Source organism: Halomonas sp. DP5N14-9 (assembly GCF_019802175.1).
GTDB lineage: Bacteria > Pseudomonadota > Gammaproteobacteria > Pseudomonadales > Halomonadaceae > Halomonas > Halomonas litopenaei.
This window is the reverse complement of record NZ_JAHVHR010000014.1, coordinates 1-55,798: the sequence shown is the minus strand read 5'-3', so window position 1 is coordinate 55,798 and position 55,798 is coordinate 1. Positions and strand designations below refer to the sequence as shown.

Annotated in this window: 57 protein-coding genes and 1 tRNA gene (1 of these 58 cut by a window edge); 31 read left to right on the top strand and 27 right to left on the bottom strand. The window is 63.8% G+C overall.

Going from position 1 to position 55,798, the window contains the following annotated elements; genetic code table 11:
- A protein-coding gene (gltS, locus tag KUW00_RS09925) for a sodium/glutamate symporter (RefSeq protein WP_213229579.1) crosses the window boundary here: on the bottom strand, nt 1–1,206 show its 5' portion. 3 nt of this gene lie to the left of the window's left edge; 1,206 of the gene's 1,209 nt are visible here — the first part of the coding sequence; it begins with the start codon at nt 1,204–1,206; its stop codon lies beyond the left edge, outside the window.
- A 629-nt stretch (nt 1,207–1,835) separates the two neighbouring features.
- On the opposite strand from gltS, the gene KUW00_RS09920 reads away from it, so the two are divergent.
- From KUW00_RS09920 to KUW00_RS09905, 4 genes are all read left to right on the top strand, one after another.
- Nucleotides 1,836–3,404, top strand: coding sequence for an arylsulfatase (locus KUW00_RS09920; RefSeq protein WP_083970615.1), 1,569 nt, complete (start codon nt 1,836–1,838; stop codon nt 3,402–3,404).
- A 179-nt stretch (nt 3,405–3,583) separates the two neighbouring features.
- Nucleotides 3,584–4,717 (top strand): PA0069 family radical SAM protein, encoded by a 1,134-nt coding sequence (locus KUW00_RS09915; RefSeq protein ID WP_222568946.1) that lies wholly within the window; start codon nt 3,584–3,586, stop codon nt 4,715–4,717.
- 147 nt (nt 4,718–4,864) lie between these two features.
- Nucleotides 4,865–6,181 carry a sulfite oxidase gene (locus KUW00_RS09910; protein WP_222568945.1) on the top strand — a complete coding sequence of 439 codons (1,317 nt, stop codon included), beginning with the start codon at nt 4,865–4,867 and terminating at the stop codon, nt 6,179–6,181.
- 14 nt (nt 6,182–6,195) lie between these two features.
- A complete protein-coding gene (locus KUW00_RS09905; RefSeq protein ID WP_083970591.1) occupies nt 6,196–6,654 on the top strand; it encodes a hypothetical protein in 459 nt (152 codons plus the stop codon).
- Between the two features lie 104 nt (nt 6,655–6,758).
- On the opposite strand, the gene KUW00_RS09900 is transcribed toward KUW00_RS09905, so the two are convergent.
- The 8 genes from KUW00_RS09900 to KUW00_RS09865 form a co-directional block, all read right to left on the bottom strand.
- Nucleotides 6,759–7,439: a glutathione S-transferase family protein gene (locus tag KUW00_RS09900; RefSeq protein WP_222568944.1), complete on the bottom strand. Its 681-nt coding sequence runs from the start codon at nt 7,437–7,439 to the stop codon at nt 6,759–6,761.
- Between the two features lie 51 nt (nt 7,440–7,490).
- Entirely contained in the window at nt 7,491–8,327 is an 837-nt protein-coding gene (locus KUW00_RS09895; protein WP_409996284.1) for a DUF2797 domain-containing protein, read from the bottom strand.
- Entirely contained in the window at nt 8,311–8,607 is a 297-nt protein-coding gene (locus KUW00_RS09890) for a YeaC family protein (protein WP_045994422.1), read from the bottom strand. The genes KUW00_RS09895 and KUW00_RS09890 overlap by 17 nt, the downstream gene beginning before the upstream one ends.
- Nucleotides 8,608–8,616: 9 nt before the next feature.
- Complete coding sequence (locus tag KUW00_RS09885) at nt 8,617–9,462, bottom strand: rhomboid family intramembrane serine protease (protein ID WP_108448878.1); 846 nt, start codon at nt 9,460–9,462, stop codon at nt 8,617–8,619.
- 271 nt (nt 9,463–9,733) lie between these two features.
- The gene (locus tag KUW00_RS09880; RefSeq protein WP_222516727.1) at nt 9,734–10,720 is read right to left on the bottom strand and encodes a metallophosphoesterase; all 987 of its coding nucleotides are present in this window, start codon (nt 10,718–10,720) and stop codon (nt 9,734–9,736) included.
- A 13-nt stretch (nt 10,721–10,733) separates the two neighbouring features.
- Nucleotides 10,734–11,615: an NAD(+) kinase gene (locus KUW00_RS09875; RefSeq protein ID WP_108132991.1), complete on the bottom strand. Its 882-nt coding sequence runs from the start codon at nt 11,613–11,615 to the stop codon at nt 10,734–10,736.
- Nucleotides 11,616–11,736: 121 nt separating this feature from the next.
- Nucleotides 11,737–12,606 carry a DMT family transporter gene (locus KUW00_RS09870; RefSeq protein WP_045994414.1) on the bottom strand — a complete coding sequence of 290 codons (870 nt, stop codon included), beginning with the start codon at nt 12,604–12,606 and terminating at the stop codon, nt 11,737–11,739.
- A gap of 91 nt (nt 12,607–12,697) precedes the next feature.
- A complete protein-coding gene (locus KUW00_RS09865) occupies nt 12,698–13,300 on the bottom strand; it encodes a YqaE/Pmp3 family membrane protein (protein WP_222568943.1) in 603 nt (200 codons plus the stop codon).
- Nucleotides 13,301–13,494: 194 nt separating this feature from the next.
- Here KUW00_RS09865 and KUW00_RS09860 point away from each other — a divergent pair, with 194 nt between their 5' ends.
- A complete protein-coding gene (locus KUW00_RS09860; RefSeq protein ID WP_222568942.1) occupies nt 13,495–14,961 on the top strand; it encodes a dihydrolipoyl dehydrogenase in 1,467 nt (488 codons plus the stop codon).
- Between the two features lie 50 nt (nt 14,962–15,011).
- Entirely contained in the window at nt 15,012–15,434 is a 423-nt protein-coding gene (locus tag KUW00_RS09855) for a CBS domain-containing protein (RefSeq protein WP_045994411.1), read from the top strand.
- A 533-nt stretch (nt 15,435–15,967) separates the two neighbouring features.
- Here the strand turns inward: KUW00_RS09855 and KUW00_RS09850 are convergent.
- Nucleotides 15,968–16,651 (bottom strand): metallophosphoesterase, encoded by a 684-nt coding sequence (locus KUW00_RS09850; protein WP_261392080.1) that lies wholly within the window; start codon nt 16,649–16,651, stop codon nt 15,968–15,970.
- 116 nt (nt 16,652–16,767) lie between these two features.
- Here KUW00_RS09850 and KUW00_RS09845 point away from each other — a divergent pair, with 116 nt between their 5' ends.
- The 6 genes from KUW00_RS09845 to KUW00_RS09820 all read left to right on the top strand — a co-directional run bounded on the left by KUW00_RS09845 (nt 16,768) and on the right by KUW00_RS09820 (nt 21,040).
- A complete protein-coding gene (locus KUW00_RS09845) occupies nt 16,768–17,334 on the top strand; it encodes a helix-turn-helix domain-containing protein (RefSeq protein WP_045994409.1) in 567 nt (188 codons plus the stop codon).
- Entirely contained in the window at nt 17,331–18,056 is a 726-nt protein-coding gene (locus KUW00_RS09840; RefSeq protein WP_045994408.1) for an AzlC family ABC transporter permease, read from the top strand. The genes KUW00_RS09845 and KUW00_RS09840 overlap by 4 nt, the downstream gene beginning before the upstream one ends.
- A complete protein-coding gene (locus KUW00_RS09835) occupies nt 18,053–18,397 on the top strand; it encodes an AzlD domain-containing protein (RefSeq protein WP_045994407.1) in 345 nt (114 codons plus the stop codon). The genes KUW00_RS09840 and KUW00_RS09835 overlap by 4 nt, the downstream gene beginning before the upstream one ends.
- A gap of 373 nt (nt 18,398–18,770) precedes the next feature.
- Nucleotides 18,771–20,024, top strand: coding sequence for a methyl-accepting chemotaxis protein (locus KUW00_RS09830; RefSeq protein WP_222568940.1), 1,254 nt, complete (start codon nt 18,771–18,773; stop codon nt 20,022–20,024).
- Nucleotides 20,025–20,188: 164 nt separating this feature from the next.
- A tRNA-Gly gene (locus KUW00_RS09825) sits at nt 20,189–20,262 on the top strand.
- 370 nt (nt 20,263–20,632) lie between these two features.
- A complete protein-coding gene (locus tag KUW00_RS09820) occupies nt 20,633–21,040 on the top strand; it encodes a DUF1090 domain-containing protein (protein ID WP_045994404.1) in 408 nt (135 codons plus the stop codon).
- A gap of 92 nt (nt 21,041–21,132) precedes the next feature.
- On the opposite strand, the gene KUW00_RS09815 is transcribed toward KUW00_RS09820, so the two are convergent.
- A complete protein-coding gene (locus KUW00_RS09815; protein ID WP_052704487.1) occupies nt 21,133–22,056 on the bottom strand; it encodes a YeeE/YedE thiosulfate transporter family protein in 924 nt (307 codons plus the stop codon).
- 385 nt (nt 22,057–22,441) lie between these two features.
- Between KUW00_RS09815 and KUW00_RS09810 the strand changes: the two genes are divergently transcribed.
- The 4 genes from KUW00_RS09810 (at nt 22,442) to putP (ending at nt 28,765) form a co-directional block, all read left to right on the top strand.
- Nucleotides 22,442–22,822 carry a hypothetical protein gene (locus KUW00_RS09810; protein WP_222568975.1) on the top strand — a complete coding sequence of 127 codons (381 nt, stop codon included), beginning with the start codon at nt 22,442–22,444 and terminating at the stop codon, nt 22,820–22,822.
- A gap of 58 nt (nt 22,823–22,880) precedes the next feature.
- Entirely contained in the window at nt 22,881–23,705 is an 825-nt protein-coding gene (locus tag KUW00_RS09805) for an AraC family transcriptional regulator (protein ID WP_124803941.1), read from the top strand.
- A 180-nt stretch (nt 23,706–23,885) separates the two neighbouring features.
- Nucleotides 23,886–27,077 carry a bifunctional proline dehydrogenase/L-glutamate gamma-semialdehyde dehydrogenase PutA gene (gene putA / locus KUW00_RS09800; RefSeq protein WP_222568939.1) on the top strand — a complete coding sequence of 1,064 codons (3,192 nt, stop codon included), beginning with the start codon at nt 23,886–23,888 and terminating at the stop codon, nt 27,075–27,077.
- 209 nt (nt 27,078–27,286) lie between these two features.
- A complete protein-coding gene (gene putP / locus KUW00_RS09795; protein ID WP_045994400.1) occupies nt 27,287–28,765 on the top strand; it encodes a sodium/proline symporter PutP in 1,479 nt (492 codons plus the stop codon).
- 143 nt (nt 28,766–28,908) lie between these two features.
- Here putP and KUW00_RS09790 read toward each other — a convergent pair whose 3' ends face one another.
- A complete protein-coding gene (locus KUW00_RS09790) occupies nt 28,909–29,229 on the bottom strand; it encodes a hypothetical protein (protein ID WP_108450176.1) in 321 nt (106 codons plus the stop codon).
- A 299-nt stretch (nt 29,230–29,528) separates the two neighbouring features.
- On the opposite strand from KUW00_RS09790, the gene KUW00_RS09785 reads away from it, so the two are divergent.
- Together KUW00_RS09785 and KUW00_RS09780 are read left to right on the top strand one after the other, a co-directional pair.
- Complete coding sequence (locus tag KUW00_RS09785) at nt 29,529–30,137, top strand: OmpW/AlkL family protein (protein ID WP_222568938.1); 609 nt, start codon at nt 29,529–29,531, stop codon at nt 30,135–30,137.
- A gap of 254 nt (nt 30,138–30,391) precedes the next feature.
- Nucleotides 30,392–31,033: an OmpW/AlkL family protein gene (locus KUW00_RS09780; RefSeq protein WP_222568937.1), complete on the top strand. Its 642-nt coding sequence runs from the start codon at nt 30,392–30,394 to the stop codon at nt 31,031–31,033.
- A gap of 299 nt (nt 31,034–31,332) precedes the next feature.
- Here the strand turns inward: KUW00_RS09780 and KUW00_RS09775 are convergent, their stop codons facing one another.
- The 5 genes from KUW00_RS09775 to KUW00_RS09755 form a co-directional block, all read right to left on the bottom strand.
- Nucleotides 31,333–31,833: a gamma-glutamylcyclotransferase family protein gene (locus KUW00_RS09775; protein ID WP_222568936.1), complete on the bottom strand. Its 501-nt coding sequence runs from the start codon at nt 31,831–31,833 to the stop codon at nt 31,333–31,335.
- A gap of 40 nt (nt 31,834–31,873) precedes the next feature.
- On the bottom strand, nt 31,874–32,218 hold the full coding sequence (locus KUW00_RS09770) for a YqcC family protein (RefSeq protein ID WP_108133007.1): 345 nt from the start codon (nt 32,216–32,218) through the stop codon (nt 31,874–31,876).
- A gap of 183 nt (nt 32,219–32,401) precedes the next feature.
- Nucleotides 32,402–33,151: an amino acid ABC transporter ATP-binding protein gene (locus KUW00_RS09765; RefSeq protein ID WP_108450180.1), complete on the bottom strand. Its 750-nt coding sequence runs from the start codon at nt 33,149–33,151 to the stop codon at nt 32,402–32,404.
- Complete coding sequence (locus KUW00_RS09760; protein ID WP_045995127.1) at nt 33,148–33,822, bottom strand: amino acid ABC transporter permease; 675 nt, start codon at nt 33,820–33,822, stop codon at nt 33,148–33,150. The genes KUW00_RS09765 and KUW00_RS09760 overlap by 4 nt, the downstream gene beginning before the upstream one ends.
- A gap of 17 nt (nt 33,823–33,839) precedes the next feature.
- Complete coding sequence (locus KUW00_RS09755) at nt 33,840–34,586, bottom strand: amino acid ABC transporter substrate-binding protein (RefSeq protein WP_222568935.1); 747 nt, start codon at nt 34,584–34,586, stop codon at nt 33,840–33,842.
- Nucleotides 34,587–35,065: 479 nt separating this feature from the next.
- On the opposite strand from KUW00_RS09755, the gene KUW00_RS09750 reads away from it, so the two are divergent.
- The 4 genes from KUW00_RS09750 to KUW00_RS09735 all read left to right on the top strand — a co-directional run bounded on the left by KUW00_RS09750 (nt 35,066) and on the right by KUW00_RS09735 (nt 38,332).
- A complete protein-coding gene (locus KUW00_RS09750; RefSeq protein ID WP_045995125.1) occupies nt 35,066–36,103 on the top strand; it encodes a DUF3549 family protein in 1,038 nt (345 codons plus the stop codon).
- Between the two features lie 91 nt (nt 36,104–36,194).
- Nucleotides 36,195–36,632, top strand: a complete 438-nt coding sequence (locus KUW00_RS09745) for an ATP-dependent zinc protease (RefSeq protein WP_045995124.1) — start codon at nt 36,195–36,197, stop codon at nt 36,630–36,632.
- A gap of 33 nt (nt 36,633–36,665) precedes the next feature.
- Nucleotides 36,666–37,580 carry a 30S ribosomal protein S6--L-glutamate ligase gene (gene rimK / locus KUW00_RS09740; protein WP_045995123.1) on the top strand — a complete coding sequence of 305 codons (915 nt, stop codon included), beginning with the start codon at nt 36,666–36,668 and terminating at the stop codon, nt 37,578–37,580.
- A 275-nt stretch (nt 37,581–37,855) separates the two neighbouring features.
- On the top strand, nt 37,856–38,332 hold the full coding sequence (locus tag KUW00_RS09735; protein ID WP_045995122.1) for a hypothetical protein: 477 nt from the start codon (nt 37,856–37,858) through the stop codon (nt 38,330–38,332).
- A 100-nt stretch (nt 38,333–38,432) separates the two neighbouring features.
- On the opposite strand, the gene KUW00_RS09730 is transcribed toward KUW00_RS09735, so the two are convergent.
- The 7 genes from KUW00_RS09730 to KUW00_RS09700 all read right to left on the bottom strand — a co-directional run bounded on the left by KUW00_RS09730 (nt 38,433) and on the right by KUW00_RS09700 (nt 45,325).
- Nucleotides 38,433–39,209, bottom strand: a complete 777-nt coding sequence (locus KUW00_RS09730; RefSeq protein WP_071211162.1) for a vancomycin high temperature exclusion protein — start codon at nt 39,207–39,209, stop codon at nt 38,433–38,435.
- A gap of 58 nt (nt 39,210–39,267) precedes the next feature.
- Nucleotides 39,268–39,840 carry a putative Fe-S cluster assembly protein SufT gene (sufT, locus tag KUW00_RS09725; RefSeq protein ID WP_045995121.1) on the bottom strand — a complete coding sequence of 191 codons (573 nt, stop codon included), beginning with the start codon at nt 39,838–39,840 and terminating at the stop codon, nt 39,268–39,270.
- 86 nt (nt 39,841–39,926) lie between these two features.
- Complete coding sequence (locus tag KUW00_RS09720) at nt 39,927–41,168, bottom strand: cysteine desulfurase (RefSeq protein ID WP_108133008.1); 1,242 nt, start codon at nt 41,166–41,168, stop codon at nt 39,927–39,929.
- Between the two features lie 2 nt (nt 41,169–41,170).
- Nucleotides 41,171–42,517, bottom strand: coding sequence for a Fe-S cluster assembly protein SufD (sufD, locus tag KUW00_RS09715; RefSeq protein WP_108133009.1), 1,347 nt, complete (start codon nt 42,515–42,517; stop codon nt 41,171–41,173).
- Complete coding sequence (gene sufC / locus KUW00_RS09710; protein ID WP_045995118.1) at nt 42,514–43,266, bottom strand: Fe-S cluster assembly ATPase SufC; 753 nt, start codon at nt 43,264–43,266, stop codon at nt 42,514–42,516. The genes sufD and sufC overlap by 4 nt, the downstream gene beginning before the upstream one ends.
- 75 nt (nt 43,267–43,341) lie before the next feature.
- A complete protein-coding gene (gene sufB, locus KUW00_RS09705; RefSeq protein WP_108450186.1) occupies nt 43,342–44,784 on the bottom strand; it encodes a Fe-S cluster assembly protein SufB in 1,443 nt (480 codons plus the stop codon).
- 79 nt (nt 44,785–44,863) lie between these two features.
- On the bottom strand, nt 44,864–45,325 hold the full coding sequence (locus KUW00_RS09700) for an SUF system Fe-S cluster assembly regulator (protein ID WP_045995116.1): 462 nt from the start codon (nt 45,323–45,325) through the stop codon (nt 44,864–44,866).
- Between the two features lie 430 nt (nt 45,326–45,755).
- Between KUW00_RS09700 and KUW00_RS09695 the strand changes: the two genes are divergently transcribed.
- The 9 genes from KUW00_RS09695 to KUW00_RS09655 all read left to right on the top strand — a co-directional run bounded on the left by KUW00_RS09695 (nt 45,756) and on the right by KUW00_RS09655 (nt 53,525).
- The gene (locus KUW00_RS09695) at nt 45,756–46,421 is read left to right on the top strand and encodes an ABC transporter permease (protein ID WP_045995115.1); all 666 of its coding nucleotides are present in this window, start codon (nt 45,756–45,758) and stop codon (nt 46,419–46,421) included.
- A 187-nt stretch (nt 46,422–46,608) separates the two neighbouring features.
- The gene (locus KUW00_RS09690; RefSeq protein WP_108133011.1) at nt 46,609–47,769 is read left to right on the top strand and encodes an ABC transporter ATP-binding protein; all 1,161 of its coding nucleotides are present in this window, start codon (nt 46,609–46,611) and stop codon (nt 47,767–47,769) included.
- Nucleotides 47,770–47,773: 4 nt separating this feature from the next.
- Nucleotides 47,774–48,505, top strand: a complete 732-nt coding sequence (locus KUW00_RS09685) for an ABC transporter permease (protein WP_213229544.1) — start codon at nt 47,774–47,776, stop codon at nt 48,503–48,505.
- A gap of 45 nt (nt 48,506–48,550) precedes the next feature.
- Nucleotides 48,551–49,444, top strand: coding sequence for a glycine betaine ABC transporter substrate-binding protein (locus tag KUW00_RS09680; RefSeq protein WP_222568934.1), 894 nt, complete (start codon nt 48,551–48,553; stop codon nt 49,442–49,444).
- Between the two features lie 131 nt (nt 49,445–49,575).
- A complete protein-coding gene (locus tag KUW00_RS09675) occupies nt 49,576–50,883 on the top strand; it encodes an MmgE/PrpD family protein (protein WP_222568933.1) in 1,308 nt (435 codons plus the stop codon).
- Between the two features lie 186 nt (nt 50,884–51,069).
- Entirely contained in the window at nt 51,070–51,246 is a 177-nt protein-coding gene (locus tag KUW00_RS09670; protein WP_222568932.1) for a hypothetical protein, read from the top strand.
- Between the two features lie 60 nt (nt 51,247–51,306).
- On the top strand, nt 51,307–52,164 hold the full coding sequence (locus KUW00_RS09665; protein ID WP_124803961.1) for a nitrilase-related carbon-nitrogen hydrolase: 858 nt from the start codon (nt 51,307–51,309) through the stop codon (nt 52,162–52,164).
- A gap of 132 nt (nt 52,165–52,296) precedes the next feature.
- Nucleotides 52,297–52,836 carry a gluconokinase gene (locus KUW00_RS09660; protein WP_222568931.1) on the top strand — a complete coding sequence of 180 codons (540 nt, stop codon included), beginning with the start codon at nt 52,297–52,299 and terminating at the stop codon, nt 52,834–52,836.
- 380 nt (nt 52,837–53,216) lie between these two features.
- Entirely contained in the window at nt 53,217–53,525 is a 309-nt protein-coding gene (locus KUW00_RS09655) for a hypothetical protein (RefSeq protein ID WP_045995291.1), read from the top strand.
- Between the two features lie 331 nt (nt 53,526–53,856).
- Here KUW00_RS09655 and KUW00_RS09650 read toward each other — a convergent pair whose 3' ends face one another.
- From KUW00_RS09650 to KUW00_RS09640, 3 genes are all read right to left on the bottom strand, one after another.
- The gene (locus tag KUW00_RS09650; protein WP_045995290.1) at nt 53,857–54,765 is read right to left on the bottom strand and encodes a 2-dehydro-3-deoxygalactonokinase; all 909 of its coding nucleotides are present in this window, start codon (nt 54,763–54,765) and stop codon (nt 53,857–53,859) included.
- Nucleotides 54,762–55,436 carry a 2-dehydro-3-deoxy-6-phosphogalactonate aldolase gene (locus KUW00_RS09645; RefSeq protein WP_045995289.1) on the bottom strand — a complete coding sequence of 225 codons (675 nt, stop codon included), beginning with the start codon at nt 55,434–55,436 and terminating at the stop codon, nt 54,762–54,764. Before KUW00_RS09645 ends, KUW00_RS09650 begins: the two co-directional genes overlap by 4 nt.
- A gap of 92 nt (nt 55,437–55,528) precedes the next feature.
- Nucleotides 55,529–55,798: TRAP transporter large permease subunit (locus KUW00_RS09640; protein WP_222568930.1), on the bottom strand; the 270-nt coding region annotated here is incomplete at its 5' end.

Sequence of the window (55,798 nt, the reverse complement as noted above, 5' to 3'; positions counted from 1 at the left end):
GGCAAAGACGTTGAGACACCAGGTGATGGCGGGCACGGAGACCATGTCGATCAAGACGGCGCCACACAGCGGAACGATGATGTAGGCCTTGCTCGATACCACCTTGTAGTGGTCGCAGACGGCGCCCATGTTGGCGAAGGCGTTGGGCGTAGCGCCAAGGCCAAAGCCGATGAAGCCGGCGGAGAGTACGGCGGCGTCGTAGTTGCTGCCGAGCGAACGAAAGACCACCAGCGCCGCAATGGCCATGATCACCAGCGTCTGGATCATCAGGATCAGCGCCAGGCCAAGTCCCATGCCCTGCAGCTGCCAGATCTTCAGGTTCATCATGGCCATGGTCAGGAAGATCGCCAGGCTGACTTCTCCGATCAGATTGATGGCGCGCTCGGAGACCTCGACCAGGCGAAGGTGATCGTTCAGGTTGCGCAACACGATGGCCACGAACATGGCCCCGACGTAGCTTGGCAGCACGATGCCGAGTTTCTCTTTCATGAGTTCGCGACAGGCCAGGCCGATGACCATCACCGGCACCACCACCGCCATGGCCTTCAGTACCCGATGCGGGGTCAGCGTCTGATCATCTTCGCTCAGGTGCTCCTCGTGCAGATCGGCAAGCCCGCCGACCTCCTCGGCCTCGATGCGAAGCTTGAACCGCTCGATCAACCAGCGGGCGAGAGGCGCGCCCAGCAGACTACCGGTAATGACACCGTAGGTGGCCGCCGTCATGGCGGCGGTCAGGGCGCCGTCGGCACCGAGCGCTTCCGCCTCTGGCCCGAAGGCCGCCGCACCGCCAAAGCCGCCTTCCAGCGAAGGCCCGCCCGCCATCAGGCCGATCAGGGGGTCGAGCCCGATCATCGAGGCGACGCCGATACCGATACCATTCTGCACCAGCACCAGGGCCCAGCAGGTCAACAGGAAGATCACCAGCGAACGCCCGCCCCTGGCCAGCACCGAGAGGCTGCCACCGAGCCCTACCGTGGCGAAGAAGGCGATCATCATCGGATCCTGAACGCTGGTGTCCAGATCCAGCGTCAGCACGTCCATCGATCGCAGCAGCCATACCAGCACGGCGAAGCCGATGCCCCCGACCACCGGCGTCGGTACGCACATGCGCTCGAGCCACTCCACCCGGCGCCGAAGCTGAATGCCCACCATCAGCAGGACCAGCGCCAGCGCCATTGTTTCCACTGCGTTCAAGCCTATATTCATCTGCCTTCGCTCTCCTTCGCCCTCGAAGGACACCCTCCTGGTGACTCTCGGTGCGGCTACGCCAGGTGTCCGCCCTTAGACTACTGGACAAACATTCAGGCATGAGAGGGGCCTATTTGTCGTGGAGCAAGCTTTTGCTCCCTCTTGTGTCCTCAGCGGTCCGCCCCACCCGAGGGAGGGTCCAGGCAGAAACAGCGGTTCAAACTCAGCCAAGGGAGAAGGTGCCAAGGGCCACGACCAATGACACAGAGGGCGATGACCAACGACACAGAGGGCGAGGTCACTGGCACCCTGACGGTCGAGTCGACGATGGCAAAGCAAATGAGACAACCATTTGGGCAGGCTCGGGGAAGTTGGTCATGCACAAGCAATGATCGTTTACTATGCTGTCTTGCATGCCCATCAAGGCACACTTTTAGCTGAGCCAGCAGACTCAGCCTTCCTTCCCCCTGGTTCCAGCCCAGCGGGCGGGGATCGGAGGAAATACAACGATACCGCCGGCCTTCACGCGTCGGCTGTCAGGACCTGACCAGCAAGCCGTACGTCGACCAGCAAGGAGAGCAGGCCAACACATCACTCCGCTGTATCAATGCCATGTCAATGACATCATTTAATTTAAGGGAACGATCATGAAAGTGTATTCGTCGGCAATACCTTCGCCCTGGAAGGGCATCGTGGCGGCATCGATTGCTGCGGTCGGCCTGGCAGCCAGCATTCAGCCAGCGTCCGCTACCGAAGAAGAAACCTCCTCCGAGGCGTCATCAGACAAGCCCAACATCCTGGTCATCATGGGCGATGACATCGGCTGGTTTAACACCAGCGCCTACAACAGCGGCATGATGGGCTACACCACGCCCAACATCGACAGCATCGCCGAAGAAGGAATCCGCTTCACCGACGCCTATGGCCAACAGAGCTGCACCGCTGGGCGCGCGGCCTTCATCACCGGGCAGTCACCCAAGCGTACCGGTCTTCTCAAGATCGGCATGCCCGGCGATCCGCTCGGCCTGCAGCCGGAAGACCCGACCATCGCCGAGATCCTCAAGCCGATGGGCTACGCTACCGGCCAGTTCGGCAAGAACCACCTCGGCGATCGCGACGAGTACCTGCCGACCAACCACGGCTTCGACGAATTCTTCGGCAACCTCTACCACCTGAACGCCGAGGAAGAGCCGGAGAACGCCGACTACCCCACCGATCCTGGCTTCCGTGAACAGTTCGGCCCCCGTGGTGTCATTCGCTCTTCCGCGGATGGCCAGATCGAGGACACCGGCCCGCTGACAAAACAGCGTATGGAGACCATCGACGAGGAATTCCTGACCGCCGCCGAGGACTTCATCGAGCGCCAGGAATCTTCCGACACCCCCTGGTTCGTGTGGTACAACACCACCCGCATGCACATCTTCACCCACCTCAAGGAAGAGAGTGAAGGCCGCACCGGACTTGGCATCTACGCCGATGGCATGACCGAGCACGACGCCCTGGTGGGCCAACTGCTCGACAAGCTCGAGGAACTGGGTGCCGACGAGAACACCATCGTCATCTACACCACCGACAACGGCGCCGAGAAGTTCACCTGGCCGGATGGCGGCACCTCGCCCTTCCGTGGCGAGAAGGCCACTACTTGGGAAGGCGGCATTCGGGTGCCGTTCATGATGAGGTGGCCGGGGCAGATCGAACCGGGCCAGGTGTCCAACGAGATCCTTTCGCTTGAGGACATGTTCCCGACCCTGATCGCCGCCGCTGGCGAGCCGGACATCAAGGAGCAGCTGCTTGACGGCTACACCGCCGGTGACAAGGAATTCAACGTGCACATCGATGGCTATAACGTGCTGCCCCACCTGACTGGCGCCGAGGACGCCGGCGAGTGGCCGCGCGACACCTTCTTCGCCTTCGTCGATGATGGTTCCCTGGGTGCCGTGCGCTTCGGCCAGTACAAGGCACACTTCAGCATCCAGGAGCACGAGGGCATGGACGCTTGGCGCCGTCAGCAGACGCAGCTCAAGGCACCGCTGTTGATCGACCTGCGTGCCGATCCGTTCGAGATGGCCCCGGAAGACTCTTCCTACTACGACGACTGGCAGCTGCGCCGCATGTATGCCTTCTCCCCTGTAGGCAAGATCGTGGCGGACTTCATGGCCACCTTCGAGGAATACCCCCAGCGTCAGGAAGCCGGCTCCTTTACGCCGAAGCAATAACGCTTCCACCGGCAAGTCGACAGGAGGCCGCCCTTGGGCGGCCTCTTGCCGTTGTGCTCCCCGTTCAGCTCTTGTTCAGCCCCCGTTTATCTCCTTATTCAGCCCCTAGCTCTGCTCCGCGTTCGTTCGAGATATCACATTGCTGGATATATAGACAGTATTCGACTAGCCTTGCAGGCATGGATCACTATCATGACGACGGCCAGCAAAGAAGCGCTACAGGCCCCTTGAAGGGCCGAGGCGCGACCTATGATCCCGCCAATCGTTTTTCTCCCACCCGAAGCGAACAGGTGGACGACGGCTGGTGGCAAGAGGCAACGCCTGATCGCATCGCCACCGTCACCGCCACCGAGAGCGCCAAGAGCGCGCTGTCGTGGAACCGCTCGCCAGACCTGCCCTTCGATCGCTCGATCAACCCCTACCGTGGCTGCGAACATGGCTGCATCTACTGCTACGCGCGGCCCAGTCATGCCTACTGGGACCTGTCACCCGGTCTCGACTTCGAGACCCGCCTGATCGCCCGCACCGGCCTGGTGGAACGCCTCACCGAGGAATTGTGCAAGCCCGGCTACGTCTGCCGCCCGATCAACCTGTCCGGCAACACCGACGCCTACCAGCCCATCGAGGCCGAACACCGAACCACCAGGGCACTGCTCGAACGGCTGCTGGAGTGGCGTCATCCGGTCACCCTGGTGACCAAGAGCGCGCTGATCCTGCGCGACAAGGACCTGTTGAGTGAACTGGCAAGCCGCCGCCTGGTGCGGGTGATGGTCAGCCTCACCAGCCTTGACACCGAACTCAAGCGTCAACTGGAGCCGCGCACCGCCTCACCCCGGGCCCGACTTCGGGTCATCGGCGAACTTGCCGATGCCGGTGTACCGGTGGGCACCCTGGTCTCGCCGGTGATTCCCGGGCTTACCGACCATGAACTCGAGCGCCTGCTTCAGGCCGCCAGGGACGCCGGCGCCAGCACCGCCGGCTGGATGCTGCTGCGACTGCCACGCGAGGTCGCGCCGCTGTTCGAGGCCTGGCTCGAGTCCCACTATCCTGAGCGCGCCGCCAAGGTCATGAGCCTGATTCGCCAGTGTCGCAACGGCCAGGACTACGACAGTCGCTTCGGCCACCGCATGCGCGGCCAGGGCGTCTTCGCCGAACTGCTCGACCAACGCTTCCGCAAGGCCTGCCGTCGCCTGGGCCTGTCACGACGTAGTGATAGTGGCCTTGATAGTGGCCTTGATAGCGGTCTTGATACTGATAGTGAGCTTGATACCGAGAGCTTCAGGGCGCCCCATCGTCAGGGATCGTTATTTTAGCGAGTCGCCACCGCCTCCAGGCCGCTATGCCCCAGCGCTGGACCCATTGCCGCCTTCCAACTGTCCCTGGCCGCCGCCGGTGCCACCACCTACGCTACAAGGATCCTCTGGAATAACGACCTACAATTAAAATATAAGGAGTTCTGCATGCGCCGCCAGACCAAGGGCCTGCACGCCCTCTACGCCAAGGATCCCGTGGACGCCGATCGCAAGCTGTGGGGGCGGCTGGTGGATCCCGTCAGCCGTCGTGGATTTCTCACCGGCTCCAGCCTGCTGGCCATGAGCGCGGTACTCGGCGCCAGCATTCCCTTCGCACGCTTCATGCCGGGAGGCCTGATTCCTGCAGCCCTGGCCCAGAGCGACGAAGCCTTCGAGATCGAGGGCAAGGAGGGGCTGAGGGTCCTCAACGACCGTCCGATCAACGCCGAGACACCGGCCCATCTGCTCGACGATGACATTACCCCGGCGCGCTACATGTTCGTGCGCAACAACGGCCTGCCCCCGGAGCGAGCCGAAATCGATCCCGCCACCTGGACGCTGGAAATCACCGGCGAGTCGTGCCAGAACCCCACCACCTTCACCATCGCCGAGCTGAAGGAGCGCTTCTCCGAGCACACCTACCAGCTTCAGGTAGAGTGCGGCGGCAATGGTCGCAGCGAGTACGTCCCCGCCGCCAGCGGCAACCAGTGGACCACCGGCGCGGTGGCCTGCCCGACCTTTACCGGGGTACGACTTCGCGATGTGCTGGAGGCCTGTGGCATCGCCGACGACGCCGTCTATATCGGTTACTACGGCGCCGATCGCCACGCCAGCGGCGCCGCCGACAAGGAAGCGATCTCTCGCGGTGTGCCGATGGAAAAGGCCCTGGAGGACGAGTCGCTGATCGCCTGGGCGATGAACGGCGAGGACATTCCCTACCAGAACGGCTACCCGCTGCGCCTGGTGTGCGGCGGCTGGCCGGGCTCGGTCTCGGGCAAGTGGCTCAAGCAGATCGTCGTACGCAACCAGAAGCACGATGGGGCCAAGATGGCGCCTCCCTCCTACAGCGTGCCGGCGAACCCGGTGGCACCGGGCACTGAGGTGGCCAAGGAAGACTTCGTCACCATCCAGTCGATGCCGGTGAAGTCCCTGATCACCTACCCGCGATCAGGGATCGAGCACGCCCAGGGCCAGCCGATGGAGGTGCGCGGCCACGCCTGGGCGGGGGATCTGTCGGTGACCGAGGTGCACACCTCAATCGACTTCGGCGCCACCTGGCAGAAGGCCAGCCTCAACGACGCACCCAATCGCCTCGCCTGGCAGCGCTTTACCACCCAGGTCGAGTTCCCCGAGCCTGGCTACTACGAGGTGTGGGCCCGGGCGGTGGACGAAAACGGCCAGTCCCAGCCCATGGTGGTGCCCGGCTGGAACCCCAAGGGCTACCTCAACAACGCCTGTCACCGCATCGCGGTTCAGGTCGGCTGAGGGAGGAGACTGGCATGGGAATTCGTACCACCAGAAGGCATAGGGCGTGGTCGTCGGCCCGCCCGCTCTTGATGACCGGTCTGCTACTCGGCGCGGTGCTGTTCAGCCCCTTTGGCCTGGCTCAATCGACAGGCGAGGCCTCTGGGCAAGCCACAGATGCCCCCCTCGAGACCGACCCGGACAGCGGGTTCGTGATGGCCGAGGGCTGGCAGACGGTCAAGGGCAACTGCACCGTCTGCCACTCCGCCGCCCTGGTCACCCAGAACAGGGGGTCACGCGAGCACTGGGCCTACCTGATCGACTGGATGCAGGAGACTCAGGGCCTGTGGCAGTTCAATCCCGAAATGGAAGCCACCATCCTCGACTACCTGTCGACCCACTACGGCCCGAGGACCGATGCCAGGCGGCAGAACCTGCCCAAGCATCTGATGCCGCCGGCACCACAGGCCAGCGAGACCAGCGCAGAAGGTTGAAACAACGGACGTGGTCGAAAGGCGGCTGATCGGCCCGATTCTGCGACAGCGGAATCGGGCATCGTATGCTCTGACAGATAGTCAGATGCCCTAACACAGATCCTTCAGCGCATGTCCTTGAGCACAGTGCCGCTGGCGAGGATCTGCGCCTCGAGAGGTAACTCACGGAACGGCTCGCAAACCGCCTCGCTTTGCCATTGGCGCATGGCGGGCAGCGCGAGGAGTCGCTCGAGGTAGTCGCGAGACGGGCCACCCATGGGCAGGTCGTAGGTTCGCATCCTGAAGGCGATGGGGGCGAAAAAGGCGTCTGCGGCGGTAAACCGCTCGCCGCACAGGTAAGGTCCACCAAAGCGCGTCAAGCCGTCTTCAAACAGTTCGTTCAGCCGATGCAGGTCATCCAGCAACTCGGGCGTCTTTTCGTTCAAGCGTACGCGCAGCGCGCAGTGCATCGCACACTGCTGCCTGAGCGCGCTGAAACCTGAATGCATCTCGGCACAGGCACTTCTGGCCCAGCATCTGGCGTCCACATGCTCAGGCCAGATATCGGAATGACGCTCGGCCAGGTATTCGATGATGGCCAGCGAGTCCCACACCACCCGTTCGTCATGATGCAGACAGGGCACTCGCCCCGAGGGCGAAAACCGACGAAAGTCGGCGTGACTGTTGCCCTGCTCATCGAAGGGGTGAAAGGCCAGCTCGAAGGGAATCTCGAGCTGGCGCAAGGTCAGCCAGGCCCTCAGCGACCACGACGACGTCTGTCGATTGGCGATATGCAGGACGTACATGACAGCGCTCCCTGGGTCGCTGGCAGCGCCTGTCGCTGCCGGTGACGTTGATCAAGCCGCCAGCGACATCTCGTAGCCGGTGTACTTGCGAAGATTAATCACTCCGGTATCGAAGATCAGATACTGGCCCTTGATTCCCATCAGCGTGCCCTCGACTCGCGGATTCTTGTCGAGGTTGTGAGACGTGACCTTGGTGGGGTACTCCAGTACCGGGTAGTCGAAGCGTCGTGGGCTGCCGTCCAGGGGACGGATAGCATCGGCGCCGAAGCGCTCACGTAGATCGCCCAGCCCCGCCGACAGCCTCTCCAGCAGACGGTCGCGCTCTGCGGCCAGATCCAGTTCCTCGACCTGCCCCTTGAGCATCGCCCGCCAGTTGGTGCGATCCGACACCTCGTTCTTGAACAGCACCTCGACGAAGCCAGACTGCTGACGGCTGTCCACCTCGAGGATCGGCAACGCCTGGATCGCGCCCTGGTCGAGCCAGCGCGTCGGCATCTGGGTATTGCGGGTGATCCCGACCTTGAGCCCGGAAGCGTTGGACAGGTAGACGACGTGAGGCTGGAAGCAGAACCGCTCGCCCCACTCGGGCTCGCGACAGGTCCCCTCGAAAAAGTGGCACAGCTCGGGCTTCATGATGCAGCTGTCGCACTGGGCCAGGCGCTTGAAGCAGGGATAGCAGTGGCCTTGCCCGAAGCTCTTTTTGGTCGCACGCCCACAGTGGGTACAGGCGATCGCCCCGCTCCACTCGAGACGCAGGGTGCGGCCCAGGTAGTCGTTGAGCGGCAGACGGTTCTCGCCGGCCTTGAGGGTGTAGCGCGCGGGGGAGTCGGGTTCGACCCCCATCTTGGACAGACATCCGTGGGCAAGTACTTCAGTCACGACTAGCATCCCGGGCGAGCCCCGCCATGTCTTCGGAAACCCCGGCACTGCTCGATGGCCCACCGGGCCCAGCGCCGCAGGTGCGTTGCTCCAGGTAGCCGATGCGGCTCTCCTCGGGCACATTGTTGTCGTGCTCGTAGCGCATCACGGCTTCCATGCACAGCTCGATCTGCTCGGCCGTCAGCATTCGCCCGTCCGGCCACTTGCGCAGCGACACCGCCTGCTTGAGGCTCTGGTAGATCGACGGCGTCATCTGGGAAATCATTCGCTCGAAGGTCATGTCGCTCATGGCATCGCTCTAGTGAAGACGTGATTTGCGGGAATGATACCAGCCCAGCACCAGCCCCACGAGCAGACCGCCCAGGTGCGCCTCGTTGGCCACATTGCCAAAGCCCACCAGCCCGGCGACGTCGGTCATGGTGAAGACCATCCAGCCGAGCATGAACAGCACCAGCATCTGCGGCACGAAGAAGCCGCTGGCCGGCGCGCGACGGGACATCAACCAGACGTAGCCAAGCAACGCAAAGTCGACGCCCGACATGCCACCGAACAGCACCGTGCCGGTGGCGTACTGGGCCAGGTTGCCGGCAAGCCCCGCCACCACCACCAGCGTCAGCATGCGCAATGGGCCATGCAGGGTCTCCACCTGACGGCCGAAATACCACAACCACATCATGTTGAAGATCAGGTGCATCCAGCCGAAATGCAGGAAGATCGGCGACAGCGGGCGCCATACCTGCCCCGCCGCCAGCGCATCGGGGATACTGCCGACGGCCAGCGCCCCGCCACGGATGCCCACAGGCACGATCGCCAGCCACGCCAGCACCATGTCTCCCCACACAGCGATGGCACCAAACACCAGCAGACACAGCCCGAGCACCGACAACGTGACCGGATGCTGGCGCAGCAGCGGCCACCAGTGACGTGCCGGTCTCGGCTTCGAGGCCCTCGGCGCGGGTATCGCCTCTCCACGCTGCCAGCGAGTGATCACCTCGGCCAGAGCGTCCTGTTGTTTCGGGTCCATCAGCCACAGTACCTGGCCGTCGTCCTCGTCGGTGATACGGTGTCCGATGCGGTGCGACCAGAGCGCCTGTCGCAGCTCGCGAGTATCGATATCGTGGGGGATCAGCATGACCCGGAACATGGCGTCTCCAGCGCGAAAAAGGGTGGCGGCCCAGAGATGATGGCCTGAAATGACGTTGGCCGGTAGGGGCAGCGGTCACGCGCGGCACAGATGGGCGAAAGGCCCGATGGCAAGCCGGGCATGGCAGGATGTCTTTTTCATCCACACAGAAAAAGTCCGGCGGAGGGGGCCGCCGGACAAGAGCAAGGGATCATTCAAGGGAACACCTACTCAGACGCCGCTTTTGATAAAGGGTTCAGTCGGCTGCTCGACTTTAATGTAACGTTTTGTATCAATCGAAGACGATCTCTCGGGGCAAGGGCCTCGCACGCACGTCCCTGGGCACCGGCACCCATACAAAGTGGTTGGCGTCGAGGCGGGACTCAAAGCTGTAGCGATAGGCCACCAGTCGACCGAACTTCACCGCGCTGTAGTCGAGACAGGCAATATTCGGTGCCGGCAAGGCCGGGACGCCTTCGCACCAGTAGTGGCCGATGAACAGCGGGGGCTGGTCGGGGCCATAGTAGCTGAGGCTGGCCCGTTCGCTGTCGCTCAACGGCCGGTCCTCGAGGTCTCCCGGTAGATTGTCCGGCTGGAACACCACGTCACCCCAGGTGCGAGGGTCTCGTGCCCAGAAGTGGGTCCGAAAGCTTCGTCGAGTGAAACCGTCTCCGGAATGGATGACCGTGTCCCCGGGCAGGTCGATGGAACCACCGCGGGTCAGGCGCTCGAGGATCCTCGACTCTTCGGTACCCGGGCTCGAGGCCTGGAGCAGGAAGTCGTGGTCCAGACAGCCGTCGGGCCGGAGCCGCCTGAAGGATTCGATCAGGCGGTCGTCCCAGCAGGCGTGGACCACCCGGATGCCGTCGATCTCGAGACACAGGGGGATCTGGCGAAACCATGCCAGGGCATCATCCCACTCCTGAGGGTGGTCATGGTACTGCTCGAGAGTTTCACGAATGATGCGGTTGTGACGCGGTGTATGCGGGCGTAGCCATTCCCTGCCGTGCTCAGGCGGGGCCTTCTGGGTGTACGTCAGGGCATTGATCTCGTGATTGCCCAGCACGATATAGGCCTCGCCCTCTTCCACCATGCGTCTGGCGATGGAGACCGCCAGGCGGATACGCGGGCCACGGTCGATCAGGTCCCCGAGGAAGATCGCCTTGCGCTGGGGGTGACGATAGACACCGCCGCGCAGGTGATACCCCAGCCGTTCCAGCAGCGCCGCCAGGGTGGCGCCGCAGCCATGAACGTCACCGATCAGGTCGTAGCCGTCCAGTCGCCTGCTCACGTCAATCTCCCAGCCTGTTGCTCCAGCCCAGCTTGCTGCGCAGGACGTCATAGAAGTTGTGACCCAGAGGGTGCACCAGTTGAACGTTCTGGGGCTTGCGCCGGATCACCAGAACATCATCGGGCTTGGCCACGGCACGGGTCTGGCCGTCACAGCTGATGTGGGGATAGGTCTGGTTGGTCTCACCGATATGACAGCGTATCTCGCAGCCGGCGTCGATCACGATGGGCCGGCTCGACAGGGTGTGCGGGAACATCGGTACCAGCGTCACCACGTCGAGCTTCGGATGCATGATAGGGCCACCGCCGGACATGGCGTAGGCGGTGGAACCGGTCGGCGTGGCGATGATCAGGCCATCGCTGCGCTGGCTGTAGACGAACTGGCCATCGATGAACAGTTCGAACTCGATCATCCGCACCGCCTTGCCCGGGTGCAGTACCACTTCATTGAGGGCATCGCCGCTGCCCACGAGGGAATCCCCGCGGTAGAGCTCGGCGTCGAGCAGAAAGCGCTGTTCGACCTCGTACTGTCCCGCCAGCACCTCACCGACACGGGCCTCGAGCTCATCCGGCGAGATATCGGTCAAGAAGCCCAGCCGTCCGCGATTGACCCCCAGCACCAGGGTTCCGCTACGACACAGGGTGCGGGCCGCGCCCAGCAGGCTGCCGTCGCCCCCGACCACGATCACCAGATCACACAGTTCGCCGAGCATGCGGCGACTGGCCTCGGCATGGCCACGTTCCAGCAACGCCGAGGCGGTACGGTCTTCCACGATCACGTGGTAGCCGGCGTCATCCAGAAAACGAATCAGCCGCTTGAGGGTCTCGACCACCTTGGCGCTGCCCAGGCGCCCGATCAGTCCGATGTTCTTGAACGATTGCATCCACGCATCCTTCCCTTGGCGACCGCTCATTATGGCGAGGGGGGCCTGGCGGAGCAAACCGCGCCCGGCGCCTCAGGCCAACGCATGGCCCAGATCGATGATCACCCAGACTAACGATCGATTAGACCGGCGCCGTCCTGTGACGCCGCTGCCACCAGGCGTTGAGCCACAGCGAACCGGCGATGATGGCGCCTCCCATGGCCAGACGCACCAGATCAGCCTCGCGGTTCCAGATCACCAGGTTCACCGCAAGGCCAGCAGGAATCAGCATGTTGTTCATGATCGCCAGGGCGCCTGCATCCACCCGCACGGCGCCCAGGTTCCACAGGAAGTAGCCGAGCCCCGAGGCGACCAGTCCCAGCCACAGCAGCACCCCCCACTGCAGGGGTGTCGTCGGCAGCCCCGAGGTGCTTCCCAACAGCGCGAAGGCCGGCAGCGCTATGCAGGCCGCACCCAGGTAGAACCAGGCGAATACATGGTGGCGAGGCAACGAGGGGGGCAGTGCCGCCGACAGGCGCCGATAGCCGACCTGCCCCATGGCAAAGCAGAGATTGGCCCCCTGCACCACCAGGAATCCCAGCCAGAAGTCGTCGTTGACGCCCTTGTAGCGAATGACCGCCGCGCCGATCACCGCAAGCCCTGCAGTGACCAGATGGAAGGGAGTGAAACGACCAAACGCCAGGTCATCCAGAATGGCGATGTACAGCGGCGTGAAGATGGTGAACAGCAGCACCTCCGGCACCGACAGGAGCACGAAGGACTGGTAGAAGAAGATGTACATGATGCCAAGCTGGACGGCACCAAGTGCCATCAGCGCGAGCTTGTGGCGCAGATCGAGCAGGCCGGGCTTCAACAACGGCAGGAACACCAGCGCCGCCAGCCCCACCCGCATCATCACCGCGAAATAGCTGTCCACCTGACCGGCCAGATAGACGCCAATCAGCGAAAACGAGAACGCCCACAGGGCGGTGACCACCACCAGATAGCCCACCGTAAACTCCCACTAGTCAAAAAGGTTTACGGCAGTATACGCGAACACCCTCTCCGGCCCAACGCTTGCCCCCCCCTGAGCCCTGCTCGCCTCAATGATTGACCTGCTTCAACCACCAGGCCCCGTACGCCACCCCAGGCAGCCAGCCCAGCAGGGTCAGCAGGAACGCAATCGCGATCCGGCGCGAACCACCTTCGGCTACCGCCACCGCCAGCGGGGGCATTAGCAGCACCAGCACCATCAAGGCGAGCCGGGCCGCTGGCGACGCCATCAACGCCGACGCCACCTGGGGCGAGGATGTCATGGGCTCGTCACTGGTTCTGGACGCATGCGCATCGGTGCCTTCCTTCTGCTCGGGCACAGGCGGTGGGGTGAAGTGCTGCACCGCCGGGCTATTTGAAGGGCTATCCATCGCCCCAGCCTGCGCACGCTGCGGCTGCGCGTCACGCGCTGCCTGCTCCTGGGCCTGGCGATGGGCTTCGGCGTCAATCTTCTGCTCCAGGCTTTCCGCGCCTTCGGCCAGGACATCGTGGTAACGCTCCCAGTCTTCCCAGTCATGGGGTGTCCCGGCCCTGGGACGATGGTCGTGGGACTCCCGCGCTCGGTCCCAGGCCTTTTCCTCGAGGGTGTTGGGCCTTTCCTTGTCTCGCTCACCGTCGAGCCCCTTGCGGGCCAGATACTCTCGCGCGTCCATCAGAGAACTTACCTCCAGGGTCGAATGACGCCACCGGTATCTCCGATGGCCCATTTCAGTGTGCCAATACAGGCTTTGATGTAACAGCAACGCCTGATTGATAGAGAAACCCGCCTCAACTGTCCTACTGTTTTGATAGAGGTCACCCCCACGGGTTCCCCACAGCGCCATGTTCAGCTCCCAGGAGAGACATCATGCAGGAAAGACAGGTCGAGATCGCCATTATCGGAGCAGGAAGCGCCGGCCTTGGTGCCTGGCACGCGGCGCGACAACATACCGACAAGCTGGTGCTGATCGAATCCGGCGCCTACGGCACCACCTGCGCACGGGTCGGCTGCATGCCGTCCAAGCTGCTGATTTCCGCCGCCGACGTGGCCCAGCAGGCACGGGACTCCGAGGGCTTCGGGGTCAAGGTCAGCGGCGTCAGCGTCGACGGCCCCGCAGTCATGGAACGCCTCCAGCGGGAGCGGGATCGTTTCGTCGGCAGCGTACTGAGTTCGATGGCCCGCATCGAGGAAGACGACCGCATCGTCGGTGCCGCTCGCTTCGAAGACGCCAACACCCTGGTGGTGGGCGACCATACGCGTATCAAGGCCAAGCGCATCGTCATCGCCACCGGCTCCCGCCCCTCCTGGCCCGACTTTCTCAATGCCGCCGGGGATCGCCTGATCATCAACGACGACCTGTTCGAATGGGATGACCTGCCCGAGTCGGTGGTGGTATTCGGGCCCGGCGTCATCGGCCTCGAACTCGGTCAGGCGCTGCACCACCTGGGCGTGCGAGTGCGCATGTTCGGCGTCGGCGGCGCCATCGGTCCTCTCGGCGACCCCGATCTCAAGGCGCTCGCCGACAAGGAGTTCAACACAGGGTTTCCGCTGGACCCCGCCGCCACCGTCAAGAAGGTCGACCGGGACGGCGATCAGGTGGTGGTGACCTTCCACTGTCGCGACAGCAACACCGAGAAGACCGAGCGTTTCGACTACCTGCTGGCAGCCACCGGACGTCGGCCCAACGTGGACAAGCTGGACCTGCCGAAGACCGGTCTGGAACTCAACGACCGCGGTGTGCCGGTGTTCGACCGGCTGACCATGCAGTGTCGCTTCGATGACGGTTCGCCCGCACCGATCTTTATCGCCGGTGATGCCAACCAGGATCTTCCCCTGCTGCACGAGGCGTCCGACGAGGGACGCATCGCTGGCGAAAACGCCGGACGCTACCCGGATATTCGCGCCGGTCGCAGGCGTACTCCGTTGGCGGTGGTGTTTACCGATCCGCAGATGGCAAGCGCTGGAGTAGGCTACGCTGAACTCAAGCGCCGGGATGAACAACTGACCAACGTGGCCATCGGCGAGGTCTCGTTCGAGGACCAGGGACGGTCCACGGTGATGCGGCAGAACCGAGGCATGCTGAGGCTTTACGCTGAGCACGGCTCGGGAATTCTTCTCGGCGCGGAAATGTTCGGCCCAAGGGCGGAACACCTGGGCCACCTGTTGGCCTGGTCCATCGACCAACGATTGACCGTGGATCGCCTGCTGGAAATGCCCTTCTACCACCCGGTGGTCGAAGAAGGCCTGAGAACAGCACTGAGGGACCTCAACGTGCATCTGCGCAGGGGTCCGGCGATCACCGAACGCTGCCTGGAGTGCGGTCCAGGCGCTTGACGGTCAAGGGCCCGACGCATGGCGCCGGGCCGCTTCAAAGGAGAGCGGTTATGCCACACAAGGCACCTCCATCGATCGTCCGGGACATCATGTCCAAGGACTGCTACCGCGTCAGCGGCAAGACCTCCATTTCCACCCTGGCGGAAGGTCTCGCTCTGCACCGATTGCCAGGGGCCCCGGTGGTGGACAACGGCGATCACCTGATCGGCTTCATCTCCGAGCAGGACGTGCTGGGCAAGGTGATCGAGAGCCTCTATCTGGATCACGAGGCACCGCTGGTCCATGAAATGATGCGTAACGAAGTGCTGTCGGTGTCTCCCACCAAGAGCATCGTCGATCTGGCCCAGGAAATGCTGGGAGCAAAACCCAAGGTGTATCCCGTCACCGAACAGGGCCGACTGGTGGGTATCGTCACCCGCCGCGACGTGCTTACCGCCGTGCTCACCATGCGACGCCATCAACGAAGCGCCTGACCCCTCCTGTTGCGCAACACCTTCTGTAGACGCCCACCGCCGGCATCACGATGCCGGCGGTGGGCGTGCTGTCGCTAGCGCCAACGCTGACACCATTGCCTGGCACCACCGCCGTGCATCGGCCTCCCCGATCCTCCAGATGCCCCTGGCGCTTGTGCAAACCGTAAGGGCGTTCATGGAGCATGCCTGATATGCCCCGGGCTCACAGGTAAGGAAGAGAGGGAGAGCACCTTCGCCAAAGCAAAAAAAACGCCCCATGGAAGCCATGAGGCGCAACGATCGATTTAGCAAACCAGATCAACACTGCTAACGACTGCCATCGCGCATGCTGTCTGTACCACATATGACAGTCGTCACCAGAAAAGTTCTCCTTTCATCGAAAATTTTTTTTCCTCTCCTGGGCCCGACGGTGCACAGCGGTGAGAGAAGCGCCCTACTGACCACAGCGTTCTGCGTCGGTTCCAAGGTCTGTGGCAAGAGATCGACGCTGCCACTACGCGACGGCCATCAATGGGCACCGCCGGCCAGGTCGATCAGGGAATGGCATCAAGGATGTCGTCAACAGCGGCCAGCGTGAGGCGCCCGCCGGCACAGGCACCGGTATCCAGATGCAGAACATTGCCAAGCCACAGCGGTGCCTCGACGATGGTGTGCCCCACCACCACCGCATCGACGCCCTCGACGCCCTCGACGCGGGTCGAGTCCAGGCTGCCGCCGCTGTCACGTCGGAATCTACGCCGCGACCATAGCAGGTGCTCGGCCGGGGTCTGCTCGATCTGGCCCCAGTCGTCGGGTGGATCGGCGTGCACCACGCCCAGGCGACGCTGTCCCGCACAGATTTCCCGAGCCAGCGGAAGATGCGGACGGGCGGCGTTCATGGTGCTACGGGCCTCCTCGACGCCATCGAGAAAGACCCAGTTGCCGCCATTGCGCTGCCACAGATCCCAGGCCATTCCTCCGCCTTCGGCCAGGGCGGTGATCGCCATCTGTTCGTGATTGCCCTTCACCGCAAAGCACCAGGGCTCAAGCGCCAGCGCCAGACAGGCGAGCGATGCCTCTCCCCTGTCGACCAGATCACCGACGCAGAACAGCCGGTCCCGGGCGACATCGAAGTCGACTCTCTCCAGCGCTTCCATCAACTGGGCGTACTGGCCGTGCACGTCACCGACGACGTAATCACGCCCCTTGCGGTTTGGTCCATGACGGATACAGCGCATGAGTCTGCTCCTGCCCCAGTGCGAGCTCAGGCTTGACGCCATCGCAACATTCGTCCTATGTTCCTTTTACAGAACGTTCGATAAATGGAACAACAGCTCAACCGAACAGTGACCTCATGATCGAGCCTTTCTCCCAAGCTAGCTTCTCAAGCGACGACACGCTGCATGCCGAAGCACTCGGCCGGCATCTTCAGCATCTGCGCCAATTGCGTGGCTGGTCGCTATCCCGCCTGGCCAGCGACGCCGGCGTCGCCAAGTCGAACCTGTCTCGGCTGGAACAGGGCAACGGCAACCCTACCCTGGACACCCTGTGGCGCCTGGCGAGCTGCCTCGAGGTGCCTTTCGGCACCCTGATAAAACCCGTGACCACGGCGCTGGATGACCAGGGCGTGCAGGTCCAGTTGATCGATCAGGGCGATAGCCAACCGGCCGTCGACGTCTACTGGATGCGCCTGGACCCTGACGTCTATCGGCTCAGCGAAGCGCACCCCGCGGGCGTGCACGAGACCGTCACGGTGATCTCCGGCCGGTTGACCACCGGCCCCGAGCACGAGAGCCACACCCTGGGCCCGGGCCAGAGCGTCACCTTCGCGGCGGATCGTCCACACCTCTACGCGTCCGACAACCAGGCCACTTCCGCCACCCTGACCATCGTCTACCATCCACCGGAAACCTCTCGATGACCACCACGACGACTCCTTTGCGTGCCAGCCCCTGGGTGACCGGCGTCCGCGAGGCGATCCCGCTGCTCGGCGGCTATATCCCCATCGCCATCTCCTTTGGCCTGGTAGCCGTCCAGGCGGGCTTCAGTGCCTGGGAAGCCGTCGCCATCTCTACCCTGATCTATGCCGGCGCCTCCCAGTTCGTGTTCGTCGGCATGGTGGCAGGTGGCGCTCCTCTATGGCTGGTGGTCGCCATGACCCTGTTGATCAATGTTCGTCACGTGGTCTACGCCCCGAACCTTGCCGCCTCGATGAGCACGAGCCGCTGGTGGCCTGCACTGATGCACGGTCTGACCGACCAGGTCTTCGCCCTGGCGCTGACGCGTCTGCCGCAACTGCCGGAGGCGGCTCGGCTTGGCTGGTACACCGGCGCCGCCCTGCTGGCCTGGCTGGCCTGGATCGCCGGTACCGCCGTGGGTGCACTGGGGGGCGAATGGGTGGTGGAACGCTGGCCGCTGCTGGGCGAGGTGATGCCCTTTGCCCTGCCTGCCCTGTTTCTCGTGTTGGTGGTGCCTCGCCTGTCCAGCTTCCGCTGGGGCCTGGCGACCCTGGTGACCATCGCCGCAGGCGCCCTTCTGGCGGTTCTGGGGGTGGCCAATGCCGGCATCCCCCTGGCGGCTCTGTGCGGCGCACTGTGCTTCTTTATCGTCAAACGTTCACCGGTCACAAGGAGTCGATCATGACCACTACGCTGTGGATGGCGGTGGTAGCGACCACCCTGGGCACCCTGCTGATGAGAATGGCGCCCCTGATATGGATGCGCCGTCGTCTCGCCGAGCGCCAGACGGAAGACAGCGTCGAACCGATGCCGCAGTGGCTGTCGGTGCTGGGACCTTTGATGATCGCCGCCGTGCTGGGCGTCTCGTTGGTACCGGCACAGCCGAGCATCGCCAGCTGGAGCGCCACTGGCGTGGGGGTACTGGCGACGCTGGCGGTATGGTATCGAACGCGATCGCTGGGCTGGCCGGTCGCTGCCGGCGTGGCCGCCTACGGACTGACGCTGGTATTGGCCGGTTCGCTCTGACACTCAAGTCGACGCTGACACTCAAATCGACGCTGACACTAAAAGGCCTACCGGGTATTGCTGTCCGCAACCCAAGCGGTCTTGCCTTTTCCTTTCCCTGGGCCTATTTCCGTCTGGCCCGCACCGAATGGTGGCGGGCCGCTGCCTTCCTGCCCCCAACTCGCCGTGTTCCATCGTTTGACCCGCAGGCTTTTCCTGCGCGGCCAGGCGCTCTCCCTCATTTATGCCCGCAAGATACTAAAGCTCGAGCGATATCGGCCGATACTCGTTCGGCTCCAGTGCCGGCTCCAGGATGGAAAAGGCATTTTAAAAAGAAAAAACAAGAACCTGCTTCGACCTTGCTCCCAGCACCTTCCACTCCCGAGGTAACTTGATGGTATCGGCCAGAAGAATAAGCGCCCTGTATCGCGCACTGAATAGCCACACCGCCTGCATAGTCTTTCGTCCAGACGGCACCATCCGCGAAGCCAGCGATACCTTTCTGGCCGCCGTCGGCTATCGGCTCGATCAGATTCGCGACCAGCACCACCGCATGTTCTGCCCGCCAGAGGTGCATCAGGACCCCGCCTACGAGGCATTCTGGCGGGGGCTGGCGGACGGCCAGTCGAAAACCGGCACCTTTCGCCGCATCGACGCCAATGGCAATCCGTTATGGCTGGAGGCGACCTACCTTCCTGTGCGCTCCGCTCGAGGCAAGATTCACAACATTCTAAAGATTGCCAATGACGTCACCGACGATCGCCTTGCGGCGTCCGGTCAGGATGCTGTGCTCAGCGCCCTCGACGCGTCCATGGCGGTGATCGAATTCACACCGGAAGGCGAAATACTGCGTGCCAACGGCAACTTCCTGACCACCATGGGCTATCGTCTCGACGACATCCTTGGACGGCATCACAGGATGTTCTGCGACGATACCTTCTATCGAGATCACCCCGACTTCTGGCAGGAACTGGCCGCCAACACCTTCAAGCAGGGACGCTTCAGACGCATAACCGCCAGTGGGCGCACCGTCTGGCTCGAGGCCACCTATAACCCGGTGATCGACGAAACCGGCCGGGTGACACGCGTCGTCAAGTTCGCCACCGACATCACCCGCTCTGTCGAGGCCGAAGATGCCGCTCGCAGTGCCGTGGAGTCCGCCCGAGTCACCGCGGAGCAGACCGAGACCATCGCCGACAATGGTCTGGTCCAGCTCGAAGAGGCTGTCGAGTCGTCGCGCCAGGCCGCCGACGAGATCAAGGCGACCCAAGCCATCGTGGCCGCCCTGGAGGAGCAGACGCAAGCAATCAACAACATCACCGACTCCATCTCGCGGATCGCCCAGCAGACCAACCTGCTGGCGCTGAATGCGGCGGTCGAAGCGGCGCGCGCTGGCGAGCATGGCCGCGGATTTGCGGTGGTGGCCCAGGAGGTTCGCGAACTGTCCCAGGGCTCCACCCGCGCCGCCGAGCAGATCACCCAGGTGCTCAACGACAACAACCAACGCATTCGACTGGCCAACCAGAAGATCACCGAGGTGGCCACCCGCAGTGACCTCAGCCAGCAACGGGTCGGCGAGGCGCAACTGGTGATACGCGAGATCCTGGACGGCGCCCACAACGTCTCGGCGGCGATTCGCAAGCTCTGATCGTGGCGTGTGATAGGCACCAATACCGCACCGCAGTCATTGTCGCCACTACAAGCCACATGACTGCGGCGTGGCTCCGGGCTCGTCCGGTTGACGAAAATCACGCCGCGCGAGCCTTTTGCTTGCAAGGCGTAACCAACGGAGATTACTATCAAAAACGCCTTGCGGGTGTAGCTCAATGGTAGAGCAGAAGCTTCCCAAGCTTAAGACGAGGGTTCGATTCCCTTCACCCGCTCCAGGGCCTCCCCTTTCTCGGTCACAGTGCTCTTGCATCCTTGCTTAGCAAGCTGACCCGCTACGCCCCTTATTTCGCTGCGCCCTTTAGTTCGCTTCGCTCTGGCTTTCACAGCGCTCCCTTCCCGCTGCGCGCTCCCCTGACCTATCCCTCATCCTGCGATCAAGCGTCGTTTTCGAGCACTGTCTCGTGCTTTGGCCTTGCCTGTTCAGCGCCCCGGGTACTGCGAGCCCCGGCATGTCGCCATTCATGCCGCTACCGCTGAATCGGCCTCATACTTAAAGACTACGCCCCCCCTTCGATGGGCCCCTGTTCAAGCTCGGTTTTCGCACGCTAGGCTGGCGCCACAATCATAAAGTCGTGGGGACGCCGTATGCCTTTTTATCGCCACACCCTGCTGCTGACGCCTGTCTGGCTGCTGCTGAGCACACTTGCCATGGCCGATGGTTCGAGGGATAGCTGCGATCAGCGCGCGCAGGCACTCGAGCATGACCTCGCCTTCGCTCGTCATGCCGAGGACACCGCACGGGTGAATGAACTGGAACTCGCCCTGGATGGTGTCCGAAGCGGCTGCACCAGCGAAGACGTGCTCAGCCAGGCCGAGTCACGCGTACGTGAGGGTCAGCAGATGGTGGAACAGCGCCAGCAGGAGTTGAACGAGGCCTTCGACGAAGGTGATATCGGCCAGATAACGCGTAAACGCGAGGCTCTCGAGGTCGCCATCGAGGTGCTCAACGCTCGCATCGCCGCGCTCAAGGTGCTGCTGCCGTCGGCCAGCTGAACCTTGTACGGCTGACATTCGAGGGACAGTGCCAGCCGCAGAGCGTCAAGCGCTGGTCGCGCCGCCAGTCTGACGACCGCCATTGGCCTCGCCTAGTCTTGGTCTTGGCGTCGCTCCCAACGTTCCTCGATGGCGAGCCCGATCCAGATGCCGGCAATCATGCAGATCAGGGCGACGACCGCTCCCGGCGAGCCGGCCGGCAGCGCGATCAATAACTGCAGATCGTTGCCACCCAGCGCAAGCGAGGCGCCGATGCCCATCACGATTCCGGCCAGCAGATGCTTCACCCAGCGCCACAGGGACCCCTGATACTCGCCCGGTCGGAAGTGGGCTCGCGCCGCCACCAGCATTCCCGCCAGGATCGCGACGCTGATCAGGACGCGTCCGAGGCTAGGCCAGGCGACGGCCATGTCCATCGCCAGCGGCCGCTCGGTGACGTCTCGAATCAACTGACTCGGTGACCACAGTGGTTCCAGCACGCCCAACAGACCGCCTACCGCGCCGAACACCATGACACCCGCGTAGATACGGCGGTGAGCCGGCGACAGCCGCCAGATCGCCAGCAGCGAGACTGCGACGATACTCAGTACCAGCCACCAGGCCGGCGTGAAGGTCGTCGTCAGACGGGTGTAGGAGATATCAGGGGCGCCCAGGTACAGCATCCACCACCCCAGAACCCAGCCCAGAATGGTGGCGAGCATGTGCCACTGCCCCCGCGCCAGGGCGGAAAGGGTCGAGATCGAACAGCCATGATTGACCGCCGCGGCCAGGCCAAACAGCAGCCCACCGACGGCGAAGGGCCACCCGATCGCGTGACGTCTGAGCACCTCGCCAAGAGGGAAATGGATGAACAGGGGGCTGGCAAGCCAGAACCAGACGCCGCAGCCGACGATGGTCAGCAACAGACCCGGCCGCCACATGCGTATCCCCTGAACCGCACGCACCATGCAAAGACCGGTACGCTGGGCGAGCCACCCCAGCGCGACAGCCAGCAGCAGGGAGACCAACAGAGCCATCACATCTCCTCGTTTACACGGTTCCGGAAATACAAGGGCGGAACACTATCTGACGATCATGGCCGGCGATGGTGCGATACTGGCCGGCACGCCATGCTGTTGCCCGGTGTCCCTCTACTTTCGGCATTCCTCTCTGCATTCCTGTCTGTTCAGAACGGGGGTCAGAGCTGGTGTCGCGGCGGATGGCCGGACAGGCCGTCACCCCGACGACGATCTCGAGGTCGTGCGGCCTCTCATCCATCCATAATGTAACAATATGCAATGAACGCCCCTGCCACCACACCAGCGTCAACGCAGATCGGGACCCGCGACATGTGCGGCTGGATGTGAGAGCCTTGCGATCAGCCGTCCTTTCCCGTTTCAAGCGATCTACCGTGCCATGACCTTGTCCTTGTTTCTGCTCGTGTTCGTCGTCTGTCTGGTCGTCTTCGTCGCGGTGCTCGCGGTGTTGATGCTGTCCGGCACGCCACGATACCGCACCGAGCCACAGCACCTGCTTGACCTGTTCGACCGTGCTCTCGACAGCACAGTTGGCGAAGATGAATGGAATGCCGTCATCCTTTATCCGATTCGCCACGACGAGTACCTGGACGGCGTCCGACGCCGCGCTCGCAGCCTGGTCGATGAACACGGGCGCTTTGGCCGGGTGACCCGAGGCAAGGCCCTGCTGGACAGCGCCGGACAGGAGGACCTGCGTGCACTACGCGACCACCTGGCCGCTCGTATCCGCCTCAGGGAGCAGCCCAGGGGGACTGACAGTCAGTGAGAATCCTGTACCCATCGGGTATGATGACGTCCTCGTTACCGCCTGCGGGAGCCCCCCGATGAGCAGCGCCATCAGGCAGATCCCTCTGGACACCGCGACCCGGCATCACTCCCACGACTACCATCAGATCGTGATCGCCCTGGCCGGGCGCGCCGACTTCGACATCGAAGGCCTTGGCGGCACCATCGAGGCATTCTGCGGCTGCATCGTGCCCGCCAACCACCTCCACTACTACGCCGGCACCGGCAACAACCGCCAACTGATCCTCGACCTTCCCGATGACGCCCTGGCGCTCACCGGCCATCATCATGAACTGGCCAGGCTGTTCGACGCGCCACGTTTCTTCACCCTGGACGCACCTCTGAAACAGTTCCTGGGTTTCGTGGTGGCCGAAATGAACCAGTTGGCGCTCGAGGGCCCCGTCCCTGCCCTGCATCAGGAGCGCCTGGCGACCACCTTGCTGGGCTCGCTGCATGCGCGTCTGGCCGGCGATGAAACCGGCGCGATGCACCACCGGCGCATCGACCTGCGCGCGCTCGATCGCTACATCGACGATCACCTGGCGCGTCGCTTCAAGGTCGCCGATCTGGCGGCCTTCGCCTGCCTCAGCGAAACCCACTTTACCGAACGCTTCCGCGCCCAGACGGGCCTGTCCCCCTGGCAGTACGTGATGCGTCGACGCCTGGAGGCGTCACGTCAGCTGCTGATGCGCAGTCGCCTGCCGTTGTCGGAAATCGCCGCCCTCACCGGCTTCGCCCACCAGAGCGCCCTGTCCCGCGCCTACCGCAAGCACTATGGCCATCCCCCCAGCCAGACCCGTCGTCATGTCAGCGAGATTTCGTCACCGAATCTCCACCATCTGACTGCCAAATCGGCACATTAAAGCTAGGGTTAGTCGATAACGCCCGTGGATTTGCCAAATCCTTCGGTGCATTTGGCAAGCATGGAAGAGGCATGCAACCTAGGCTTGCCAACATGCCCGGATTGCGTGACTGCACGTCCGCGATCGACTTTGCGGCAAGCCCTTTCTCCGCCCGCGGCGGTTCACCATTTGGGGACTGACATGCTCAACGCCAACAATATGCTCGACAACTCCACCTGGCAGCAGGATCTGGATACACTCTTTGCGCGCATCAGCGATCACTACGTGGTCGAAGAAAACGCCTTCGTAAGTGAATTGATCAAGCTGATCGATGGCAAGGACGAGCACATCGAGCGCGTCGCCGACGAGACGGCTTCTCTCGTGCGCGAGGTGCGCGAGATGGACACCGCCGTCGATACCATCGACGAGCTGCTGCAGCAGTACAGCCTGGATACCCACGAAGGCTTGATGCTGATGTGTCTGGCCGAGGCGATGCTGCGCATCCCCGACAAGGCCACCGCCGATGCACTGATCGAAGATCGACTGGGCCCGGCCGACTGGAAGGCCCACCTCGGCAAGAGCGAGTCCTGGATGGTCAACGCCTCCACCTGGGGCCTTCTGATGACCGGCCGGGTGGTGAGCCTGGACAAGCCCAAGGATGGCAAGCCCAGCGGTTTCATCAACAAGATGGTCAACCGCATGGGCGAGCCGGTCATTCGCCGGGCCATGGTCGAAGCCATGAAGGTGATGGGCAAGCAGTTCGTGCTGGGGCGTGATATAGACGAAGCGCTCAAGCGCTCCAAGCCGCTGTTCGACAAGGGCTATACCTACTCCTACGACATGCTGGGCGAGGCCGCCCGTACCCGGCGTGATGCCGGCCGCTACTTCGACGACTACGCCACCGCCATCCGCCAGGTCGGCAAGACCAGCCGCAACCTGGGTGACAGGACGCCGGCACCGTCGATCTCGATCAAGCTGTCCGCGCTGCACCCGCGCTACGAGTTCGGCCGCCGCGAACAGGTCCTCGAGGAGCTGGTGGGCAGCGTCAAGGAGCTGGCCAAGCTGGCCCGGGACAATGACGTGGCGGTGACCATCGACGCCGAGGAGGTCGACCGCCTGGAGTTGTCGCTGGAGGTCTTCCGCGCCGTCTACGAGAGCGACATCTGCCGCGGCTGGGGCCACTTCGGTCTGGTGGTGCAGGCCTACTCCAAGCGCGCCCTGCCGGTGCTGCACTACCTCAACCGTCTGGCCGACTTCCAGGGTGACGAGATCCCGTTGCGTCTGGTCAAGGGCGCCTACTGGGACACCGAGATCAAGGAGTCCCAGCAGCTCGGCGTCGACGGCTATCCGGTGTTCACCCGCAAGGCATCCACCGATGTGGCCTACCTGGCCTGCGCGCGCTTCCTGCTGTCCGATGCCACCAAGGGTCGCATCTTCCCGCAGTTCGCCACCCATAACGCCCATACCATCACCACCATCCTCGAGCAGGCCAACCACACCAGCCGAGCCTTCGAGTTCCAGCGCCTGCACGGCATGGGCGAGGCACTCTACGATGCCGCGCTAAAGCGTGCACCTGAAGGCACCTACTGCCGTATCTACGCCCCAGTGGGCGCCCACAAGGACCTGCTGCCCTACCTGGTTCGCCGACTGCTCGAGAACGGTGCCAACTCCTCCTTCGTGCATCAGCTGGTGGACCCCAAGGTGCCGGTGGAGTCGCTGTGCGTCCATCCCATCGAGACACTGCGACAGTTCGACAGCCTGTCCAATCCCCAGATTCCGCTGCCTCGCGACATCTATGGCGAGCACCGCCCCAACTCCCGCGGCGTCAACCTGACCATCAACAGCCAGTACCAGCCGCTGATGGAGGCCATGGGCAAGCACATGGATACCCGCTACCAGGCGCGTCCGCTGCTGGCCTTCGAGGTCGCCGAGGACCCCGCCCAGACCCACGAAGTCACCAGTCCTTACGACCGTCGCCAGGTGGTCGGTAGCGTGCAGTGGACCACCCGCGAACAGACCGAGCGGGCGGTGGACGCGGCCTGGGCTGCCTTCCCGGCATGGGAGGTCACCCCGGTCAAGGAGCGCGCCGACATCCTGAGGCGCTTCGCCGACCTGATGGAAGAGCACCTGGCGGAGCTGATGGCGCTGTGCTCGCGTGAAGGTGGCAAGCTGTTGACCGACGGCGTCGACGAGATCCGCGAAGCGGTGGACTTCTGTCGCTACTATGCGGTGCGCGCCGAGGAGATCTTCGGTGAGCCCACCGAGCTGCCCGGCCCCACCGGCGAGTCCAATCGTCTGCACATGGGCGGCAAGGGGGTGTTCGCCGCGATCAGCCCGTGGAACTTCCCGGTGGCAATCTTCTGCGGCCAGATGGTCGCCACCGCGGTGGCCGGCAATACCGTGCTGGCCAAGCCCGCCGAGCAGACGTCGATCGTTGCCCACCGGGTGGTCGAGCTGCTGTACCAGGCCGGCATGCCGCGTGAAGTGGTGCAGTTGCTGCCCGGCGATGGCCCCACCGTGGGCAGCGTGCTGACCGGCGATTCGCGGATCACCGGGGTGGTCTTCACCGGCGGTACCGATACCGCCCAGATCATCAACCGCGCCCTGGCCGAGCGTGAGAATGCGCCGCTGCCGACACTGGTGGCCGAGACCGGCGGCATGAACGCGATGATCGTCGACTCCACCGCCCTGCCCGAGCAGGTCGTCGCCGACGTAATCCACTCGGCCTTCCAGAGCGCCGGACAGCGCTGCTCGGCCTTGCGGGTGCTCTACCTGCAGGACGACGTCGCCGACCGTGTGCTACAGATCCTCGACGGCGCCATGGCCGAACTCCACGTGGGTGACCCACGCGACCTCGGCACCGACGTAGGCCCGGTGATCGACGAGGACGCGCGCAAGAACCTGCAGGCGCATATCGATCGGCTGAAGGGTGAAGGACGTCTGATCAGCGAAACGCCGCTGAAGCCCGAGCACACCAGTGAAGGCACCTTTGTCGCCCCGGCGGCCTTCACCATCGATGGTATCGATGCGCTCGAGCGTGAACAGTTCGGCCCGGTGCTGCACGTGGTGCGCTGGAAGTCCAGCGAGCTCGACAAGGTGATCGCCTCGATCAACGCGCGTGGTTATGGCCTGACCTTCGGCGTGCACAGCCGCAACGAATCCTTTGCCGATGAAATAGCGCGGAAAGTGCGCGTTGGCAACGTCTACATCAACCGCAATATCATTGGTGCTGTCGTAGGCGTTCAACCCTTCGGCGGTCAGGGGCTCTCCGGCACCGGTCCCAAGGCCGGCGGCCCCAACTACCTGTTGCGTTTCGCCACCGAGAAAACGGTGACCAACAACACGGCGGCACTCGGCGGCAACGCCTCGCTGCTGGCGCTAGGGGACGAGTAAGTCAGGCCCTGGCCTGCTGGTCCAACGCACTCACCCGACGGTCGGCGCACCGTCGGCAACCGGCGCTCACCCACTACCCCGAGGGGAGCGCCGGATCGCAGGGACGCGCGTGACGACCGCGCCCACACGGGGAGATCATCGCGCTCGACACAGGGCCGGTGACTTGAGAACGCCAACCACCCACGACAAAAACCACAAGGAACGCTCCCATGGTCGAAAACAACGCCACCATTGGCATCACGTTCGCGCTGTATCTGATATTGATGCTGGTCATCGGTATCATTGCTTACAAGCGCACCACCAATCTGTCCGACTATATCCTTGGTGGCCGCTCGCTTGGCCCCTGGACGTCGGCGATATCTGCCGGCGCCTCGGACATGTCGGGCTGGCTGCTGCTGGGTCTGCCCGGTGCGGCCTACGTCAGCGGTCTGTCGGCCTCCTGGATCGCCGTGGGCCTGTTGATCGGCACCTGGCTCAACTGGCTGATTGTCGCCCGGCGCATGCGCGTCTACACCTTCAAGGCCAATGACGCCCTGACCCTGCCGGACTTCTTCGCCAAGCGCTTTCGCGAGAAGGCACCGCTGTTGCGGGTGATCTCGGCGGTCTTCATCCTCTTGTTCTTCCTGTTCTACACCAGCTCCGGCCTGGTTGCCGGCGGCAAGCTGTTCGAGACGGTATTCGGCTTCGACTACACCATCGCGGTGACCGTCGGTACGCTGGCCATCATCTCCTATACCTTCTTTGGCGGCTTCCTGGCGGTCTCCTGGACTGACCTGATCCAGGGTCTGATGATGGCAGCGGCGCTGCTGGTCGTGCCGGTCATCGCCCTGACCGAACTGGGTGGCTTCAGCGGCAGTGGCCAGCAGATCCTGGCCGAGAACCCCGACATGCTGAGCTGGTTCGTCGATGCGTCCACCGGTGAAACCCTGACCGCCATCGGCATCATCAGTTCGCTGGCCTGGGGCCTTGGCTACTTCGGCCAGCCGCACATCCTGGCGCGTTTCGCGGCCATCCGCTCCGAAGCCGACATCCCCGCCGCCCGTCGCATCGCCGTGACCTGGTCGGGCCTGTGCCTGGTCTGCGCCATGGCGGTCGGTCTGCTGGGCCTCGTCTACATGACCCGCGACCTGGGTGACGGCGAGACCATCTTCATGGTCATGGTCAACGCCATCTTCCATCCGCTGGTCGCCGGTGTGCTGCTCGCCGCCATCCTGGCCGCGGTCATGTCCACCGCCGACTCCCAGCTGCTGGTGTCTTCCTCCGCCCTGACCGATGACTTCTACAAGGCGCTGTTCCGCCCCGACGCCAGCCAGTCCGAGCTGGTCTGGGTCGGCCGCTTTGCGGTCATCGGCATCGCCGTCATCGCCTACCTGCTGGCGATGAACCCGGACTCCACGGTACTGGGACTGGTGTCCTACGCCTGGGCCGGTTTCGGCGCCGCCTTCGGTCCTGCACTGATCATGTCGCTGTACTGGCGTCGCATGAACCAGTGGGGTGCGCTGGCCGGTATCGTGGTCGGTGGCATCACCGTGGTGGCCTGGGCCGAGATGTCCGGCGGGCTGTTCGATCTTTACGAGATCGTGCCCGGCGTGATCTTCGCCTACATCGCCATCGTGGTGGTGAGCTTGATGACCGCCGAGCCGAGCAAGGAGATCACCGAGCAGTTCGACACCCTGGAAGACGCCTGATCGTCAGTGATCGTCTGCCACGCAAGAAGGCCGCCCTCGGGCGGCCTTCTTCGTTACGGGACACATCCAGCACGCACCTGGCGCTCAACGCTCACTGACGGTCGAACCGCCCTGCCCACCTTAGCCGTGCACATCAGCCCCGTTCAAAACAGGCCGGCGTAGCGACACAGCAGCAGCACGATAAAGCTGACCAGCGCCAGCGGATACCAGGGCATGGCCCCCGCCAGACGCCACCAGCCGGGTACCGCTGAGAAGTGCAGCGGCATGGACAACCCCCCGCCCAGCGCCCACACGCCCAGAACTACCATGGCCAGCCTCGCCGGCGTCGGGAGATCACGAATCAGCCAGGGTTCCAGCAGCAGCCACACCGCCAACAGAGCGGTCAGTGCGAGCACCAGTGCCGCCCCGCCCCAGGGCAGCGTCGACATGCCGAGCAACCTCTCACGCCTTCGTCTGGCCACCATCCCGCACTCTCCTCCGGAGTCTTCTCCCACAGTGAAGACGATTTATCGCCGGACGGCGAGCGTTTATGCAGTGCACAAGCGCGCATCGATGTCTACGCCACAATGTGCAAAAAAATTGTACAGCATTTACATTACCTACCCGCCCAAGTCGATTTAGTTCCATAAATTCTGGCTAGTTACTGCTATCTGGCCAATTAAATATTTCTACAAGACATTTAGAAACACTGTTCGTAAACTGCGAAGCGTACAAGGTTACTTCCCTCGGGAAGGATGCCATCGGATCATCAAGGAGGTCCCGCATGAACATGACTCGACTGATGGGCACCGCAGCCCTGCTCGCTACCACCACCTTCGCCGCCCAGTCTGCCCTGGCCTATCAGGCAGGTGACATCTACGTGCGCGGTGGCTTCGAGAAAGCCGATCCCACCTCGGACAACGGCGATATCGCCAACCAGGATCTCGATGTCTCCGAAGAGAACAGCTTCGCCTACGGCGCCGGCTACCTGTTCCACGACAAGTTCGGTGTCGAGCTCAACGGCTCCGAGGCCATGGAGCACGATATCGCGGTCAACGGCGGTAATGTGGGCAGCGTCGACCGTACCCCGGTCAACCTGATGCTCAACTACTACCCGCTGGGCGGCGTGGAAAACGCTCGCGTCCACCCCTACGTTGGCGTGGGCATGAACTACACCCACTTCTCCGACGAGAGCTTCAACGCCGACCTCGATAGCTCCTACGGCGCCGCAGCCCAGGTGGGTCTCGACCTCAGCGTCACCGACAACCTGCTGGTCGGCACCTACGCCCGCTACGCCGATGTCGATTCCGATATCGAGGTCGACGGCCACGATGTCGGCGAGGCCGAGATCGATCCGATGACCATCGGTGCCGGCGTCACCTATCGTTTCTAAGCGCTTGCGCTGTATTGACAAAACGCCTGCGCGATCTTGAAATAAGCGGCTGACCGGTTAGCTCGATCGCGCCGCATTCCAACCGCAGCATCGAAGGCGTCTGGCTTTGCCAGGCGCCTTTTCTGGTGCGTTGCCGGTTCATTTTTGTCGACCAAAGGAGGTATTGAGGTAGATCAATAACCACGTTCTCGATGCGGCATACACTGCTTGGCAATCGGGCTCGCCCACTTTTGCCAGTACGCAAGGAGAACACCATGCGCCATCCCCTGATCACCACCGCCCTGGTCGCCGCCATCGCCGGCAGCGCCCTCGCCAGCAGCCAGGCCTTTGCCGCCTACGGCAAGGGCGACATCTACACCCGCATCGGTGTGGCCAAGGTCAAGCCCGACTCCGACAACGGCTCGCTGGCCGGCGGCAGCATGAATACCGACGTCCATGACGACAACGGTTTCGCCTTCACCCTGGGCTACCGCTTCCACGACAAGTTCGGCGTCGAACTGCTGGCCGCCGAGCCCTTCGAGCATGACGTCGACCTTAGCACTGCAGATGGCGATATCGGCGCCAGCGTCGAGCACCTGCCGCCGACCCTGACCGTGCAGTACTACCCCTTCGGTGGCACCGAGGCGCGGGTGCAGCCCTACGTCGGCCTGGGGGTCAACTACACCCACTTCTCCGACGAGGATATCGCGCTGGAAGGTGCCGATCTCGATCTGGAAGAGTCCTGGGGCTGGGCCGGCCAGGCCGGCCTCGACCTGGTCATCGACGACCACTGGGCGGCCAACATGGCGGTGTGGTATCTGGATATCGACAGCGACGTCGACCTCAACGGCGATGACATCGGCGAGATCGAGGTGGACCCCTACGTGATCATGGCCGGTATCAGCTACCGCTTCTGATCCAGGGCTCGACCGCTAACACGCAGCGCCCGCTCCTGCCTGGCAGGAGCGGGCGCTGTGCTGTCACCGTCACAAGATGGCTTCTGTGGTCGCTCGCGTGGCAGTTGCCACTGCAATTCTCGAGGGAGGGGCTGCGGTAACAGGGCAAGCAGAGGCCTAGGCTTAGTACGAAAAGCCGGCGAACGATGGTTAGACAAGGCAAAAATCGATAAGAAAGCGCAGTTTACGAGATGTAAATGAGCATTTTGACGCGATTTTTAACGCCGTATTACCGAGCGCAGGCACTTTTCGTACAAGCCTTAGCGGGGATGATAACGTGACAGCCCCAACCTCCCCAGAGTGGCATCATCGAGGTGCTCGACGGCCTCTACCGCCGCCAGCGCCTGGTGGTAGCCCTCGCTGAGGAAGTCACGACCGGCCAGCAGGTGCTCAAGGTACTCGCGGGCGGGCCGCAGGCCATCCCCCTGGCGTTCGGCGCCGGCGATATAGACCCAGGCCTCGATCGGCCCTTGTTCGGTGATCACCGGCAGACGATGACGGTCGTACTCGTGCGGGTAACCTTCGAAGGGATCCATCTGCCGGATCTGCTCGGGTTCGAGGAGTTCGAACAGCGCGCCCTCGACCCGATCGCCTGGCGCCGGCACCACATTGGCGTGGGCAATGCCCGGCACCCGAGAGGCCTTGTTGAAGCGCAGCGCGTAGCCTTCCAGGCTGCCGGCCAGCACACGCCGGGTCTCACCGATGCGCGCGGCGACACGCTCAATGTTCATGTTGCTGCCATAGGCAAAGTACCAGGGCATCGCCTTCTCCTCGCTGGGGACTTCTTCCGTTACCGGCGATTCAGTTCTCGGTGATCAGCCGGTCGATATCCTCGACAACCTTCTGCAACAGCATCCGGTCCTGGGCGCGCGCGCCTTCCTGGATCAGGTAGGCGTCCACCGCCGGGGCCACATCGCAACTGGCGGGCAGGGGCGCACGCTGTTCGACCAGGGTATCGAGCCTGGCGATAAACACGAAGCGCAGCCACTGGGGCAGCGACATGGTATCGATGCAGAACGGCTGCCGACTGTTGAAGGCGGCGGCCTCCGGCTTATCCATACGCCACATGTTGGCGGCCTTCATGGTCGCCTCGAGCTCGCGCAGGGCCGCGCCCAGGGCGTCGTGGACAGAAGGTTCGGTGGGCATGATGCCTCCGCTTTGAAAATGGGCTTGGTGCACGTCATTGTCGCGTGCCGGACCAGCGAGGGCCAGCCCGGCAGCAACACGCGCCCCCCAAGAAACCGCTGCAAATGCGGCACCTCGAAGGGCACGCCTCGACGCGCAGACTTTCTCGAACGAGGATCTCGCCGGATGGATGAGCGATTCGGCCTACAGGGGCTCGGCGGCGGGCAGTACCTTGCGCAGGAAGTCTCGGGTACGCGGGTCCTGCGGTGCATGGAACAGCTCCGAGGGAGGCCCCTGCTCGACGATGCGCCCGCCCTCCATGAACACCACCCGGTCGGCCACGTCACGGGCAAAGGCCATTTCGTGGGTGACCACCAGCATGGTCTGGCGTTCACGCGCCAACTGCTTCATCAACGCCAGCACCTCGTCGACCCACTCGGGATCCAGCGATGAGGTGGGTTCGTCGAACAGGATCACCTCGGCCTGGGCGGCCATGGCGCGGCCGATCCCCACCCGCTGCTGCTGGCCCCCGGACAGCGACGCCGGATAGGCGTCCGCCTTGTCCGACATGCCGATGCGCTCGAGGATCTCCCGTGCCCGCTGGTGGGCCTTGGCCCTGGGCCAGCGGTTGACCACGATCAGACCCTCGGCGATGTTCTCAAGCGCCGTCTTGTTGGCAAACAGCGCGTAGTTCTGGAACACGAAGGCCGTGTGTCGACGGGCAGCCAGGATCTCGGACTTGCTGGCCTGGGTCAGGTCCAGATTCAGCGGACCCAAGGTCAATCGGCCACCATCGGGCTGCTCCAGAAAGTTGAGACAGCGCAGCAACGTCGACTTGCCGGTCCCGGAGGGGCCGATCACCACGATGATCTCGCCCTGCTGGATCTCCAGATCGATACCGTCGAGCACGGTGGTATCACCGAAGCGCTTGGTCAGTCGCTCTAGCTTGATCATCGACGATAGGCCTCGTTGAGTCGGGATTCCAGGCGCCGCTGCAGCCAGGCCAGCGCCTCGACGATGGCCCAGTAGATCAGCGCCACGGTGATGAAGGCCTCGAAGTACAGGAAGCTGCCGGCGGCCTCTTTCTGGGTCGCCCCCATCAGCTCGGTGACGCCCAGGGTGAACGCCAGCGAGGTGGCCTTGATCATGTCGATGAAGTAGTTCATCAACGTCGGCACCGCTATGCGAGTGGCCTGGGGCAGTACGATTCGGCGCATCAACTGGCCGTTGGTCATGCCAATGGACAGCGCCGCCTCGGTCTGGCTGCGATCCACTCCGACGATGGCGGCGCGGATCGACTCCGCCATATAGGCCGAGAAGTGCAGCGTCAGCCCCATGATGGTGGCGGTGATGCCATCGATGGTGGTCAGAAACGACAGCACCTGGGGCAGCCCGTAGTAGAACAGGAACAGCTGCACCAACAGCGGTGTGCCGCGAAAGAACGAGATGAACCACAGCGTCAGGCCGTTGAGAACCGGGATCTTGAGTACCCGGATCACCGCCAGGCCACAGGCCAGCACCAGAGCCAGCGCCATCCCGGCCAGCGCCATCCCCAGGGTCAGGGGCAGGTAGCTGAGCAGGATGGGCACCAGCCCAACCATGTAGTCGAGGTCGAGAATGCTCATGGAGAGTCGATCACCGCTCAGGGCGTGGTGATATCGGCATCGAACCAGCGCTCGGATATCTCGCTCAAGGTGCCGTCTTCACGCAGGGTGTCAAGCGCCTGGTCGACCTCATCGCGCAGTTCCTGGTCGTCCTGGCGGAACGGCAGCGCATTGCGAATCTCGGAGAACGGCTTGCCGGCCAGCGCCAGCGGCAGCGGCTTTTCCTTGATCACCTGGGTGGCGCTGACGCGATCCATGACGAAGGCATCGACACGACCCAGCGCGGTGTCCTGCTCGATGTTGCTCTCATAGGTGCGGATATCGATCTCGTCGGCGTAGGGCAGCTCGCGCAGCAACTGCTCGTAGTTGGAGCCCAGGTTGACGGCCACGGTCTTGCCCGCCAGATCCTCGACCCCGGAGACCTCGTCATTACCTTCCTTGGTCACCACCTGAGCACCGTCATACACATAGGGCGAGGTGAACAGGTACTTCTGCTCACGCTCCTCGGTGATGGTGATCTGGTTGGCAATGGTGTCGATGCGCCCGGACTCGAGCATGCCGAACAACCCTGAGAAGTTGGCGGTGACGAACTCCACCTCGGTGCCCATCTCTTCGGCCACCGCTTCCATCACGTCGACCTCGAAACCCTTGAGGGTGTCCTGCTCGACGAAAGTAAAGGGAAAGTAACCACCGGACATGCCGACTTTCAGGGTGTCGGCGTGGGCACCGGCAGCGAGACCGATGGCACCTGCGGCGGCAAAAGAAACAGCCAGATGACGAACCATGGACGGCTCCTTGAAAACGATTGGGGCGGCCAGTGCGGCATGGCCCAGGAGGGTGACAGGTGGAGGCATCCATCGCCACTTCAACCCTGGGCTGCTCGATGGCTCAGCATGATTTGGAATAAACGACCGCCATTATATTCCAAATCGATAGCAGACGCAGTGAAAAATCCCAGGGTGAACCATAGCCTCCTGCTATTGCGACCGCCCTTTCCGGGAACAACCGCCGACAGCCGTCGGCTAACTGTCACCTCACCGACTTATCCCCACCATCATTCATTCACAGAAGCGCTGAATGTCCCTGTGGATAACCCTTTGACAGATGACGGCGAGCCGCTTCTGACGCTCTTTCGCGGCGCTTGATCAAAAATTCACCAACGGTGCAGCAAAATACAGTGCGAGGGATGCACAAATTTCCGCCGTGGACGGCTGACACTCCTCGAGCGGCGCGATAGAGTGCACGCTGATCTTTCGGAGGGGCCATGCAAGCGATCCATCGTCTTCACGACTTTTTCACCCTGACCGGTGCCGAGGTGCGTCTCTATCATATGGGACGGCGTGTGCACCCCTGCGCGCTCGAGACCCTGGCAGACTTCGAGAGCGGCCAGGTCCCCTGGCCGGAACCCTGGCAGGGTCGTGCCCGCCTGGCGCTGGTGTTTCGCCTGGGTGACATGAGCGACCCGCTGATCTGGTTCCTGGCGCTGCCGGTGGACGAACAGGGCCTTCTGGATGCCGCCCAGCGGGACGCCTTCCTCGAGCGCCTGCTGTCCACCCTGGGCCGCAGCGCAGAAGCGCTGGAGCAGTCCGACGGCGGCGAGATCGACAACCTGATGAAGGACAACCCGCTGGCCTTCACCCCTTCCCTGACCTTTCAGGCGATGCTGCACGCCCGAGCCAGCGCCGATCTGGAGCGTCCCGCCAGCGAGCACCTTGAGCCGGTCGAAGCCTTCCTGTCGGGCCAGGGTGGCCACGACTGGCAGGCGCTGGGCCTGCAGGGGCTGGCCGACCATGTGGCGCGTCTCACCCCCGAGACTGAGGCCTCGCTGGTGGCCGCTATCCCGCAGCTGCACAGCGAAGTGCTGACATCGCTATGCTACTGTCTGGAACATGTAGCACTATCAGCAGAGCTTGCAGAGGCGCTGCGTCAGCGCGGCGAACAGGCCGCCAGCCAGGGCGACATCGAGACCTTCTGCGCCTGTGTACGCGCCGTGGGCAACGCGCCCGACAGCCTGGCCGGAGACTGGTTCGACGCCTTGCTGGCCGATAGCGATGCCTGCGGCCCGGACACCCTCGCGGCAATCGCCGCACGGGGCTGGCAACACCTGGAGCACGCCGAGCGCCTGCCGCTGTTTCTGGAGCGGGTCGCCGAATGCGACGGGGCCGACTTCCTGGCCGTTGCGAGGGACCTGGCGCAGATCCCCCGGCTGCGTCTGCCGGTACTGATGACGCTGCGTCAGGCCCCGAAGGACTCCGCCACCGCTCGCCGACTGGCGGCGGTCAAGGGCACAGGCGGTCATTGATTCGCTTGCCCGTGTGACGTTCGTTGCCACTGACAGTTCGACAACGGACGTCGCCTGAACAACAAGCAGCATCCCGCGACAAGGAGAAGACATGAAGGACCTGCCCTTTCAGGCTCAGGCCGTCGTCGGTCGCCGCGAGATGGTGATCCTGCCGCAGATGCACCTGCATCTGTGTGCCAAGGTGGACACCGGCGCTCGCACCTCGGCGCTGCACGCCGAGGAGATCGAGTCCTTCGAGGAGGACGAGATCCTGTGGGTCAGCTTCGTCACCCGTGCCGGCGGCCCCGACAGTCCGTCACACCAGTACCGTATGCACCTGCATGATCGGCGCAAGGTCACCAGCTCCAACGGCCAGGCCGAGTGGCGCTACTTTATTCGCACCCAGATGCAGATGGGGGATCTGGAATTTCCCGTCGAGCTATCCCTGACCGACCGGCGCAACATGCGCCACCCCATGCTTCTCGGTCGCCGCGCACTGCGCCGCCTGCTGGTGGCGCCCGGCGCTACCTTTCTGCACGGCGAACCCTGACGGATCCACCGCCCCTGACCTGGAGACTCGCACATGCATATCGCGCTGCTGTCCCGCAACCGCAATCTCTACTCCACTCGTCGCCTGGTGGAAGCCGCCGAACAACGCGGCCATACGGCCCGGGTGGTCGATACGCTGCGCTGCTACATGAGCATCGCTTCTCACCATCCGTCGATTCACTACAAGGGTGAGGAACTCGAGCCCTTCGACGCCGTCATCCCGCGCATCGGCTCCTCGGTCACCTTCTACGGCTGCGCCGTGCTGCGTCAGTTCGAGATGATGAACGTCACCGTGCTCAACGACAGCGTCGGCATCACCCGCTCCCGCGACAAGCTGCGCTCACTGCAACTGCTGTCTCGCAAGGGCATCGGCCTGCCGGTGACCGGCTTCGCCCACTCCCCCGATGACATCCCGGACCTGATCACCATGGTCAAGGGCGCCCCGCTGGTGATCAAGCTGCTGGAAGGCACCCAGGGTATCGGCGTGGTGCTGGCCGAGACCAACCAGGCGGCGGAATCGGTGATCCAGGCGTTCATGGGCATGAAGGCCAACATCATGGTTCAGGAGTACATCAAGGAAGCCAAGGGCGCCGACATCCGCTGCTTTGTCATCGGCGACAAGGTGGTGGCAGCGATGAAGCGCCAGGCGGCCGAAGGCGAGTTCCGCTCCAACCTGCACCGCGGCGGCAGCGCCAGCGTCATCCGTATCACCCCGGAAGAACGCTCCACCGCCATCCGCGCGGCCAAGTCCATGGGTCTGCGCGTGGCCGGTGTCGACCTGCTGCGCTCCAACCATGGCCCCGTGGTGATGGAGGTGAACTCCTCGCCCGGCCTGCAGGGCATCGAGAGCGCCACCGGCAAGGACATCGCCGGCCTGGTCATCGAACACCTGGAAAAGAGCGCAACGGCGCGTCCACGGACCCGTACGCCGGCCAAACCCAAGGGCTGAAGATAACAGCACCCCGTAAAGGATGACGCCGACGGGCGACCGATAGCACGGTCGCCCGTCTTGTCATTGGCGCTCACTTACCGCTCACAAGCGCGAGGCGGCCCTTCGCCTACGACGATATCTCGCCGCAACCGGGCCAACTTTGTCAGCGCTTTTCGACCAAGGTCGAAGCGATCGCCCCCCCCACCGCAAGAATCATAAATATTTGCCACATTAGGGGTGGCAAAACTCCTGCTGGAGCCCCACAATTTGCGTCACCGGAGGAGGTGACGCGCATGTTTCTCGATAATCGCCAGGTGGCGATGGACAGCCTGCTGGAGGCCCTGGCCGACAGCGTCGACTATTTCCAGGACAATCTCGAGCGCCTGCGACCCTCGCTGCGCGACGCTCTGGAGCCCCACTTCGAGACGCGCCAGAAGACCATGCGCGAGCTCCAGGAGCTGGCGCGCGAACACCTCGACCTGCTGCCGCGTGATGCCGACGTCGAACGCGACGACTACATGTGGCTGTGGAGTCGTCTCAAGAGCTTTGTCGGCAACGACTCACAGGTGTTGATCAACGAGCTGCTCGAGCAGGAGCGGGTGCTGATGCAGTCCCTCTCCACCCTGTTTACCCATCCCTTGCCGGGCCCCATCGAGCCGGTGATCGAAGAGGTATGGAAGGGTTGCCGCGCGCTGATTCGCGAGCTCTACGACCTGCAGAAGTCGACCGCCCAGAAGCGTGGCGCAGGCCGTCGAACCGTCAAACGCTGACGCCGCCGACCACAACGCCAATCCACGAAAACGCCTTGCCAGGCTCTGCCGGCAAGGCGTTTTTATTGGTGAAGCGGATGCCTGGGGAAAGGGGCTGCTCTCAGTTCTTGTCGGCGTCGGGCGTGCGCAGCAGCAATGGCGCCACACTGGCGTCGCCTCTGGTCAACACCTCATCGATGATCTCGTGAAGACTCCGAGCCTCGATGCGAGCTGCCGGCGCCGCGATCTTCAAAGGCTCCAGCGGGCCAAGAAAGCGCGGCTCTCGTTGCCACAGGTAGAGATCGCCCAGGGTCGCCACCCGGGCCACCCACTCTCGCAGGATCAGCCAGCGAGAACCCTCCCTCTCGGGCGCCGGGCAGCCCTCGACCTCAAGTCCCAGGGCATCAGCGATGAACAGCGCCCGCGGCAGGTGCCAGTCCTGGGTAATCAATAGCGCGCGCTCCACCTCGAACACGTCGCGGGCCCTGGCCAGGGTATCGAAGGTGCTGAAACCGGCGTAGTCCAGCGTCATGTCGACCTCGCGCACGCCACGCGCCTTGAGATCGCGCCACATGGTCACCGGCTCGTTGTAGTAGCGGGTGGCATTGTCACCGGACACCAGCAGGTGGCGCAGACGTCCTTCGTTCATCAACCGGGCGGCGGCGATCATGCGCCCTTCGAAGTGGGGATTGCGGGTACCGCTGCGGGTCCAGTGGGAGGTGCCGAAGACGATGCCGACCTGGTGGGGGCGGCATTCGACGAGGCGAGGAGCGATGCGATCGCGGGTGGTGGCCACCACCCAGGCGTTGGCCGCGACAAAGGCCAGGGCGAGCAACAGGACCAGGCTACCGAGACACAGCAGCAGGCGACGAAACATCGTGAACAGCGGCTCGCGCATGACGATTCCAATTGACAGCGGAGGTCAGGACCCGCTGCGCGGGCCAGAGAGGGCCGGGTCAGAACATGCCAAGTTCCAGCTTGGCCTCGTCGCTCATCATCTCACGACTCCAGGGGGGATCGAAGACGATCTCGGTATGCACCTTGGAAATCTGCGGTGCTCCCAGAATCTTGTTGCGCGCATCCGCCGCGATCACATCGCCCATGCCACAACCGGGGGCTGTCAGGGTCATGCGAATGGTGACGATGCGCTCACCACTGATCAGGCGCTCGATACGACAACCGTATACCAGTCCCAGATCGACGATATTGACCGGGATCTCGGGATCGAAACAAGTCCTGAGCTGATCCCAGACAAACGCCTCGATCGCCGCATCGTCGGCCTCGGGGTCCAGTGTCGGGCGTGGCATCGGCTCGAGGCCCACCGCGTCCAGGTTGGATCCCTCGATCAGGTACAGACGTCCCTCGTAGGCAACACTCAGGGTGCTGCCCTTGGCCTGCATCACCGAGACGATGCTGTCCTCGTCAAGTGTCACCGTCTTGCCGAAGGGAATGGAGATGACCTCCACGTCCCGCTGCAACGGCAGTTGCTGGCCCTTGCTCAGTTGAGCAATCTGATCGTGTTCGCTCATGCAATTCCTTAGGCGGGTACGCCGAATGACTCCCTTGCCAACCAGGGCTCGAGGCGGTACGCGCCGCCCCGAGCCGCCCTGCTGCTTCAGCGCAGCATGCTGATCACCCGCTGGAGGCTCTCGACCAGCACGTCGACTTCCTCCGGGGTGTTGTAGGCCGCAAAGGAAGCGCGACAGGTGGCATCGACGCCGAACTGGGCCAGCAGCGGCTGGGCGCAGTGGTGGCCGGTACGAATCGCCACGCCGAGCTGGTCGATCAGCAGACCGATATCCTGGCTATGCACGCCGTCGACCACAAAGGACAAGACGCCTGCCTTGTCCGGCGCAGTGCCCAGCACGCGAAGGCCATCCACCGCCGCCACGCTTTCGGTGGCGTGCTCGAGCAGGCGATGCTCCCAGGCACTGATGTGCTCAAGGCCGATCGAATTGACCCATTCGATGGCACGGCCCAGGGCGATCACTTCGGCGATGGCCGGCGTGCCCGCCTCGAACTTGTGGGGAATGGCGGCAAAGGTGGTCGGCGTCTCGAAGGACACCGTGGCGATCATCTCGCCGCCACCCTGCCAGGGCGGCATGGCCTCGAGCAGCGCCTCGCGGCCGTAGAGCACGCCGGCGCCGGTGGGACCATAGACCTTGTGCCCCGAAAATGCGTAGAAGTCGGCACCGATGGCCTGAACATCGATCGGCTCATGGGGTGCCGCCTGGGCGCCATCCACCAGAATCAGCGCATCGTGCTGATGGGCGACCCGGGCCATCTCGGCCACCGGGTTGATGGTACCGAGGGCGTTGGAGACGTGATTGACCGCCACCAGCCGGGTGCGCTCGCCGATCAGGTCACGGTAGGCGTCCTGATCCAGCGCGCCACGCTCATCCACCGGGATCACCTTGATGGTGAAGCCGCGCTCGGCCGCCAGCAGCTGCCAGGGCACGATATTGGAGTGATGTTCGAGCTGGGAGATCAGCACCTCGTCACCGGGACCGAGGTTGGCGCGCCCCCAGCTCTGGGCCACCAGGTTGATCGCCTCGGTGGTGCCACGGGTGAACACGATCTCGCGGGTGCTCGCGGCGTTCACAAAGGCACGCACGGTCTCCCGGGTGCCCTCGAAGGCCGCCGTGGCCTCGTCGGCCAGGGTGTGAAGGCCACGATGGATGTTGGCATTCATCTGGCTGTAGTAGTGATCGAACACCTCGATCACCTGACGTGGCGTCTGGCTGGTGGCGGCGTTGTCCAGATAGACCAGGGGCTTGCCGTGGACCTCCCGATCGAGGATCGGGAAGTCCTTGCGCACCCTCGCCACATCGAGCAGCAGATCGCTGAAGTGGGTCATGCTCAGTCCTCGTTGAGGGCCACGGCGGCTTCCACCAGACCGGCCAGGTGGAAGCGCTCGGGCAGCTTGCCGGCCACGGTCAGCTCGACCCGCTCGGACACCGCGTCCAGATTCACCTGATCCATCACCTCACCGGCGAAGGCCAGGGTCAGCAGTCCACGTGCGGTGGCCTCGTCCAGCCCGCGGGTACGCAGGGCAAACACCGCTTCCTCGTCGAGCTGACCGGTGGTGGCGCCGTGGGAACACTTGACGTCGTCGGCGTAGATCTCGAGCTCGGGCTTGGTGTCGATCTGGGCACGATCGGAGAGCAGCAGGTTGGCGTTGCTCTGGTCGGCCTCGATCTTCTGGCTGTCGCGCTTGACGATCACCTTGCCGTTGAACACGCCGTGGGCGCGGTCATCGAGGATGCCCTTGTAGTTCTCGTGGGAGAAGGTGTGGGGCGCGTTGTGGTTGGCCAGGGTGTGGTTGTCCACGTGCTGGCGATTCTGGCCGTAGAACAGACCATTGAAGGTCACCTCGGCGCCCTGGCCATTGAGGTCGCTGACCAGGTCGTTGCGCACCAGTCCACCACCGAGGGTGATGTTGAAGGAGGTGAACTGAGCGTCGCGGCACTGCTCCACGTGGATACTGGCCACGTGCAGGTCCTGCTCGGGCGACTCCACCAGCTTGTAGTGGGTCAGGTTGGCGCCACGATCGAGCATCACCTCTTCCACCAGGTTGGTGAAGTTGGCGGCGCCCTCTTCACCCACATGGTGTTCGATCACGGTGGCCTGGCTGCGCCCGCCCGCCTCGATCAGGATACGCGGGTGGCTCATCACCGGCGCCTCGTTGGCCCGGGACAGGAACTGCAGCACGATGGGCTTGTCGACCACGGTGCCGGGCGCCAGGCGCACCAGCGCGCCCTCCTCGAAGAAGGCGGTGTTGAGCGCCGAGAAGGCCGAGAATTCGACCCCGGTCAGGCGCCCCAGCGGGCCGCCGACGGCCTCGTGGTTCTCTTCAAGGGCCTGGGACAGCGGCTGCACCTGCACGCCACCCGGCAGCTCGGACAGGTCCGACAGGGCGCTGGAAAAGACGCCGTCGACGAAGGTCAGACGGTGGGCGTCCAGCGGCAGCGTCAGGGCAGCGGCGCTGGCCTGGGAAAACTCGGCAGAGCCTGTGAGCTGGAAGTCGGTGCGACTGATGGCGCGCACGTCGGTGTACTTCCACTCTTCGACGCGGCGATCGGGAAAGCCCATCGCCTCGAAGCGGGCCGCACCGGCCTGGCGCCGTGCGGCGATCCAGGTGGGTTCGCCGCGGCGCGCCTCGCTGCGCTCGTTCAGACGATCGAGAAAGCGTTGCACATCACTCATGCAGCGGGCTCCTCTACGACCCAGTCGTAGCCACGGGATTCGAGTTCATGGGCAAGCTCGGCGCCGCCGCTCTTGACGATCCGGCCGTTCACCAGCACGTGGACGTGGTCGGGCACGATGTAGTCGAGCAGGCGCTGGTAGTGAGTCACCAGCAGGATGCCGCGATCTTCGCTGCGCAGCGAGTTGACCCCATCGGCCACCACCTTCATGGCGTCGATGTCGAGGCCGGAGTCGATCTCGTCGAGCATCGCGAGCTTGGGCTGCAGCACCAGCATCTGCAGGATCTCGTTACGCTTCTTCTCGCCGCCGGAGAAGCCTTCATTGACGGCACGCTGCAGGAAGCTGTTGTCCATCTTCATAAAGGACACCTTTTCCTTGATCAGCTTCATGAACTCGGGTGCCGGAATCTCGCCCTCGCCGCGCGCCTCGCGCTGGGCGTTGAGCGCCGCCTTGAGCAGGTAGATGTTCTTGACCCCCGGGATTTCCACCGGGTACTGAAAGCCCAGCAGCAGACCGGCCTGGGCGCGCTCTTCGATCTCCATCTCGAGGACATCCTTGCCCTCGAAGGTGATCGAGCCCGCGGTCACCTCGTAGCCGTCCTTGCCCGCGATGACGGCGGACAGGGTCGACTTGCCGGCGCCATTGGGACCCATGATGGCGTGCACTTCACCAGGCTGGATGGACAGGGTCAGACCCTTGAGGATTTCAGAGCCCTCGACGGTGACGTGGAGATCCTTGACTTCGAGCATGTAGACACCTTTGCGATGCCCGCCGCGCCGGGCGGCGGGAGAAAAACGAATAAGGGTGGTATATAGCGCCGGGGGTCAGCCCACCGCGCCTTCGAGCGTCACGTTGAGCAGCGCCTCTGCCTCGACCGCAAACTCCATCGGCAGCTCCTGGAAGACGTCCTTGCAGAAGCCGTTGACGATCATGTTGACCGCGTCTTCCTCGGAGATACCGCGGCTCTGGCAGTAGAACAGCTGGTCCTCGCCGATCTTGGAGGTGGTCGCCTCGTGCTCCACCGTGGCCGTCGAGTTGCCGATCTCCTGGTACGGGAAGGTGTGGGCACCGCAGGTATCGCCGATCAGCAGCGAATCACACTGGGTAAAGTTGCGCGCGCCCTTGGCCCGCGGGCCGACCTTGACCAGACCACGATAGGACTGGTTGGAGCGCCCGGCAGAGATACCCTTGGAGACGATGGTGGACTTGGAGCCCTCGCCCAGGTGGATCATCTTGGTGCCGGTATCGGCCTGCTGGCGACCGTTGGTCACCGCCACCGAGTAGAACTCGCCGATGGAGTCCTTGCCACGCAGGATGCAGGACGGGTACTTCCAGGTGATGGCGGAGCCGGTCTCGACCTGGGTCCAGCTGATGTGGGAACGGTCGCCACGGCAGTCGCCACGCTTGGTGACGAAGTTGTAGATGCCGCCCTTGCCGTCCTCGTCACCCGGATACCAGTTCTGCACCGTGGAGTACTTGATGCTGGCGTCTTCCAGCGCCACCAGTTCCACCACCGCGGCGTGCAGCTGGTTCTCGTCGCGCATCGGTGCGGTGCAGCCTTCCAGGTAGGACACCTGGGCCTTCTTCTCGCACACGATCAGGGTGCGCTCGAACTGGCCGGTGTTGGCGGCGTTGATGCGGAAGTAGGTGGACAGCTCCATCGGGCAGGTCACGCCTTCCGGCACGAACACAAACGAGCCGTCGGTGAACACCGCCGAGTTGAGCGCGGCAAAGTAGTTGTCGCTGGTCGGCACCACGGTACCCAGGTACTGCTTGACCAGCTCCGGATAGTCGCGGATCGCCTCGGAGATGGAGCAGAAGATCACGCCGGCCTCGGCCAGCTTGTCCTTGAAGGTGGTGGTCACCGACACCGAGTCGAACACCGCGTCCACGGCGACGCCAGCCAGGGCCGCACGCTCATGCAGCGGGATGCCCAGCTTCTCGTAGGTCTCGAGCAGCTTGGGGTCCACCTCGTCGAGGCTCTGGGGCTTGTCTTCCTCGCGCTTGGGCGCACTGAAATACGAGATCGCCTGGTAGTCGATGGGCGGATAGTCCAGATGGGCCCAGGACGGCGCAGTCATCTTCAGCCACTGACGGTAGGCGTCCAGGCGCCAATCGAGCATCCACTGCGGCTCACCCTTCTTCTTGGAGATGAAGGCGATGGTGTCTTCATCCAGCCCCGGCGGGATCGTGTCGCTCTCGATGTCGGTCACGAATCCTTCTTTATATTCGCGACGGACGAGCTGTTCCATTTCCTGACTTGCCATGATGTGTCCCCTCCCGGACGGTTCGGTCGGCGGGCGTTACCCGCCCAGGGTAATGAAGTCGATGTCGATGAGGCGCTGGTCAGGCTTCCGCCGCCAGGCTGATGCTCTGGATCGGCAGGCGAATCGGCAGCTTCAGCGGCGCGCTGTCGGCCAGGTGCGCCAGGGTAATGCTGTCGAGCAGTTCGCGGATCGCCAGCGACACTCGCTGCCAGTTGTCGGCCACCCCGCAGGTGGAGGCCAGGTCGCATTCGCCATCGGCGTGGCTGCATTCGGTCACCGCCACCGGCCCTTCGATGGCCGCGATGATGTCGCTGGCGGTGATCTCCGAGGCAGGACGCGCCAGGTAGTAGCCACCCTGGGCGCCGCGCCGGGACACCAGCAGTCCCGCGCGCACCAGCATCTTCAGCGTCTTGCTCACCGTGGGGTGAGGCAACTGCACCGCTTCGGCGAGCTCTCCGGCGGCGTGCGGCTGCTGGGGGTGACGTGCGATCTGTGCCATCACCACCGCCGCATAGTCCGTCAACCGGGAAAGCTTCAGCATGCCCATCTCCTCGGGGAGTTCCCCTCGTCGGTGCAGGGCTCAGCCCCTGCTTCGATTGGGGACCATTTTAGTCCTGTATAACCTCCATGTGAAGAGCGGCACACATCTATCACGTCGATAGTCCTCACGTTCTCGGCACGATCGCCGCCGATAGACACATTAAAACCAATCATTCTCATTTACTTTAACTATGCGTCCGGGTTGACAGCCTCACCCCCAAGCATCAGATCCATCAATTCCCGTCATTGCAGATCGTCATTCATGATCAAACCAAATAGATACTTCATTCTGCTAAGCTTGTGCCGTATCAACGGCCAGTGAACGCAACGCCTCGCCTCTTGTCAGGCCGAGCCGATGACGTGTGTCCTGGCCCAGGGCCGTTCACAGGCCCGACTCACCCCGCCGCGAGGCCTCGACAGGAGCTATTGCCTTGGAACTGATTCAGTACGCCCTGGACAACGCCGACCTGCTGTTGTCCCGGACCCTCGAGCACATCTCGCTGGTGGGCGTTGCCGTCGGCATCGCCACCCTCACCGGGGTGCCCATCGGCATCGCCATCACCCGCAACGAGCGCGTCGCCCAGGCGGTGCTCTACGCCGCGTCGATCATCGTCACCGTGCCCTCCATCGCGCTGTTCGGGATCATGATTCCGGTGCTGTCGCTGATCGGTCAGGGCATCGGCTACCTGCCGGCGGTGATCGCGGTGCTGCTGTACTCCCAATTACCGATCATTCGTAACACCTACACCGCCATCAACAACGTCGACCCGGCCCTGCGCGAGGCTGCCCGTGGCATCGGCATGAGCCACCGCCAGCGCCTGCGGATGGTCGAGATCCCACTGGCGGTGCCAGTGATCATGGCCGGGGTGCGCACCGCCGTGGTGCTCAATATCGGTGTCATGGCGATCGCCGCCTATATCGGCGCCGGCGGTCTCGGCACCTTTATCAGCCGTGGTATCTCCCAGTCCGACCCGCGCCAGCTGATCGTCGGCGCGGTGGCGGTCAGCCTGCTGGCGATCATCGTCGACTACGGCCTGCTCGCGGTGCAGAAGCGCTTCACGCCCAAGGGCATGGAAGGCGCCGCCAACGCCGCCTGATCATTTGTGTTCCGGCAACGTCGGGGAAATGCCGCCACGGCGGCTCGCGTCCTGCACGCCACACCGCCCGAGCGCAGCCGGAACGTCGACACGACAACAGGTGAGCCGCCGCCTCGACAGCGGCACCGTCGACGCCCATCGACGACCCGGAGCTCGCCGACGCCGACTTGCATACAAGGATTTGCTCATGATTCGTCTGGAAAACCTGACCAAGGTCTTCGATACGCCCAAGGGCGCGGTCGTCGCCGCCGACCACATCAACATGGAGGTCCCCAGCGGCGAGATCTGCATCCTGCTCGGCCCCTCCGGCTGCGGCAAGACCACCACTCTCAAGATGATCAACCGGATCGTGAAGCCCTCCTCCGGCAAGGTGTTCATCAATGGCGATGACACCACCGGCATGGACACCCAGGACCTGCGCCGCAACATCGGCTACGTCATCCAGCAGATCGGCCTGTTCCCCAACATGACCATCGAGGAGAACATCGCGGTGGTGCCCAAGCTGCTGGGCTGGGACAAGGCGCGCTACAAGGAGCGTGCCCGCGAGCTGATGCACATGATCGCGCTGGAACCCGACGCCTTTCTCAAGCGCTATCCGTCCGAGCTGTCCGGTGGTCAACAGCAGCGCATCGGTGTGGCCCGGGCACTGGCCGCCGATCCCCCCGTGATGCTGATGGACGAGCCCTTCGGCGCCATCGACCCGATCAACCGGGCGGTGATCCAGGATGAATTCCTGAAGATGCAGCAGGACCTGAAGAAGACCATCATGTTCGTCAGCCACGATATCGACGAGGCGATCAAGATGGGGGATCGGGTCGCGGTGTTCCGCGAGGGCAAGCTGGTGCAGTACTCGTCCCCCGACGACCTGCTGGCGGCGCCTAAGAATGCCTTCGTCGAGTCCTTCCTGGGCGAGGACCGCGCGCTCAAGCGGCTGAATCTGGTCAAGGTCGCCGAAGTGGTCAGCGATGAGATCGGTACCGTCAAGCCGGAGGACACCCTGACCACGGCGCTCGCACGCATCGACGACTTCGGCTACCAGAATTCGATCCTGATGATCAACGACAAGCGCCAGCCGGTGGGCCTGATCAGCCGCTCCCTGGCCCGCACCACCAAGGGCTACTGCCGCGACCACTTCCAGAACGTGCCGGCCACGGTGAGTCTCGACGACGACCTGCGCAAGGTGGCCTCGCTGATGTTCGCCCAGGACATCACCTGGCTGCCCTGCGTCGACGAGGAGGGCCGCGTCTGCGGGCAGATCACCCAGCGCGCCATGACCCACCACCTGGGCGCCCGCTTCCGTACCAAGCAGCGCGAGACGTCCGCCGTGGCCGCCGAGCCCAAGGAGTGAGCCGATGCTGATTCGAAGCCTGAAAAGCGCCGGACTCGTCCTTGCCCTGATTGCCATCTTCCTGCTCGGGGTATGGGCCCAGGCCAGCGGCGCCATCGATGACTTCCTGTGGTACCTGCCCGACGTCCAGTATCTGGTGGTCCAGCACCTGTGGCTGACCTTGCTGTCGGGCAGCCTGGCGATCCTGGTCGCGATCCCGCTGGGGGTGTGGCTGTCGCGCCCGAGCATGGCCAAGGCCGCGGAATCGATGATGCAGGTGCTCAACGTCGGCACCACCATCCCCACCCTGGCGGTGCTGGCGCTGTCCATGAGCTTTCTCGGCATCGGCACCGTGCCGGCGGTGTTTGGCCTGTTCGTGGCCACCCTGCTGCCCATCGCGCGCAACACCTACGCCGGACTCAAGGGCGTCTCGCCGGCGCTCAAGGAGGCCGCTGCCGGGATCGGCATGTCACCGACCCAGCGCCTGCTCAAGGTGGAACTGCCCAATGCCCTCTACGTCATCTTCGCCGGTATCCGTACCGCCCTGACCATCAACGTCGGCACGGTGCCCCTGGCCTTTTTGATCGGCGCAGGCGGACTGGGTGAGCTGATCTTCACCGGCATCGATCTCTACGATCCGATCATGATGCTGTCCGGGGCCATCCCCACCGCCCTGCTGGCGATCCTGGTGGACGCCCTGGTGGCCGGCGTGGCCTTCATCGTGGTGCCGCGCGGCGTCAATCCGGCGCGGGCCTGAACACCTGGGCTTTCCAACAACGACACCCTGCAAGGAGATATTCGCATGAAGACCCTGATGACCACCCTGACCGGCCTGGCCCTGTTTACCGCTACGGCTACCGCCACGTCGACCGCCAGTGCCGACGAGATCGTGATCGGTGGCAAGAACTTCACCGAGCAGCAACTGCTGGCCAGCATGACCACCCAGTATCTGGACGGCCTCGGCTACGACGTCGACACCCGCGCCGGCATGGGCTCGGCGGTGCTGCGCCAGGCACAGGAAAACGGCCAGATCGACCTCTACTGGGAGTACACCGGTACCTCGCTGATCAACTACAACGACGTCACCGAATCGCTGTCCGCCGACGAGACTTACCAGCGCGTCAAGGAACTGGACGGCGAGAAGGGCCTGGTGTGGCTCGAGCCTTCCGCCGCCAACAACACCTACGCCCTGGCCATGCGCGCCGAGAGCGTGGAGGAAACGGGCATCAGTACGCTGTCCGACCTGGCGTCCGCGGTGAATGACGGTGAAGAGCTTGCCTTTGCCATGAACGCCGAGTTCTACGCCCGCGAAGACGGCTGGCGTCCGCTGCAGCGCGCCTACGACTTCCGCGTCGAGCGTGGCGCAGTCAAGCGCATGGACTCCGGCCTGGTCTATCAGGCGCTGCGCGACGGCCAGGTCGATATCGGCCTGGTGTTTGCCACCGACGGTCGTGTGCCCGCCTTCGACTTCCAGATCCTCGAAGACGACCAGGGCTTCTTCCCGGCCTACGCCCTGACCCCGGTGGTCCGCCAGGACACCCTGGACGCCAACCCGGAGCTCGCAGAGCAGATGAACGCGCTGTCGGCGCTGCTCGATGACGACACCATGGCGAGCCTCAACGCCCGAGTGGATGTCGAGCGCGAGACCATCGAGGACGTCGCCGAGTCCTTCCTCGAGGACAACGACCTGCTGTGACCCTTCAAGGCCCCCGTTCGGGGGCCTTTTTCTTAGCTCGCCAGCGTGCGGCGAGCGGAACCTGCAGCAGCAGCGACCGGTCGCCCCCCCTCCTGCATTGCTGCTCCCCCTGTTCGACAAAGGACCTCCCCATGAGCACTTCCCGGGACGTCATCCACTGGATCCTCACGTCTCCCCTCGACCGCCTCGATGACGCTCAGTGCCACCACGCCAAGCGCTGCCTGATCGACCTGATCGGCGTCGCCGCCGGCGCCACCGACACTGCCCTGGCCGAGCACGCACGGAGCTACGTCAGGGTGCAGCACGCGGGGGATCGCCCCTTGCTGTTCGCGTCGTCAACGGCGTCGGCTACCGGCGTCGCCCTGCACGGCGCCTGGCTGATCGATGCACTCGACGCCCACGACGGCCAGGTGCTGACCAAGGGCCACGCCGGCGTCGCCATCCTGCCGGGACTGCTGGCGCTGCCCGAGATCGAGCAGGTCAGCGGCAGGGATTTTCTCGGCCTGCTGGCGATGGGCTACGAGATCGCCACCCGGGCCGGCATCGCGCTGCACGCCTCGAGCCCCGACTACCACACCTCGGGGGCCTGGAATGCCCTCGGTGTGGCAGCGGTGACCGCGCGCCTCAAGGGCCTCGACCCGGCCCAGCTGGAACACGCCCTCGGCATCGCCGAATTCTATGGTCCACGCAGCCAGATGATGCGCTGCATCGATCACCCCACCATGCTCAAGGATGGCTCCGGCTGGGGTGCCCAGGCCGGCGTCGCGGCTACGCTGCTGGCCGAGGGCGGCTTCACCGGCGCCCCGGCGGTGACCCTGTGCGACGAGCAGCAAGCCGCGGTATGGGGTGATCTGGGACGGCGTGATTACCTGTCACAACAGTACTTCAAGGCCTATCCGGTATGCCGCTGGGCCCAGCCGGCGGTGGAGGCGGTACTCGCGATACCCGCCGCCGAACGCCAGGTGGACAATATCGAACGCATCGAGATCACCACCTTCCACGAGGCCAGGCGCCTGCACACCGTCGCCCCGACCACGACCGAACAGGCCCAGTACAGCCTGCCCTGGTCGGTCGCCTGCGCCCTCGATCGAGGCACCATCGACGTCGCCGCCATCAGCCGGGATCTCGGCGACGACGATCTCGTGGCGCTGTCACGGCGGGTGACGATCACCGAATGCGATGACTGCAACGCCCGCTTTCCGGCCGAGCGCTGGGCCAGCGCTACGCTGCACCTGCGCGATGGTCGCCGTATTCAAAGCCCTGCCATGGAAGCCCGCGGCAACCCTCACAATCCGCTGAGCGATGACGAGATCGCGGCCAAGTTTCAGGCCCTGGCAAGCCCGGTGCTGGGCGCACGCGCCTATGAGATCGAGGAGGTCGTCGGCACCTTGGAAACACGCCCCATCGGCGATCTGCTGAGGTTGCTGGGCCAACCTTGAATGCGTGAGCCCAGAGCGTCGAACATGACGGGAGGTGGCTAGGGTTAAGAAGGGTGACAAGCGCCTGCTTTCGTCGGCTCTTGACCCAGGTCGTCTCGCCGTCCGCCTTTTTGACGTATAGAAGATGTTGCTGTCAGGCATTTTTTCGGCCCCAGGCGATCCGGGGCCCGCAACGGAGCCCTTTCTATGGACACTCGCTTCTATCTCCTTATCGCCGCGGTCCTCGTAGGGCTGGTGGTCTTCCACTGGATCGGCTTTCGCATGCTCAAGCGCAAGCTGCAGCCGCGCCAGGAAAGCGGTACCCCCCGCGACGCAACGCCCGGGCGCAGCAGAGACAACAGCGACAGCAGTGAGGAACGTTGATCCGCCGGGCAAATTGCGGCACCTTGTGGCGCCCTGCCCCCACCCTCAGGAATTCCAGCAATGCAGCATCAGGCCAAGCAGCATCAGGACCAGCTACAGGTCGCCTGCGCCCAGATCAACGCGCGCCTTGGTGACGTCGAGGCCAATCTCGCCCATCACCTCGACGTGATTCATGACGCCCGCCGTCGTGGCGTGGAATTGCTGGTCTTTCCCGAGCTCTCATTGACCGGTTATGGCCTGGGCCCGCGGGTGCTGGAGGTGGCCATGCCATCGGAAGACCCGCGGCTGATCCAGCTGGCCAAGGCGGCCGCCGGCATGCAGGTCATCGTCGGCTTCGTCGAGGAAGCGAGCCCCGGCGAGATCTACAACGCCCTGGCGATCCTCCAGGACGGTCGCATCGCGGCGGTGCATCGCAAGCTCAACCTGCCCACCTACGGCGGACTCGAGGAAGGCAAGTGGTTCAGCCATGGCGCCAGGCTGACCGAGGTGGCGGTGCGCCCCGGCTGGAGCACCACCTCGATGATCTGCGCCGACCTGTGGAATCCGGCGCTGGTGCATGCCGCCCTGCTGGCACGGCCGACGGTACTGTGTGCACCGATCAATTCGGCCTCCGGCATCGTCTCCGAGGACTTTTCCAACGAGGAAAACTGGGCGCTCAACGTGCGCTTTTACGCCATGACCTATGGCACGCCGGTGTTGATGGCCAACCGCTATGGACCCGAAGGCGACAGCCACTTCTGGGGCGGATCGCGCATCCTCGGGCCACGCGGCGAGAGCCTGGCCGAGGCCGAGGATCGCGAGACCCTGATCTGCGCCGAACTGTCACGTACCGCCATCGCCAGGGCACGCTTCGAACTGCCGACCCTGCGTGACGCCGACAGCCCCCTGATTCGCGAACTGATGAGCGGCTATCGCTGATACAGCGCCGGTTCGCGTAGCGCTTTCGACACCGGTATCGACAACGGTATCGAGACGCCAGGCGTCGAGAATTCTCAAGGTGAAAATGCTAGGATAACGCTTCCATCTTGCAGACAATTTTCGGCGCCACCTATGACAACATCGTCTCGATCCTGCGGCCTTTCCTCTCCTTCTTGCCTGCTCGTCATGGGCGTATCCGGTTCGGGAAAATCGTATATCGGCAAACTGCTGGCCGAACGAACCGGCGCGTTGTTTATCGACGGTGATGACCATCACAGCCCCGAAAACATCGCCAAGATGTCCCGCGGAGAACCGCTCACCGACGAGGATCGGCAGAGCTGGCTTGCCACCCTGGCAGGGCTCTACCGGGAGCATCAGCAGCAGGGGCAATCGCTTGTCATCGGCTGCTCGGCGCTCAAGCGCCAGTACCGGGACCTGCTGCGTGAAGGAGCACCCGCGCTGGAGATTCTTTATCTGCATGGCAGCCACGAGGTCCTGCTGGAGCGGCTGAACAGCCGTGGACAGCACTTCTTCGCCGGCGAGCACATGCTCAGGAGTCAGCTCGCCACCCTGGAGATGCCAGGCGATGCCGAGGCCATCCGTTGCGATATCCAGATGACCCCCGATGCCATCATCGATGACTTCCTGGCACAGCTTGCGAGCCGCCGGTAGTCCCGCATGCCAGCGCTGAACGACCTGTCGCAGTGAGACCCGACCCGACCTCGGTATCGCCCTTTCCTGACAGGCTGCTGTCAGCTTTTTTATCGGTGATAGCGCGAAGGCAAAGTTTCTCGCCCATGCAGCAGCAATGAAGCCCGTAGAATTGTCACCAAGTCGTCATGTTGCAACTCTGGTCGACCACCAGTACCGACGGCGAACAGCGTTGACCGCATCCCGGCAAATCGCGGCAACAACCGGCCGTCGACAACGGAACGTCGACATCAGCGCGTCGCTGGTCAGTACGTAACTCGTCAGCACGTTATCGGACGGCACGTTACTGATTAGTCAGTACAGTTGGCCAGCGCGTCGATATCAGCAGACAGGAGGCTCCCATGACAGATCCAATGGTAGGCAAGACGTTTGAATTCAACTGTGACGGCACCACCTGGGGCGTCGTCTTCGAGAATGCCACCCGCATGCGTCATCGCCTGGGCGGCAATTCACCGTCCCAGAAAGCTCAGGACATCAGCTCCGCCTACCTGGCGACCCCGGTCGATGAGCACCGGATCTTCGTCTACGGACTCGAGGAGCAACAGCTGGCGCTGCGCTACGTGCTGGATTTCAACGACATGACCTTTGTCGGTCATGGTGCCTTTGACGGTCTGTCCTCCACCGCCAGTGGCGAGTTCCGCCCGTCCTGAATCCTGGCGGCCGCGCCTTGATATGGCCACGCCGTACCTGGTAATCGCCTGGCACCTGAAAACAGTCTAGATAGGCATCAAGCACCAGCGGACATCAAGGACCGTCCCGAAACTGCATCGGTCGCCGGTCCTTGATGCCTGTGATGGCCCATTTGGGCCACCCCTCAGGCTTCGGCCTCGACTCCCCACCGCTGGCGTGCAGATGTCATCGCTGATGACATGACGCCGATGATCAAGACACTGGTGATCAGGCCTTGGTGACTAGGCTTGGGTGACTAGGCTGGGGTGACTAGGCCTGGGTGATTCAGCCCAGGTGACCTGGTCCAGACAATCAGCCCGCGCGGTGGCGCTCGGCCAAGGCAACCAGCCCGGCCAGGGTGGCCTTGTCGCTGTCGACTTCCTCGACGCGAATACCCTGGCGCTCCAGCGCCTGGCGGTAGAGCGGATTGAGACTGGACGAGCCGACCAGTACCACCGCGCCCTGGTGGTCCAGCAGATGCTCGCGCTGGGCCAGCACCTCGGCACCGATCAGCACCCCGGACAGAAAACTGCCCACCTGGTGGGCGCCAAGTCCTGCGTACAGGTGGCGGCTTCGGCCTTCGAACAGGGCGTGCATCAAGCCCGCCGGATGGTCCGCCGCCGCCAGCCCCTGGGCAAAGCCATCGGCGTCGTGGGCGTCGCTGCCCCTGGCCGGCTCTCCCGGCAGGGTATGAAACCGCACCGCATGATAGAGCTCGCCGGTCATCACCGTGGAGAAGTCGATCAGCCGCTCTCCTTCCAGACGGGCCCACTTGCTGTGGGTGCCCGGCAGACAGCAGACCCCGGCGGACAAGCCCAGCAGCGCCAGTGCACCGAAGGCCTGGATCTCCTCGCCGCGCATCACGTCGACGTGATCCTCGCGCACCACCTTGAGGCCAGGCACGATCCAGGCGTTGTCCAGCCCCGGCGCCGCTACGACATTGTCGGCCAGGTCGGTGGCCGAACGCGGCACCTCGAGCTGCGGTGCTTCGCTCCAGCCCCGCGCCGAGCCGACCATGCCCGACAGGTAGACCGGCACTTCACCGCCCTTTCGCCAGGCCCCGACCTGGGCCTCGCAGTAATGCGGGAATTCGTCCGTGCTCAACGACTTGAGCCCGGCATCCGAGCGCACGCTATCGAGACACTCGCCGCTGTCGCGGTCCACCAGAAAGGCCCGAAAGTTGCTGGTTCCCCAGTCAATGGCGATCAGCCGCCGGCTCATGCGCCACCCCCTTGCTGGCCTGCCTGGTCAGCCGCCAGACGCTGCCATTCGGCCACCAGCTCGCGTGCGATCTCCCCCACCTCGACGGCGCTGCGTCCGGGCTTGTAGAGGTTGCTGCCGAAACCGAAGCCGGCGATGCCGACGGCATGCCACTCGGCCATGTTGGAGCGATCGATACCGCCCACCGCCAGCACCGGCAGGCCCTTGGGCAGGATCGCACTGATGTCCTTGAAGTAGCCGGTACCCAGGCGTGCCGCCGGGAACAGCTTGAGTGCCGTCGCCCCTGCCCGCGCCGCGGCCAAGGCTTCGGTCGGGGTCATGCAGCCGATCATCGGCGCAAGCCCACGCTCGGCGCCCAGCGCCACCAGCTCGGCCTCCGTGTTGGGGGTGATCATCAACGGCGCCCCGAGCTCGGCAAGCCGAGCGGTATCGTCTTCGTCGAGCACCGTGCCGGCACCGATCAAGACGTCGTCGGGACAACAGGCCACGGCGCGCTCGATGCTGACCCAGGGCTCAGGCGAGTTGAGCGGAATCTCGATCAGCCGGAAACCGGCCTCGACCAGGGCGTGACAGACCGGCTCGATCTCGTCCGGCGTGATACCACGCAGGATCGCCACCAGCGGCGTCTCGGCCATGGCAGCGTCCAGCACGCGACGTTGAGCGTCGTTCATCGCAAAGTCCTCGAAGTCGAAAAGAAGGAAAACTCAGCCCCATGATAAAGCGAAGGGCGGCTGTTGCCGCCCTTCGCCGTCAGGGTTCAGACCTAGTTGACTAGCCACATGGCCATCTCGGGCCACACCAGCAGCGCCGCGAGTACGCATAGCTGCAGGGCGATAAAGGGCAGCACCGAGACGAAGATGTCCTTGAGGCTGATCTCCGGTGGCGCCACGCCCTTCAGGTAGAAGGCCGCGGGACCGAACGGCGGCGACAGGAAGGACACCTGCATGTTCACCGCGAACAGGATGCCGAACCAGATCGGGCTGTAGCCCAGCTGCACGATGATCGGCACGAAGATCGGCAGGGTCAGCATGGC

Coding starts and splice junctions, on each gene's coding strand:
- KUW00_RS09920 (WP_083970615.1), top strand. CDS start 1,836: ATGAAAGTGTATTCGTCGGCAATACCTTCGCCCTGGAAGGGCATCGTG.
- KUW00_RS09915 (WP_222568946.1), top strand. CDS start 3,584: ATGGATCACTATCATGACGACGGCCAGCAAAGAAGCGCTACAGGCCCC.
- KUW00_RS09910 (WP_222568945.1), top strand. CDS start 4,865: ATGCGCCGCCAGACCAAGGGCCTGCACGCCCTCTACGCCAAGGATCCC.
- KUW00_RS09905 (WP_083970591.1), top strand. CDS start 6,196: ATGGGAATTCGTACCACCAGAAGGCATAGGGCGTGGTCGTCGGCCCGC.
- KUW00_RS09900 (WP_222568944.1), bottom strand. CDS start 7,439: ATGTACGTCCTGCATATCGCCAATCGACAGACGTCGTCGTGGTCGCTG.
- KUW00_RS09895 (WP_409996284.1), bottom strand. CDS start 8,327: ATGCTAGTCGTGACTGAAGTACTTGCCCACGGATGTCTGTCCAAGATG.
- KUW00_RS09890 (WP_045994422.1), bottom strand. CDS start 8,607: ATGAGCGACATGACCTTCGAGCGAATGATTTCCCAGATGACGCCGTCG.
- KUW00_RS09885 (WP_108448878.1), bottom strand. CDS start 9,462: ATGTTCCGGGTCATGCTGATCCCCCACGATATCGATACTCGCGAGCTG.
- KUW00_RS09875 (WP_108132991.1), bottom strand. CDS start 11,615: ATGCAATCGTTCAAGAACATCGGACTGATCGGGCGCCTGGGCAGCGCC.
- KUW00_RS09865 (WP_222568943.1), bottom strand. CDS start 13,300: ATGGACGCGCGAGAGTATCTGGCCCGCAAGGGGCTCGACGGTGAGCGA.
- KUW00_RS09860 (WP_222568942.1), top strand. CDS start 13,495: ATGCAGGAAAGACAGGTCGAGATCGCCATTATCGGAGCAGGAAGCGCC.
- KUW00_RS09855 (WP_045994411.1), top strand. CDS start 15,012: ATGCCACACAAGGCACCTCCATCGATCGTCCGGGACATCATGTCCAAG.
- KUW00_RS09850 (WP_261392080.1), bottom strand. CDS start 16,651: ATGCGCTGTATCCGTCATGGACCAAACCGCAAGGGGCGTGATTACGTC.
- KUW00_RS09845 (WP_045994409.1), top strand. CDS start 16,768: ATGATCGAGCCTTTCTCCCAAGCTAGCTTCTCAAGCGACGACACGCTG.
- KUW00_RS09840 (WP_045994408.1), top strand. CDS start 17,331: ATGACCACCACGACGACTCCTTTGCGTGCCAGCCCCTGGGTGACCGGC.
- KUW00_RS09835 (WP_045994407.1), top strand. CDS start 18,053: ATGACCACTACGCTGTGGATGGCGGTGGTAGCGACCACCCTGGGCACC.
- KUW00_RS09830 (WP_222568940.1), top strand. CDS start 18,771: ATGGTATCGGCCAGAAGAATAAGCGCCCTGTATCGCGCACTGAATAGC.
- KUW00_RS09820 (WP_045994404.1), top strand. CDS start 20,633: ATGCCTTTTTATCGCCACACCCTGCTGCTGACGCCTGTCTGGCTGCTG.
- KUW00_RS09815 (WP_052704487.1), bottom strand. CDS start 22,056: ATGGCTCTGTTGGTCTCCCTGCTGCTGGCTGTCGCGCTGGGGTGGCTC.
- KUW00_RS09805 (WP_124803941.1), top strand. CDS start 22,881: ATGAGCAGCGCCATCAGGCAGATCCCTCTGGACACCGCGACCCGGCAT.
- putA (WP_222568939.1), top strand. CDS start 23,886: ATGCTCAACGCCAACAATATGCTCGACAACTCCACCTGGCAGCAGGAT.
- putP (WP_045994400.1), top strand. CDS start 27,287: ATGGTCGAAAACAACGCCACCATTGGCATCACGTTCGCGCTGTATCTG.
- KUW00_RS09790 (WP_108450176.1), bottom strand. CDS start 29,229: ATGGTGGCCAGACGAAGGCGTGAGAGGTTGCTCGGCATGTCGACGCTG.
- KUW00_RS09785 (WP_222568938.1), top strand. CDS start 29,529: ATGAACATGACTCGACTGATGGGCACCGCAGCCCTGCTCGCTACCACC.
- KUW00_RS09780 (WP_222568937.1), top strand. CDS start 30,392: ATGCGCCATCCCCTGATCACCACCGCCCTGGTCGCCGCCATCGCCGGC.
- KUW00_RS09775 (WP_222568936.1), bottom strand. CDS start 31,833: ATGCCCTGGTACTTTGCCTATGGCAGCAACATGAACATTGAGCGTGTC.
- KUW00_RS09770 (WP_108133007.1), bottom strand. CDS start 32,218: ATGCCCACCGAACCTTCTGTCCACGACGCCCTGGGCGCGGCCCTGCGC.
- KUW00_RS09765 (WP_108450180.1), bottom strand. CDS start 33,151: ATGATCAAGCTAGAGCGACTGACCAAGCGCTTCGGTGATACCACCGTG.
- KUW00_RS09760 (WP_045995127.1), bottom strand. CDS start 33,822: ATGAGCATTCTCGACCTCGACTACATGGTTGGGCTGGTGCCCATCCTG.
- KUW00_RS09755 (WP_222568935.1), bottom strand. CDS start 34,586: ATGGTTCGTCATCTGGCTGTTTCTTTTGCCGCCGCAGGTGCCATCGGT.
- KUW00_RS09750 (WP_045995125.1), top strand. CDS start 35,066: ATGCAAGCGATCCATCGTCTTCACGACTTTTTCACCCTGACCGGTGCC.
- KUW00_RS09745 (WP_045995124.1), top strand. CDS start 36,195: ATGAAGGACCTGCCCTTTCAGGCTCAGGCCGTCGTCGGTCGCCGCGAG.
- rimK (WP_045995123.1), top strand. CDS start 36,666: ATGCATATCGCGCTGCTGTCCCGCAACCGCAATCTCTACTCCACTCGT.
- KUW00_RS09735 (WP_045995122.1), top strand. CDS start 37,856: ATGTTTCTCGATAATCGCCAGGTGGCGATGGACAGCCTGCTGGAGGCC.
- KUW00_RS09730 (WP_071211162.1), bottom strand. CDS start 39,209: ATGCGCGAGCCGCTGTTCACGATGTTTCGTCGCCTGCTGCTGTGTCTC.
- sufT (WP_045995121.1), bottom strand. CDS start 39,840: ATGAGCGAACACGATCAGATTGCTCAACTGAGCAAGGGCCAGCAACTG.
- KUW00_RS09720 (WP_108133008.1), bottom strand. CDS start 41,168: ATGACCCACTTCAGCGATCTGCTGCTCGATGTGGCGAGGGTGCGCAAG.
- sufD (WP_108133009.1), bottom strand. CDS start 42,517: ATGAGTGATGTGCAACGCTTTCTCGATCGTCTGAACGAGCGCAGCGAG.
- sufC (WP_045995118.1), bottom strand. CDS start 43,266: ATGCTCGAAGTCAAGGATCTCCACGTCACCGTCGAGGGCTCTGAAATC.
- sufB (WP_108450186.1), bottom strand. CDS start 44,784: ATGGCAAGTCAGGAAATGGAACAGCTCGTCCGTCGCGAATATAAAGAA.
- KUW00_RS09700 (WP_045995116.1), bottom strand. CDS start 45,325: ATGCTGAAGCTTTCCCGGTTGACGGACTATGCGGCGGTGGTGATGGCA.
- KUW00_RS09690 (WP_108133011.1), top strand. CDS start 46,609: ATGATTCGTCTGGAAAACCTGACCAAGGTCTTCGATACGCCCAAGGGC.
- KUW00_RS09685 (WP_213229544.1), top strand. CDS start 47,774: ATGCTGATTCGAAGCCTGAAAAGCGCCGGACTCGTCCTTGCCCTGATT.
- KUW00_RS09680 (WP_222568934.1), top strand. CDS start 48,551: ATGAAGACCCTGATGACCACCCTGACCGGCCTGGCCCTGTTTACCGCT.
- KUW00_RS09675 (WP_222568933.1), top strand. CDS start 49,576: ATGAGCACTTCCCGGGACGTCATCCACTGGATCCTCACGTCTCCCCTC.
- KUW00_RS09670 (WP_222568932.1), top strand. CDS start 51,070: ATGGACACTCGCTTCTATCTCCTTATCGCCGCGGTCCTCGTAGGGCTG.
- KUW00_RS09665 (WP_124803961.1), top strand. CDS start 51,307: ATGCAGCATCAGGCCAAGCAGCATCAGGACCAGCTACAGGTCGCCTGC.
- KUW00_RS09660 (WP_222568931.1), top strand. CDS start 52,297: ATGACAACATCGTCTCGATCCTGCGGCCTTTCCTCTCCTTCTTGCCTG.
- KUW00_RS09655 (WP_045995291.1), top strand. CDS start 53,217: ATGACAGATCCAATGGTAGGCAAGACGTTTGAATTCAACTGTGACGGC.
- KUW00_RS09650 (WP_045995290.1), bottom strand. CDS start 54,765: ATGAGCCGGCGGCTGATCGCCATTGACTGGGGAACCAGCAACTTTCGG.
- KUW00_RS09645 (WP_045995289.1), bottom strand. CDS start 55,436: ATGAACGACGCTCAACGTCGCGTGCTGGACGCTGCCATGGCCGAGACG.